Here is a 56,303-nt window from a genome sequence, read left to right as displayed (position 1 = left end):
TGTCCGGTCACGGTCGGACAACTCCCAGCATTCTGTACAGAATGGTCAGCGTCAATCGCGGTCGTTGCCCGCCGTCCCGGCACGGATCACAGTGAAGGCATGACCCTCGCGGACCGCATGCTGACCCCGCACGAACGCGCCGCGCGTCTCGGTGCCGACCAACTCCGTCAGCTGGTCGGGTTGGTGGACCACGACGACGCCGCGGACCCGTTCCCGGTCGTCGGCGTCGACGCGGTGGTGTTCGCGTGCGGCAACGCCACCCAGAGCGCGCAGTACTTCGTCGCCACCTGGGGCATGACGCTCGTCGCCTACGCCGGCCCGGAGACAGGCAGCCGCGACCACAAGTCCTTCGTCCTCGAGTCCGGTTCGGTGCGCTTCGTGCTCGAGGGCGCGGTGGATCCGGCGAGCCCGCTCGCGGACCACCACCGCAGGCACGGCGACGGCGTGACCGACCTGGCCCTCGAGGTCCTCGACGTGGACCGCTGCGTCGCGCACGCCCGCGCGCACGGGGCGACCGTCCTGCTCGAACCCCACGACGAGGCAGACGAGTTCGGCGTGGTGCGGGTCGCCGCGCTCGCGACCTACGGCAGCACCCGGCACACCCTCGTCGACCGCGGCCGCTACGACGGGCCGTACCGGCCCGGGTTCGTCGCGCGCCGCAGCGGATTCGTGTCCCGCCCCGGTGTCCCGGTGCCGCTGTTCCAGGCCCTCGACCACGCCGTCGGGAATGTCGAGATGGGTCGGATGGACCACTGGGTCCGGTTCTACAACGAGGTCATGGGCTTCACGAACATGGCCGAGTTCGTCGGCGACGACATCGCCACGGAGTACTCGGCGCTGATGAGCAAGGTCGTCGCGAACGGCAACCACCGTGTGAAGTTCCCGCTCAACGAGCCCGCGGTGGGACGTCGGCGCTCCCAGATCGACGAGTACCTCCAGTTCTACGGAGAACCCGGCTGCCAGCACCTGGCCCTGGCCACGGCCGACATCCTCGGCGCCGTCGACGCGCTGCGCGCCGCGGGCGTGGAGTTCCTCGACACCCCCGACGCCTACTACGACGACCCGCAGTTGCGGGCCAGGATCGGTGCCGTGCGGGTGCCCGTCGACGATCTCAAGCGTCGCGGTGTCCTGGTCGACCGCGACGAGGACGGCTACCTGCTGCAGATCTTCACCAAGCCGCTGGGCGACCGGCCGACCGTGTTCTTCGAACTGATCGAACGGCACGGCTCCCTGGGCTTCGGGAAGGGCAACTTCCGGGCCCTCTTCGAGTCCATCGAACGGGAGCAGGCGGCGCGCGGGAACCTGTGACTCGCGCGCGCCGAGTGTGCAGATCCCGTCGGACGCACTCGGGCGATGCCCCGGCAGATGCACACTCGAGCCGGGCCGTGACCCGATCGGTACTCGTTGCGCTGGCGAATGGTGCCCCGGTCGTGTTCTATCTGTGAACTATGAGCTCAGTCACCCGCATCGTCGCCGCCACTGCCGGATCCGTCGCGATCCTCGCCGCGTCCGCCGCGATCGCGACCGCCGCCCCCGCCGTCGCGAAGTACACCCCACTCGCCGACGGTGGCCACACCGAGTACCTGGTCAACCCGGTCCTCAACCAGGACGACCTGCTCAGCACCGACAAGGACATCACCACGATGCCGGACGTGCGGGCACACAGCATCGACGGCCGCACCTTCTCCTTCTACCGGGTCGTCGACGGCACCCGGATCGGCATGGTGCGGATCAACGAGTTCTGCCTGCCCACCGGCGCCTGCCACGGCATCATCGTCGACGGCCCCACCTCGGTCTTCTGACGCGGGACCTGCTCACGCCCAGGTGGTAGGCACGTCGCCGCCGCCCTCGGGGCTGACCCGGGTGCCCACCTGGGCCAACAGCGGCACCGGCGCGATCGGCCCGGCGAACAGCGCCTGACCGAGACCGAAGCCGGTCGCCCGGTGCAGCATCGGCGCGGGCACGTGCGAGAACAGGGTGCTCAGGTCGTCGAGGTCGGCGGTGCCGTTCATCCGCATCAGCACCAGGTTGTCGCACTGCGAGACCACGTTCGGGTGCACCTTCCCCGGGCGCTGGGTGGCGACGAACAGGTGCAGGCCGAACTTGCGTCCCTCCCCGGCGATCAGCACGCCGAGTTCGGCCGTCGCCGCCAGCAGCGGGTCCTCGGTGACGGCGGGCAGCACGTTGTGCGCCTCGTCGACGACGAGCAGGACCGGCTCGCGATCCCGGCGACCGGCCCACCGCCTGCCGAGCATCGCCAGCGCGACCGCGGTCCGCTCGTCCTGCCGCGACAGGCTCCCGACGTCGATGACGAGGCACCGGGCGGCCCGCGCGTCGAACTCCACCGCCGAACGCTCGTCACCGCGCCGCCACAGGTCCCACTCGCCGATCCGGAGGTTGCCGATCCGGGCGGCGAGGCGCTCGGTTTCGGGGTCCGCCGCGGCGGCCGCCGCCAGGTCGCCGATCGAGTACGGCGCGGTCAGCGTCGCGGACACCTGACGGAACGCGCGGAACTCGTCGAGGTCGCGGATCGGGTCCATCCGCAGCAGCAGCGCCTGCACGTCGAGATCGAGATCACTGAAGTCCAGGCACAGCGTGTGCGCGCCGCCGTAGCCCCGTGCCCGCGCCACGTGCACCCCCGTCGCGACCTCGCGGTGGCGCGCGGCGGCCGGCGAATCGTCCCCCGGGTCACATGCGCCGAGGAACACGTGATCGGAGTTCGGGTCGAGCACCACGATCGGCAACTCGGTGTGGCCGAGCAGTCGCTCGAGGAGGCCCCCGGTGGTGTACGTCTTGCCCGACCCGGACTGGCCGCACATGAAGGTGTGCCGCGAGAACCCCGTCGCGCGAAGCCTGGCCGGGACACTCGGCGCCTGTCGAAGGACACCGATCTCGATGGTCGCGACTGTCCCCGTCAGTCCCCCGGCGATCGCGGCCACCTCGTCGCCGGTCGCCGGCCGCAGCGGGTGCTCTCCGAACGGCTCGACCGACTGCCTGGCGACGAAGAAGTCGCCGTCGAACTCGCCCAGGGTGGTCGCGGCACCGGTCAGCGCGCGCATCAGCGGGCGGGCACGAGCCGAGACGACACCCATCTCGGTCATCTGCTCGCGCACCGCGAAGTCCAGCTGCGGGCCCTCCCGTTCGACCATGCGGACCTCGCGCACCTGCACCACGACCCGGCGTGCGCCCGTGAACTCGATCACCGCGAACCCGCCGATCTCGACACCGGTGGCGATCGGCCCCATGAAGGCCACCTCCCGGCCGTCGGCCGACGCGGCCACCTGCGCCACGTCGAAGTGGTCGTAGAGTTCGTGTCGGTGCGACTGCAAGGCGTCGAGCATCGGTTCCATGCCGACATCCTGGCATCGCCACCCCGGCCGTCCGACGATTTCCGGCCTCCCACGGGTTTCGCGACTGTGTCCCCCTGGTCGCTCCACGGGCTCCGCTCCTGGGTGACCCGGGTCGCTCCGCGGGCTCCGCTCCTGGGTGACCCGGGTCGCTCCGCGGGCTCCGCTCCTGTGTGACCCGCGTCGCTCCGCGGGCTCCGCTTCGCACCCTGCCTTTGTCAAGATCGAAATAACTGGGACACTGGGGGTCGTGACTGTTTCCACCGGCGCTTCGGCGCGGCCCGCCACCACCTCCGCCCAACTCTTCGAGCGGGCCGGCGCGGTCATCCCGGGCGGCGTCAACTCGCCGGTCCGCGCGTTCCAGTCGGTCGGCGGCACCCCACGCTTCATCGCGAAGGCGTCCGGCTGCACCCTCACCGACGTGGACGGCAACGACTACGTCGACCTGATCTGTTCGTGGGGCCCGATGATCCTCGGTCACGCGCACCCGGCCGTGGTCGAGGCCGTCCAGAAGGCCGCCACCACCGGACTGTCCTTCGGCGCCCCCACGGAGGGCGAGATCGAGCTGGCCGAGCTGATCGTGGACCGGGTCGGCTCCGTCGACCAGGTGCGTCTGGTCAACTCCGGCACCGAGGCCACCATGAGCGCGGTCCGGTTGGCCCGCGGCTTCACCGGCCGCAGCAAGATCGTCAAGTTCTCCGGCTGCTACCACGGTCACGTCGACGCGCTGCTCGCCGACGCCGGCTCCGGCGTCGCCACCCTCGGGCTGCCCACCTCGCCCGGCGTCACCGGCGCGCAGGCCTCGGACACCATCGTGCTGCCCTACAACAACCTCGACGCCGTCGCCCAGGTGTTCGCCGCGAACCCCGGCCAGATCGCCTGCGTGATCACCGAGGCCGCCGCCGGCAACATGGGCGCCGTCGCGCCGCTGCCCGGTTTCAACGAGGGCCTGCGCCGGTTGTGCACCGCGCACGACGCCCTGCTGATCATGGACGAGGTGATGACCGGGTTCCGGGTCAGCTCCGCCGGTTGGTACGGCCTCGACGGCGTCGCCGGGGACCTCACCACCTTCGGCAAGGTGATGAGCGGCGGCCTGCCCGCCGCCGCGTTCGGCGGTCGCGCCGACGTGATGAACCACCTCGCCCCGGCCGGTCCGGTCTACCAGGCCGGCACCCTGTCCGGGAACCCGGTGGCCGTGGCCGCCGGGCTGGCCAGCCTGCGCGCGGCCGACGACGCCGTGTACGACGCCCTCGAACGCAACTCCGCGACCCTCGGCCGACTGCTCGGCGAGGCGCTCACCGAGGCCGGGGTCCGGCACCAGGTCCAGTTTGCAGGCACCATGGTGAGCGTGTTCTTTGCCGACCGTCCCGTGACCAACTACGCGGAGGCCAAGGCGAGCGACACCTGGCGCTTCCCGGCCTTCTTCCACGCACTGCTCTCCCGGGGTGTGTACCCGCCGCCGAGTGCCTTCGAGGCGTGGTTCGTCTCGTCGGCCCTCGACGATGCTGCGTTCGACCGGATCGCGGCCGCGCTGCCGGCCGCCGCAAAGGCCGCGGCCGCGGCCACCGCCCCGTAGCTCCGCCCGCCAGACGCCTCACCGGCAGCTGTTCCACGGCCGCCGCCAGCCACCCCGCCACTGAAGATCACGGAGCAACCACGTGACCAGCCCGAACCAGACGCCGTCGAGCGACCATGCCGCGACCCGCACGATCGTGCACGTGCTTCGGCACGGCGAGGTCCACAACCCGAAGGGGATCCTCTACGGCCGCCTCCCCGGGTACCGGCTGTCGGTGACGGGGGAGGCGCAGGCCCGCACCGTCGCGTCGGTGCTGGCGAACCACGACATCACCCACGTGGTGGCGTCGCCGCTGCAGCGCGCCCAGCAGACCGCCACCCCGATCGCGGACAAGCACGGCCTGACGCTGGCCACCGACGACAACCTGATCGAGGCGGACAACGACTTCGAGGGTCTCAAGGTCTCCGTCGGCGACGGCGCGCTGAGCCGGCCCCGGCACTGGTGGAAGCTGCGCGACCCCTTCACCCCGTCCTGGGGCGAGCCCTACCTGCAGATCGCGCACCGCATGCTGGCCGCGGTCAACACCGCGCGCGTCGCCGCCGTCGGGCACGAGGCCGTGTGCGTCAGCCACCAGCTTCCGGTGTGGACGCTGCGCCGGTTCCTGCAGGGTGAGCGGCTCTGGCACGACCCGCGGAACCGGCAGTGCGCGCTGGCCTCGCTGACCTCCTTGGTCTACGAGGGCGACACCCTCGTCGACATCGTCTACTCGGAGCCCGCGGGGGCGTCCGATCCGAGGGTGACCGGGGCATGACTCGCTTTCGTGCCGCGCCGGTCCTGCGTGCTCTCGTGACGCTCGCCGTGCTCGGGTCGGTCGCGGCCTGCGGCACCGGGACCGACGCGGTGGTCCAGGGCGGCACCTTCGACTTCGTCACCCCCGGCGGCAAGACCGAGATCTTCTACGACCCGCCGAGCGAGCGCGGCACCATCGGCAACATCTCCGGTCCGGACCTGATGGTCGACGGCAAGACGACCTCGCTCTCCGACTTCGCCGGCCAGCCCGTCGTGGTCAACCTGTGGGGTCAGTGGTGCGGGCCGTGCCGGGGCGAGGCCGACGACCTCGAGACGGTGTACGAGAACACCAAGGACCTCGGCGTCGCCTTCCTGGGCATCAACGTCAAGGACCCGCAGCAGGACAAGGCGCAGGACTTCGTCACCGACAACAAGGTGAGCTACCCCTCCGTGTACGACCCCGCGATGCGCACCCTCACCGCGCTCGGCGGCAAGTTCCCCACCAGCGTCATCCCGTCCACCCTGGTCCTGGACCGGGAGCACCGGGTGGCGGCGGTGTTCCTCAAGGCCCTGCTGGCCGAGGACCTGCAACCGGTGGTCGAAAGGGTCGCGCGAGAGCAGTGAACATGACAGATCTGACCGCTCCCCACCAGACCGTCCTGGCCGCCGGAATCGGCGAGACCTTCCAGAGCACCGCGGCCTCCGGACCGCTGCTGCTGGCGATGGCGGTCTGCGTGCTCGCCGGCCTGGTGTCCTTCGCCTCGCCGTGCGTGGTGCCGCTGGTGCCCGGCTACCTCTCCTACCTGGCGGGCATCGTCGGCGCCGACGCCCCGGCGGTGACGGCCGCCGAGGCGTCCGCCCGCAGCGAGGGGTCGGTCCGCACCGAGGTCCGGGCCGCGAGGCTCCGCATCGCCGGCGCGGTCGGGCTGTTCGTGCTCGGCTTCACCGTGGTGTTCGTGCTCGCCACCGCCTCGGTGTTCGGGCTGATCTCGACGCTGATGATCAACCGTGAGGTGCTGCAACGGGTCGGTGGTGTGGTCACCATCGCCATGGGCCTGGTGTTCATCGGCCTGGTGCCCGCGCTGCAACGCGACGTGCGTTTCGAGCCGCGGCGGGTCTCCGGCCTGATCGGCGCCCCGATGCTCGGCGCGGTCTTCGGCCTCGGCTGGACGCCGTGCCTGGGCCCGACCCTCGCCGGGGTGCTGTCCGTGGCGGCAGGCACCGAGGGCGCGACCGCGGCCCGCGGCGTGCTGCTGATCGTCGCGTACTGCCTCGGCCTGGGGCTGCCCTTCGTGATCCTGGCGTTCGGTTCGGTGAGCGCGCTGCGCGGGGTGGGCTGGTTGCGGCGCAACGCGCGGGTGATCCAGATCTTCGGCGGCGTGATGCTGGTGGCGGTGGGCCTGGCCCTGGTCACCGGCGCCTGGGACGTCTTTGTCAGTTGGATACGCGATGCGTTCATCTCGGAGGTGACGTTGCCGATATGACGGTGAACGAGGAGCAGGTTGTGACGGAACAACAGCCGGCGGGCACCCCGCCGCGGCGGCAGTCGGCGTTCGGCCGCGTGGTAGCCCTGGTGCGCAACACCTGGCGTGGGCTGACCTCGATGCGGACGGCGCTGGTGCTGCTGTTCCTGCTGGCCTTCGCGGCCATCCCCGGCGCGCTGCTGCCGCAGCGCAGCCTCAACGCGGGCAAGGTCGACGAGTACATCGCCAACCGCGGCAGCCTGGGCACCCTGATGGACAAGCTCGAGCTGTTCGACGTGTTCGGCAGCTTCTGGTTCACCGCGGTGTACGTGCTGCTGTTCATCTCGCTGGTCGGTTGCATCCTGCCGCGCTGCTGGGAGCACTACCGGGCGCTGCGGACCCAGCCGGTGGCCGCGCCGCGCCGGCTGTCCCGGCTGCCGCATCACCTGACCACCGGCACCGACGCCGACCCGGAGGCCGTGGTCGAGCTCGTCGGCGCCCGGCTGCGGGGCTGGCGGAAGGTCACCCGCACCGGCGGCGACCTGCGCGCGGGCCGCCCCGGCGAGATCACCCTCTCCGCGGAGAAGGGCTACCTGCGTGAGGCGGGCAACCTGGTCTTCCACCTGTCGCTGGTGGGCCTGCTGGTGGCCATCGCCGCGGGCAAGCTCTTCAGCTACGAGGGCAACGTCGTGGTGGTCGCCAACGGCGGTCCGGGCTTCTGCACCACCTCGCCGGCGGTGTTCGACGGGTTCCGGGCGGGAAACAACGAGGACGGCACCGGGCTGACCCCGCTGTGCGTCAAGGTCAACGACTTCACGGCCGACTACCTGGAGAACGGCCAGGCCGAGATGTTCACCTCGAACATCGAGTACCAGGCCGGCGACGACATTGCCAGCAACACCTGGCGCTCGCAGCAGCTCCAGGTGAACCACCCGCTGCGGGTCGCGGGCGACCGCGTCTACCTGCAGGGACACGGCTACGCGCCCACGTTCACGGTGACCTTCCCGAACGGGGAGACCCGCACCGAGACGCTGCAGTGGCGTCCCGACGACGCGACCACCTTCCTCTCCAGTGGGGCGCTGCGGATCGACCCGCCGGGTGGCATGTACCCCGACGCCGAGGAACGCCGCAAGAACCAGATCGGCATCGAGGGCCTGTTCGCGCCGACCGCGCTCTTCCACGGGAACCTGCTCTCGTCGAGCTTCCCCGCGATGAACGACCCGGCGGTGGCGATCGACATCTACAAGGGCGACACCGGGCTCGACACCGGCAACCCGCAGTCGATCTTCTCGCTGAGCAAGGAACTGGTGAACCAGGGCCGGATGGTCAAGCAGGACCGGGTGAACCTGCGGCCGGGCGAGAGTTCGACGCTCGCGGACGGCACCGTCGTCCGGTTCGACGGGGCCACGGACTTCGTGAACCTGCAGGTCTCGCACGACCCCGGGCAGCAGTGGGTGCTGGTGTTCGCGCTGTCGATGATGGCGGGTCTGCTCGTCTCACTGGTGGTCAAGCGACGCCGGATCTGGGTGCGTGTCTACCCGGCGCCGGAAGATGCCGACGCAGTGTCGGCTACATTGGGTTCGCAACGACGTACCGTAGTAGAGCTGGGTGGGCTCGCCCGCACCGACCAGGCCGGTTGGGGCGACGAGTTCGACCGGCTCGGTAGCCGCCTGCTCGACGATCTCGAACCCGCACAGACCACATCGCAGAACCGCGCCTGAGGCGCAGGAGACAACCATGCCGATCAACGAGACGATTGCCCACTACAGCGACTGGGCGTTCGAGTCTGCGTTCGCGATCTACGTGCTCGCCTTCGTGCTGCTGATCGCGCAGTACGCCACGACCCGAGCCGACGTGGTCGCCGAACGGGAGGCCCGCGAGCTGGTCGCGGCGGGAGGGGCGCCCGCGCCCGTGGACACCACGGTGCCCGGCAAGCTCGTCGAGCAGCCGCGCAAGCCGTGGTCCGAGCGGCTCGGCAACATGGCGCTGTCCATCCTGGTCGTCGGTGTCGCGCTGCACGTGGCCTCGATCGTGCTGCGCGGATTCGCGACCGACCGGTTCCCGCTGGGCAACATGTACGAGTTCGTGACGATGGCCACGGCCGCGGCGATGCTCGTCGGCCTGATCGCGCTGCGCGGGCAGGCCTACCGCTCGATGTGGGTGTACGTGCTGGTCGTGGTCATCCCGCTGATGTTCCTCTCCGCCACCGTGCTCTACGCCGACGCCGCTCCCGTCGTCCCGGCGCTGCGCTCGTTCTGGCTGCCCATCCACGTCACCATCGTGGCCACCGGCAGCGGCATCTTCCTGGTCTCGGGCGTCGCCAGCCTGCTGTTCCTGCTGCGGATCCGGCAGCCGAAGGGCGAGGAGRCGGCCGGCATCTGGGGCAAGGTGGCGGCGCAACTGCCCGACGCGCAGACGCTGGACCGGTTGGCCTACAAGACCACGATCATCGCGTTCCCGCTCTTCGGTGCCGGCGTCATCCTCGGCGCGATCTGGGCCGAGGCGGCCTGGGGCCGGTTCTGGGGCTGGGACCCCAAGGAGACCGTGTCCTTCATCGCCTGGGTCATCTACGCCGCATACCTGCATGCCCGGGCAACCTCGGGCTGGCGCGACACGCGCGCCGCGTGGATCAATGTCGCCGGCTTCGTGGCGATGTTGTTCAACCTCTTCATCATCAACATGGTCGTCTCTGGCCTGCATTCGTACGCCGGCCTGAACTGATTTGCCGCGCCGTCCCAACGAAGTCGCAGGTTGCAGCGATCCGGTTACCTGGACGGTCACAGAATGGTTGCGGTGAGCAGAAGGTGCTACACGGAACTGTGTTCCAGTTGTGACCACTTCGGTTGGCGGCCTGCGAGCGGACCGGCCGCACATGCACAATGATCGACTCATGCGCACGGTTCGGGCGAAGCTTCGGGTCTGGAACGGTATCGCGCTGGGTGCGGTGCTACTGCTGAGTGTGGGCGTGGTCTCAGGGGTGCTGGACAGACCCAAGACCGACGCCGAAACGGTCGTCGCGACCTTCGTCGACGCGCTCAACTCCGGCGACGTGGACACCGCCGCGAGTGTCACCTCGTACCCGGCGGCGGCCAAGGCGACCATGTCGCAGATGTTCGACGCGCTCGAGCCCGAACATGTCGAGTACGACGTCAACCAGGTGATCGACCTCGGCGACGGCTCCGGGATGTTCAACGCGGCCGCGTCGTGGGACCTCGGCAACGGGCGGCACTGGGACTACAACGTCAACGGCTGGGTCCGGCAGCTGTCCATCGGCTGGCGGGTGTCGTGGAACCCGCAGACGCTGGCGCCCGGTCTCGGGAACGGACGCATCCTGCGGTTGGACCGGACAGACGCGGCGGCCCCCAGGGTGTTCGACCTCGTCGGCACGCCGCTGATGACCGAGCAGCGGATCAACGCGGTGAACCTGGACCCGGCCACCATCACGGACCCGGTCCGGACCACCGACCTGCTCGCGAAGGCGATAGAGCCGGTCGCGCCGCTGATCACCGCGGAGTCGATGCGGCAGGACCTCGCGAAGGCGAACGGCCAGCAGGTCACCGCGGTGAGCCTGCGCGACGCCGACTTCGAGATCCTCGAACCCGACCTGCGGGCGGTCCCGGGCGTGGTGATCGTCCAACGCCCCAAGCTCATCACCGTCGACCGCCGGATCTCGACGCCGTTGACGGACTCGCTCAAGAACGTCTGGCAGGCGAACCGCGACGAGACGGCCGGCTGGGCGGTCAACGCCGTGGACCCGGACGGCACCGTCACCCAGCTGACCGGCTACCAGGGCCCGCCCGGGCCGGACATCCGGGCGTCGCTCGACTCACGCCTGCAGCTGGCGGCGGAGGACGCGGTGGTCAGCGTCGGCACGCCGGCCGCGATCGTGGCGCTGCAGCCCTCGTCGGGGGCCGTGATTGCGGCCGCGCAGAACAACCAGGCCAGCGACCTCGGCCCGATCGCGTTCAACGGACTCTTCCCGTCCGGTTCGGCCATCGACCTGGTCCGCACCGCGGCCAGCGCGCAGAACAGCGACCTCGAGCACACCGCCCGGCAGTTGGGGCTGGGGCTGGACGTCGACATCCCGGGTCTGGACCAGCGGACGGCGGCGTTCCCCGGCGGCGGACCGAAGCTGATGCGTGCGGCCACGGACGGCCGCGCCGACGACGAGGTACGGGTCAGCCCGCTCGGGATGGCGCTGGTGGCGTCGTCGATCGCCCGCGGGACCCCGACGATTCCGGTCATCTCGTCCGGACGGCCGCCGGTGGCCAACCAGGGTGCGGCGCCGCTGCCCCCGGCGGTGACCGAGCAGCTTCGCACGATCATGCGAGACACCGTGCAGCGTGGCGACGCGTCCCAGCTCAAGGGCTACGGCGACCTGATCGGCGCCACCGGCGCGTCCGGCCAGGACCGGTGGTTCTACGGGACGAAGGGTGACCTGGCGTTCGCTGTCTACGTGCAGGACGCGGACGGCGGTGACCAGGCGGTCAAGATGACCGACCGGATGTTCACCGCGCTGGCAAAGCCGCCCGCGTAGCAGTAGGTCTTCGGCGAGGCCGCCCGGAGCGGTCGATTGTGCCCGCGTGTCGACTGTGCCCGCGTGGCGGCGCTCAGCCCGGCAGGTCGTTGGGGCCGGACTCCGGGGCGTCACCGTTCGTCGGCCGGTTCGGCCGCGACATCCGCCACAGGAACTCGGGATCGTCGTCGGGCCCGACGACTCGACCCGCCGGACGTGTGGTGTCCGGTCCGAATGCCTTCCACAACAGCACCGCGAGCGTCACCAGCCCGATCAGCGCCAACAGGTAGATCACGACGCACCTCCTTGTCTCGAGCGTAGCCGCCCCAAACGCCTCGGCACCATCGGCCGGAGCCGATGGTGCCGAGACACTGTGGTGCGGGTGCGCGGGTGGGGACGTCAGACGGAGACGATCACCGACGAGCCGTGGCCGAAGAGGCCCTGGTTCGCGGTGATGCCCACTCGGGCGCCCTCGACCTGACGGCCCTCGGCCTGGCCGCGCAGCTGCCAGGTGAGCTCGCAGACCTGCGCGAGCGCCTGCGCCGGGACGGCCTCGCCGAAGCAGGCCAGGCCGCCGGACGGGTTGACCGGGATCCGGCCGCCGATGGTGGTCTCGCCCGCGCGCAGCAGGTGCTCGGCCTCGCCGCGCTTGCACAGCGCGAGGTCCTCGATCCAGTCCAGTTCGACCGAGGTGGCGAGGTCGTAGACCTCGGCGACGTCGACGTCCTCCGGCGAGATGCCGGCCTCCTCGTAGGCCGCGTGACCGATGGACTCCTTGAACGTGAGTTCCGGAGCGGGCACCGCCGACGCGGAGTCGGTGGAGAAGTTCGGCATGTCCATGATGGTCTGCGGGAACGTCGGCGTGACGGTGGAGATGGCGCTGATCCGTACCGGCTCGGCGATGCCCATCTTGCGGGCGTACTCCATCGAGGTGAGGATGATCGCCGCGCCGCCGTCGGAGGTGGCGCAGATGTCGAGCAGGTGCAGCGGGTTGGACACCACGGGGGAGGCCAGCACGTCCGCGGCCGAGACTTCCTTGCGGTACCGCGCGTTGGGGTTGTTGAGCCCGTGTCGCGCGTTCTTGACCTTGACCGCGGCGAAGTCCTCGGACGTCGCGCCGTACAGATCGATCCGGCGCCGCGCGTTGAGCGCGAAGTACGCCGGGTTGGTCATGCCCATGAGGCGGAACCGCAGCCAGTCCGGATCGTCCCAGCGCTCGCCGGCGACCGGGGCCAGGAAGCCCTTCGGGGTGGTGTCGGCACCGACGACCAGGGCGACCTCGCTCAGGCCCGCGAGGATCCGCGCGCGGGCGGTGTCCAGGGCCTGGGCGCCGGTGGCGCACGCCGCGTACGAGGTGGCGACGCGGGCGCCGTTCCAGCCCAGTGCCTGGGCGAAGGTGGCGCCCGCGACGTATCCGCCGTAGCCGTTGCGGACGGTCTCACCGCCGACGATGAAGTCGACGTCCTGCCAGTTCACACCGGAGTCGGCGAGGGCGGCCCGGGCCGCGGCGACGCCGTACTTGACGAACGACTGGCCCCACTTGCCCCAGGGGTGCATCCCCACGCCGAGGATGGCGACGTCGTTGCTCATGCCTGCTCCTCGTTGTTCGTTGCGGCGGTGACGGGCTTCCATCGCCAGATGGTGCGCTCGCCGGTCTCGTCGGTGTACAGGGTCTCGACGACCAGGTCGACGGGGTCCCCGACCTTCAGGTCGTCGACGCCGTAGCCCTCGGCCACCTGCCCGAGCACCACGAGGCCCTCGGGCAGCTCGACCGCGGCCAGCGCGAACGGCACGTACGGGTCGGTGACCGGGATGTACGGGGCCGGCGGCTGGTACTGGGCGTCCGTGTAGGACCACACGGTGCCGCGGCGGGAGAGTTCGGTGTCGACGAACTCCTCGCCGGAGCAGGCCGGGTTCTTGCAGAAGGTGGTCTCCCGCGGGAAGGAGATGGTGCCGCAGGACCGGCACTCGGTACCGATCAGGGCCGGCGCCGGCCCGGTGGTGAACCAGCCCTGCACCGCTGGCGTCGCGATGTCGCTCATGCAATCCTCATCTGCTGGTCGGGCCAGTTCGCCGTGGCCGACTCACGCATGACGACGTGACCGGAAACGGCACCGTGCCCGGAAATGAAACGTGTTGCAGTATTACACGAGGTCGCGTCGTGTTGCCGAAGATTTCCCACTGACCGGACTCGTCGGGCGGGTTCCGCGGCAGCGGGTCTCGGAGACGTTGGTCTCAGAGATGCCTGTCTCAGAGATGTCGGGGGGTGGCCTCGGTGGTGAGTGACTCGAGCAGGGCCAGCACCTCGGACTCGCGGAAGCGTCGGTGGCCGCCGGGGGTGCGCAGCGAGCCGAGTCGGCCCGCATGCGCCCAGCGCGTCACCGTCTTCGGATCCACATGGAACATCGCCGCCACCTGGCCGGGGGTCAGCAGTGAGTCGTTGGCTTGCTGGAATGCGGGGACGCTCATTGAGATCCTTACGGGTCGTGCCGGTGGGTTCAGCGTCATGGTGGCATCGGGACCCCCGGGTACTCGAACCGCCTAATTCGAGTAAAGCGGAGGTAATGGACATAACGGACAGGTCCGGCAACCGGGACGTGCGCGACTGCGCCGCCTGAACGGGGGTCGGTAGCCTGGGAGAGTGACTGACGCATCCCAGAACCCCGCCCCCTCCGCCAAGGGCAAGCTCGCCCGTGACCTGGCTCTCTACACCGTCGCGCGGCTGGGTCTGGTCATCCTGGTCGCGGCGCTCATCGTGGGCGTGAGCAAGCTGGTCGGCGTGGAGGTCCCGCTGCTCGTCGCGGCCATCTTCTCCGTGATCATCGCGCTGCCGCTGTCGCTGGTGCTGTTCGCGAAGCTTCGGACCCGGGTCAACGTGCAGATCGCCGCGGTGGACGAGCAGCGTCGTCGTGATCGCGACGACCTGCGGTCCAAGCTGCGTGGCGACGACGGCGCCAAGTGAGCGACACGACGGTCGACCACAGTGCCGCGCGGGACTGGGTGGACAACGCGGTCCGGCTGATCGATGCGGACGCCCAGCGCAGCGCGGACACCCACCTGCTGCGCTACCCGCTGCCGTCGGAGTGGAACGTCGCGCTCTACCTCAAGGACGAGTCAACTCACATTACCGGCAGCCTCAAGCACCGGCTGGCGCGCTCGCTGTTCCTGTACTCGATCTGCAACGGCTGGGTCACCGAGGACACCACGGTGATCGAGGCGTCGTCGGGGTCGACGGCGGTCAGCGAGGCCTACTTCGCCAAGCTGCTCGGCCTGGACTTCGTCGCGGTGATGCCGCGCAGCACGAGTCCGGCGAAGATCGCGCTGATCGAGGCGCAGGGCGGCAGCTGCCACTTCATCGACACCCCGTCGGAGATCTACGCGGAGGCCGGCCGTCTCGCGGCCGAGTGCAACGGGCACTACATGGACCAGTTCACGCACGCCGAGCGGGCCACCGACTGGCGCGGGAACAACAACATCGCCGAGTCGATCTTCCAGCAGATGACGCTCGAGCAGCATCCCGTCCCGGAGTGGGTGGTGGTCGGTGCCGGCACCGGCGGCACCAGCGCGACCATCGGCCGGTACATCAGGTACCGCAGGCACGCGACGCGGCTGCTGGTGGTGGACCCGGAGAACTCGGCGTTCATCGGCGGCTACCGGACCGCCAGCGCCGACTTCGAGACCGGGATGCCGTCCCGGATCGAGGGGATCGGCCGTCCGCGCGTCGAGCCGTCGTTCGTGGGCCAGGTGGTGGACCGGATGGTGACGGTGCCCGACGCCGGTTCGATTGCCGCCGCGCGGCACGCCAGCCGGGCGCTGGGCCGCCGGGTCGGCGGTTCCACCGGGACCAACCTGTGGGGCGCGTTCGGGGTGATCGCGCAGATGCTCGCGGACGGACGCAGCGGCAGCGTGGTGACGCTGCTGTGCGACGGCGGCGAGCGGTACGCGGACACCTACTTCGACGACGAGTGGGTGCGCGGTGAGGGCCTGGACCTGACCGGTCCGACGGCGGTGCTCGACACCTTCGTGGCCACCGGGCGCTGGCAGGCCTGACCCGGCCCGTGGCCCGCCCGGCCCCGACCTGCCTGGCCATGACCTGCCCGGCCGTGGTCCGACAACCCGACGACCGTCGCCCGGGTCGAGACCCGGGCGACGGCAGCAGGCGGGTGCGGACCCGCGGTCAGCGGGCGGGCACCTGGACCTCGGCGTCGCCGTCCGCGAACTGGGTGCGGTAGAGCTCCTCGTACCGGCCGCGGGCCGCGAGCAGTTCGGTGTGGCTGCCCCGCTCGACCACCCGGCCGTCCTCGACGACCAGGATGAGGTCGGCGGCCCGGATCGTGGAGAGACGGTGCGCGATCACCACCGAGGTCCGCCCGGCCAGCGCCTCGGCGAGGGCGGCCTGCACGGCCGCCTCCGAGGTGGAGTCCAGGTGCGCGGTGGCCTCGTCGAGGATCACCACCCGCGGGTGCGCGAGCAGCAGTCGCGCGATGGTCAGGCGCTGGCGTTCGCCGCCGGAGAGCCGGTAGCCGCGCTCGCCGACGACGGTGGACAGCCCCTCCGGCAGGGACTCGACGAGATCGGTCAGGCGGGCCCGGCCGAGCACCTCCCACAGCTCCTCGTCGGTGGCCCCGGGCTTGGCCAGCACGAGGTTCGCCCGCACCGACTCGTGGAAGAGGTGGCCGTCCTGGGTGACCATCCCCACCGACTGGCGGATCGACGCCGCGGACAGGTCCCGTACGTCCACCCCGGACAGCCGGACGGCGCCGGAGTCGGTGTCGTAGAGGCGTGGCAACAGCTGCGCGATCGTCGACTTGCCTGCCCCGGATGAGCCGACCAGCGCCACCATCTGCCCGGGCTCGACGCGGAACGAGACGTCGTGCAGCACCTGCACCCCGCCCCGCGTGTCCAGCCCGGCGACCTCTTCGAGGGATGCCAGCGACACCTTGTCCGCCGACGGATAGGCGAAGTCGACGCCGTCGAACTCGACGGCGACCGGGCCGTCGGGCAGCGGCCTCGGGTGCTCGGGCTCGGCGATCAGCGGCGGCAGGTCCAGCACCTCGAAGACCCGCTCGAAGCTGACCAGCGCGCTCATCACGTCGACGCGGGCGCTGGCCAGCGACGTCAGGGGCGCATACAGCCGGGTCAGCAGCAGTGCCAGCGAGACCACCGAACCGGCATCCAGCGTGCCCGCCAGCGCGAACCAGCCGCCCAGGCCGTACACCAGGGCCAGCGCGAGCGCGGAGACCAGCGTCAGGGCCGTCACGAACGCGGACTGCGTCATCGCGGTGCGGACGCCGATGTCACGGACCCGCCGGGCCCGCAGCTCGAACTGGGCGGACTCGTCGGCAGGCCGGCCGAACAGCTTGACCAGGGTGGCGCCCGGTGCGGAGAAGCGCTCGGTCATCTGGGTGCTCATCGAGGCGTTCAGGTTGGCGGCCTCACGCTGCATCCCCGCCATCCGCCGGCCGATCCGCCGCGCGGGCAGCACGAACACCGGCAGCAGCAGCAGCGAGAGCAGGGTGATCTGCCAGGAGATTCCGAGCATCACCACCAGCGTCAGGGTCAGCGTCACCAGGTTCGCGACCACTCCGGAGAGGGTGTTGCTGAAGGCCCGCTGGGCGCCGATGACGTCGTTGTTGAGCCGGCTGACCAGCGCGCCGGTGCGGGTGCGGGTGAAGAACGCGATCGGCATCTTCTGGACGTGGTCGAAGACGGCCGTCCGCAGGTCCAGGATCAGGCCCTCGCCGATGCTCGACGAGAGGAACCGGTTGTAGAGCCCGAGCGCGGCCTCGACGATCGCGATCACCGCGATCAGCAGCGCGAGCCGCACCACGACGCCGGTGTCGGAGCCGGAGACGATGGCGTCGACGACGCGGCCGGCCAGCACCGGGGTGGCGACCGCCAGCGCCGCGGTCGCGACGCTGATCACGAGGAACATCACCAGCCGACGTCGGTGCGGCTGCGCGAATCCGAGGATCCGGCGCAGCGTCGCGCGGGAGAAGGGACGTTTTTCGTCCTGTGCGGTCATCATCTGGTGCATCGAGGACCAGGCAACCGATTCCATGCTCATGGGGGGTGGACCTCTCGGTGTTCGTTGTTGACCGGTGCAACGCTACGAGGCGGGTGTGACATCCCGTTCCACGCCTCGCCTGCCCGACGGTAGGACCTCAAGTGCACTTCAGGTCAAATCCGCCGCGAACTCGACCCCGCTCAGCCCGGGACGAAGGCCCGGATGTCGCCGGCGGTCAGCTCCGGCTCCTCGAAGTTGGGCCGGCGGGTGTGCTCGAGCCGGCGCCGTAGGTCGTCGAGCACGTCCAGGGGCACGTCGACGGTAAGGGGGGTCGTTCCATGGGTCCGCCGTCGGGGACGATTCGTGGTCTCCGACGGACCCTGGGAGCGATCGCGGACGGTCACGGTCCGCAATCGGAGGTGCTGCGTCGGGTCAGGGGCAGTGGGCCGGCGCGTCCTGCGAGAAGGGTTCGCCGTCGGGCAGCGCGTAGGTCACCAGCAGCACGACGGGCGTGGTGCCGAGGTTGCGCCCGACGTGGTCGCCGGTGGGTTCCTCGGTGACCCAGGACCCCGCGGGCGACGCCTGCTGCGAGCAGTCGGCGAACACCCGGGTGAGCGTCCCCTCGGCCACCAGTCCCTGGACGTGGCCGCGGTGGTGGTGCCATCCAGTACTGCCGCCGGGCGCGATCACGATCCGCCGCAGCGTCGTCGACACCTGTTCGGGCACCGCGGGGTGGCCGGCCGGCGGCCCGGGCAGCCAGGACCCGGGGATCTCGAACTGGGTGAGGGTCTCGGCGGTGACCCCCTGCGACGGCGTCGCGTGTGCGGGGGCGACGGCGCCGAGTAGGGCCGAGGCGAGGGCGGCGGGGGCGGCGAGCTTGGCAAACGTGGTCACGGCAGGCATGTCCGGGTCCGTTCGGTCCGGAGATCCTCGGGGCGCCGCGGGTCGCGGCCCCTGGGCGAGGCGCTCTCCCCCTCGATGGTGACGCAGAGGCGGGCGCTCGCGCCGTCGAATGCCCCAGAACGTCCTGCACGAAGTGGAGCGGCACGCCGCGGAGCCGACTCGGCGTTCCGGGCTCGACCGCGTCCCCTTCGGTTGATCGGCCGAACGTCGGACCGCGCGGGTGGCGCTCACTAGGATCGCGGCATGCGCACCCGTCGAGTTCTCACCCTGTCCGTCACGGCCGCCGTCGTCGCCCTGGTCGCCGCCGGGCGGACCTCCGGCCGCGTCGCCGGAGGCCCCGCGATCTCCGCGGACCCGTCACGCCCCGACTCCGCCCGGGAGGCGGTGGCCCGCGCCTACATCGACGCGCTGATCTCCCACGACTCGAGCGCCGTCCGGTTCGCCCCCCGCGCCACCCGCGTCGAGGCGGGCCTCAAGACCGGGTTCTCCGGTTCGCAGATGACGTGGGACCTCGCGCACGGCCCGCAGTACCGGGTCATCCAGGGCATCCGGGACCTCGAGATGTCCGAGTCCGGGGACGTGGTGTCGACCCGCTACCTGCTCGACGCGGGGATCGCCGGGGCCCGGCTGATGACCGTCGAGATCGTCGAGACCTTCGAGGTCCGGGACGGCGCGATCCACGCGATCGTCGCGCGCATCACCCCGAAGTCTCTCGGCAACTCGGGCTCGTAGGACGGGCCCGGGGCGGCGTCAGCCCTTGCTGACCAGCTGCGCGACGAGCGCGGTACCGACGGCGACAGCGCCGACGGACGGCCAGGCGCCGATCTTCTTCGCCAGCGGGTGGGACGCGCCGAACGCCCCCACGTAGGTGCCCAGCAGGGCCGCCCCGCGGGCCGCGCCGGAGGTCCGCACCCAGTTGGTGGTGCACACGGCGCCGACGACGGCGAGGACCGCGCCGCCGAGTTGCCGGTTCTCGGTCTGCCGGGCCACGGCGTAGCCGCCGACGAGTCCCGCCGCGGCAAGCGCGGAGGTGGCGGTCTTGGGCAGGGTGGCGTCGAACACGGACATCGGCTGGGCTCCTCGGGGTCGGTCGGACGGGCTGGACACCACCGTAGCCGCGGTCCCAGCCGACCCCGATCTGTCAACCTCTCTTGACGCCTCCATGTTGTCAATCTAAATTGACAACATGACCGAGGCAACGTCACTCGCGGCGGCGGCAGGCAGTCCCGACCCGAAGGTCGGGCTCCGGGCCGTCCTTGCCCTTCGCCGACTGCTCGAACGGCTCGAGGCCATCCAGGTACAGAACGCCCGCGACCAGGGCTGGTCCTGGCAGGCCATCGCGGAGTCGCTCGAGGTCAGCAGGCAGGCGGTCCACCAGAAGCACAACCGGAGAGGGCGGTAGTCCCATGTTCGAACGGTTCACGACGCAGGCCCGCGAGGCCGTGATCGACGCGCAGGCCGAGGCCAAGGCGCTGAAGGCGCCCCGGATCGAGGTCGTGCACCTCCTGCTCGGCGTGCTGGTCGGCGCCGCGGGCACTCCGCTCGGGGCGGACCTCTCCGACACCGGGCTCACGATCGCGGACACCCGCGCGGAGGTCGCGCGCCGACGCGGCGGGCAGGCCCTCGGTGAGGAGGACGCGGCGGCGCTGCGGTCGATCGGCATCGACCTCGACGCGGTGCGGGAGAGCCTCGACGCCACCTTCGGCGAGGACGCGCTCGACCGCGCGGAGTCGGCGGAGACCACGGAGCGGCGCGGCTGGTTCGGGCTGAAGGGGAGCGGGCACATCCCGTTCACCCCGGGTGCGAAGAAGGCGATCGAGCTGTCACTGCGAGAGGCGTTGGCCCGCAAGGACGGTCACATCGGCGCCGAGCACCTGCTGCTGGGCGTCGTCCGTGGGGGCGACGACGACGCGGCCGCGGTGATCGCCCGACACCTGACACCCGCCGAGCTGCGGGGCCGGGTACTCGCGCTGCTCGACCGCGCGGCCTAGGACCGGGCCCGCCCGGTCAGAAGGTGCCCGCGGCCTCGACGCCGGCGAGGAACTCCAGGGACGGCGGCATCTGGGCGCCGGCCTTCTTGGTGACGGTGGCGATCTTCGGGTTGTCGTCGAAGAAGTTCTGGAAGGCCTCGACGGAGTCCCATTCGTCGATCGCGACGAGTTCGCCGATGCCCTCGGCGAACCGGTGGTGCCGGGCGCCGCTCTTCTTGGCCTCGGTACCGATTTCTTCGAGCAGTGCCGCGTTGTCGGCGAGGGTCTTCTTGGCCGCCGAAATGTCCGCAACGAGGAATCGCACGATGACGAGTGTGCTCATGATGGGCTCCTTGCCCTCGGTGATCACACGCCCGGACTCCCGTGCGCTCGAACTCCGGTGCCGGACGACCCTCCCAGTATTACGCGCCCGCGCCGGTCGGTACCACCTGGGCAATCCCGGCCCGCCTACCCGGTGCCGCCGACCGCGCGCCGCATGGTGACCCGCGGCCAGGCGTCGAGACCGTGCGCGCGCTCGTGCTCGCGGATCGACCGCAACCCGGCGGGCAACGTCTCCGCCGCCATCGCCCGGAACCCGAGTCGGTCGTAGTACGGCGCATTCCAGGGGACGTCGACGAAGGTGGTCAGGGTCAGCCACGCCAGCCCATGCCCGGCCGCCCAGCGGTCCACCTCGTCGATCAGGGCCGAGCCGATCCGGTGCCCGGCCGCCGCGGGGTGCACCGTGACCTGCTCGAGGTGGGCGCCGCCGTCGACCTCCAGGGCCAGCGCGTAGCCGACGGGGCGGTCCGCGGCGTCGACCGCGACCCAGGCCCGGCCGTCGACCTGGTACGCCGCCAGGTCCTCGACGGTCGGGGGTGCGTCGTCGGCCACGGCGTCCATGCCGAGCGCGCGGAAGGCCTCACCGGCCGCCACCTCGATTGCGGGCAGCAGGGCGAGGTCACTGTCGGTTGCAGGACGGATCAGCATGTGTGGCGCCACCTCTCGGCTGCTCGTCCTGCCGTCGTCGGTCAGCAGGCGCAGCAGCGGACTCGAGTATGGCAGCGCCGGTCGACTAGCTCACAGCCACGAGTCCCGGTGAGGCGACGGCATTCCCCGCGGCGTCTTCCCTCAGCGCCGGCCGCCTGCGCAGGCGAATGTCGACCCGTTGACCTACCGGGGTTGCCATGGCCAGGTGGGACGGCAGGTCGATCCGCACCGGGTGCTCGCCGACGCCGGTTCGGACGGTGACGCGGGTGGTCGACCCCATGAACAGATGCCCCACCACCTCACCCGCTCCGGAGGCGCTGGGTTCGCAGCTCAATGCCTCCGGCCGGACGAACAACTTGTCTGGCGACTGCGACCGCCGCGGCTGCCACACGCTCGGAATCGGTGCGCCGCGAGGAATCTCCAGAACATTGGTGGTCCCCACGAAGGTGGCGACGAACTCGGTGGCGGGGTCGTTGTACAGCGTTGTGGGGGACGCGATCTGCTCGATCCGGCCGGCGCGCATCACGGCCACTCGGTCGGCCATCGCCAGGGCCTCCTCCTGGTCGTGGGTCACGAACAGCACAGTCACCCCCAGCCGTAGCTGGATCTGTCGGATCTCCTCGCGAAGCGACGCCCGCACCTGGGCGTCCAGGGCCGAGAGAGGCTCGTCCAGCAGCAGGATTCCCGGGCTCGTGGCCAGTGCCCGCGCCAGCGCCACCCGCTGCTGCTGTCCGCCGGAGAGCTGGGCTGGGTACCGGTCGTCGAAGCCGCGCATGCCGATGACGTCGAGCAACTCGCGCACCCGCGCGGTTCTCTCGGCACGCGGTGCCTTCCGCAGCGCGAGCCCGTACGCGATGTTCTGTGCGACGGTCAGGTGTGGGAACAGGCTGTAGGACTGGAACACCATCCCGACGCCGCGGCGGTGCGCGGGCACGTCGGTCACCGGCGCACCGGCGATCTTCACGATTCCGGTGGTCGGCGTCTCGAACCCGCCGAGGATGCGCAGCGCGGTGGTCTTCCCGCATCCCGATGGGCCGAGCAGTGCGACGAACTCGCCCGGCTCGATCCGCAGGTCGAGGCTGTCGAGGACGGTGTTGTCTCCGAACTTCTTGGTGACGCCGACGTATTCGACCTCGGCGCCGGCCCCGTGGTGTGGGCTGAAGTGGTTTCTCACGGCTGTACCTTCCTGGCCTTGGTGGCACGGGTGGCGCTGAGCATGACGACGATCATCAGGGCCCAGCTGAGCAGGGTGACGAGCAGCGACAGCGAGATGGAGCTGCGGAAGTTGTTGCCGGCCAGCGTCAGTAGCTCGACGGACAGTGTGTGGTAGCCCAGGGTGGCGGAGACGGTGTACTCCGCCATCCCGGCGGACAGCCCGAAGAACAGGCAGAACCACAGCGCCGGAACGATGTTCGGCAGCAGGACGGTGACCATGGCGGTTCGGGTCGGGGCGCCGAGGCTGCGTGCGCCCTCCATCAGTGTGCGCAGCGGGACGGCGGTCAACGCGGCGTCGAGGACCCGATAGGTGAAGGGCAGCAGCATCACGATGTAGGTGCCGACCAGAACGATCGGGAAGCTCGGGTGCTGGAGGAACTGGCTGACGGCGGCCGGGGCCGACCCGCGTCCGAAGCTCGAGCCGTACTTGAGCGTTGCGGTGATCCCGGCAACCAGGGCAATCCCCGGGATCACCAGCGGCAGCGTGCAGATCACCTCGACGAGGGTGCGAAACCGCGGTGCCCGCAGGTGGACGTAGACCATCGTCGGCACCAGCAGCCCGACCAGGCCCGCGACCGAGACCAGTGCCAGCCCGACGGAGAACACCAGCGCCGTCATCACCCCGTTCGAGGAGAACGCGTCGAGGTACGCGGCGAACGTCCAGCCCCGGTTCGGCAACCACACGCTGTACTGCAGCGAGGCGATCATCGGTACCGCGAAGTAGAGCGCGACGACGGCGATCAGTCCCCACGCCGCCGCCCGCGGTACCCGCACGACCCGCGGTAACCGAGGCAGCCGTGGCCGACGGGAGGCCGTGGCGTCCGGCACCGGCCGGGCGACCGGGGATGCCACATCGGCGTCGAGGAGGCCCGGGGCCGGCCGCTCGTCTACGACAGCCATGCCCGGCTCCTTCGTTGCAGCGGCAGGTACGCCAGCAGCGTCACCGCCGCGATGAGCACCAGGTTCACGCTCATGGCCATCGCCACGTTCTCGAGGCCCGCGGCGTTGCCGCCGGACAGGGCGCCGGCGATCTTGAGGGTGATCAGCGAGAAGCCCGCGCCCCCGACCAGGGCCGCGGCCGAGACGTGGGTGGCCAGCGAGGCGCCGAAGAGCAGCACGAAGCCACTGGTCACCGCCGGCAGCACGATCGGGACGCCCACGGTGCGCCAGAACTGCCGCGGCGTCGCGCCCAGGGCCGCGGCCGCGTCCTTCCACTCCTGGCGCAGCGCAACCATGGTCGGGTAGCTGACCATGACCATCGTCGGGATCAGGAAGTACTGGTACATCAGCACCAGTCCGGCCGCGCTGTACAGGCTGAAGGAGGTCTCGTCCAGGTTGAACAGACGGGTGAGCACGCCGGTGCTGCCCAGTACGACGATGAACGAGAATGCCAGGCTGACCCCGCCGGAGTTGGCGAGCACGCTCGAGAGCACCGTGGTGACCTTCTGCAGGCGTTCGGAGCCGGTGTACACGATCGCCTGGGTGAGCAGGACGCCGAGGACGGTGGCGATGGTAGCGGCAACCAGGCTGACACCGAGGCTGGTGAGCATGGCGTCACCCGCCGAGCCGGTGAAGCTGGCCCGGAAGTTGTCCAGCGAGAACACCTTCGACCGTGGGTTGTCGGGGTCGGTGATCAGGAAGGCCGAGACGACCAGGCCGACGAGGGGCAGCCCCAGGAAGACGGCGGTGAAGGCGAGGAAGGGGATCAGGCCCGAGATCCCCTGCAGTGCGGCCGGCAGCCGGCCCACCCGAGGCTGCGGACTCATCTGTTGACCGTCTCGTCCCAGTTGGCGTTCAGGGTCTTCTTGGCGGCCTCCCGCTGGGCCGCGGAGGCCAGCGTCGCGGCACCGGTGACCGGCGGCAGCGCCGCCTCGGCGTTCGGGTCCAGGGTGCCCGACGCCCGCATCTCCTCCATCCGGGCCGGGCGGGTCTTGCCGGCGAGGAAGATGTTCTGGCCCTCGTCGCTGAAGATGTACTCCATCCACAGCCGCGCGGCAGCCGGGTTCGGGGCGTCGGCGTTGATCGAGGCCGCGTAGTACTCCGACCACAGGGCATCGGTGGGTACGTGTACCTCGAACGGGATGCCGGCGGACTTCAGCTCTTCCGCGGAGGCGATGTTCGTGTAGTCCCATGCCACCACGATCGGGGTCTCGCCGCGCTCGATGGTGCCGTTGTTCGGCGTCACCGGGGCCTGGTTGCCGTTGCGCACGAGCGAGCCGATGAACTCGATGCCGGGGGTGATGTCGTCGAGGGAACCGCCGTTGGCCAGCGACATTGCCCAGACTGCGTTGAACTGCATGTTCCCGGTCTGTGGGTCCTCCAGTGCGGCCACCTGGCCTCGGTACTGCGGGTCGGCGAGTGCGGCGAAGGAGGTCGGGCAGGTACGCACCCGGGAGGCGTCGCAGCCGATGCTCATGTAGCCGCCGTACTGGCTCGTCCACTGCCGGTCCTGCTGGTGCATGGCGGCCGGCAGTCGAGCTGCGCCGACGGGGGTGTACGAGGCCAGCAGGCCCTTGGCGGCGGCGGCGTCGGCGAACGGGATGCCGGTGTCGAGGTAGTCCAGCGAGCGGTCCTGGCCGATGCGTTGTTCGATCGCGTTGACCTGGTCCTGGCTGGTGCCCTGCGAGGTGTCGTTGACGACCTCGATGCCGTACTTCGCCGAGAACGCGTCGAGCAGTTCGCCGTAGTTGGCCCAGGTCGGGTACAGCCCCATCACATTCAACTTGCCCTCGGCCTGGGCAGCCTCGACCAGGGCGTCCATGCCGCCACCGGCCGCCGCGGACTCGGCGGTGCGCCATCCGTCCGAGGACGTGTCACCGGTGGCGGAACAACCGGTCAGGGACAAGGTCACGGCCGCGGCGAGCGCGACGAGGACCGATCTCGAATTGGGACGCTTCATAGTGCTTTCTCTCGTCTGCGAAGGTTGTGGGCGTGGTGTTCAGCGGGCCGCGGCAGGTGTGAGCGCGGCCTCGAGCACGTGCTCTGCGAGCCCGAACGCGGTGGTCATGCCGGTGCCGTTGGTGACGCTGACGTAGCGGACCCGAGGAGTGGGCTCGGCGATCAGGAAGTCGACCTGCGTGGACGAGGCGTACTCGCCGGTCCAACGTCGGCGCACGGTCAGGTCCGCGCCCAGCAGTTGCCGGAACTCGCGCAGCAGCACGTCGTCGATGGCCTCGTCGCGGAACGGGTCGTGGGTGTGTCCGTAGACGTGGGTGTCGCCGACGACGAGCCGGCCGTTGGGGCGTTGTGACATCTTGAGGTTCACCAGGAGTTCGAACAGGTCGGGTGTTGTCCGTTCGATCCGGGCCCGGACCTCCTGTGCCGCAGCGCATCCGCTCAGTCCCTTGTAGCGCAGCACGGACAGCCCGGTGAGCAGCACCGGGTCGAAGTGCGAGCCGGTCGGGCAGTCGAGTTCGAGCATGTGCAGGGAGCAGCGCTGCAGGTCGATCTCTTCGGCCGTGCTCGGGCTGAGCATGTCGGTGTCGTGTCCGACGGCAACCACGATCTCGGTGGCCCGGATCTCGCCCCTGCTGGTGTGCACCACACCCTCGTCGAGGCCGGTGACGTTGGTCCGGAAGCGGAACTCGACACCTTCCTCGGACAGGTAGCGGGCCAGCGCGGGGATGGCCTCGGGGGAGCTGACCCGGACGTCCTCGGTGAACAGGGCGCCGCCCCGCAATGCCGGGTCCTTGATCGAGGCATGCCGTGAAACCGCGTCGCGGTCCAGCAGCGCGACCTCTCCGTCGCGCTGGGATGCGAACTCCCGCAACAGTTCCACCTCGTCGTCTGCCCGGGCCACCACCAGCGTGCCCAGCTCGCCGACCCAGAACCCCGCGCGGGCACCGAAGTTCAGCCAGTGCCTGCGCCCGGCCTTCGCGTACGCGAGGCCCTCCCCGCTCTGCGCGGTGATGCCGACGTGCCCGAAATTCCGGACCGACGCGCCCACCGGACGGTCGTGACGCTCGACGACCACGACGCGGAGCCCCCGGTCCAGGGCGAGGGCCGCATGGGCGAGGCCGACGATGCCCGACCCGACCACCGCCAGGTCGAACTGATCTTGTGACATTGATCGAGACATGACGATTCCCGTGTTCGGTGCTGACGCCGGCGTCAGACGCCGAGGAGCTCGGGCAGGTCCTGCACGTCGCAGACGTCCGTGTGGGGGAAGGTCTGCAGCAACTCGACGGACTGCGCACCGGTGCTGACGGCGACCACGAAGCGCGCGCCTGCATTCGTGCCGGAGACCAGGTCCAGCTCGGTGTCACCGGCCGAGAGCACCTGCTGCGGGTCCTCGATTCCGAAGACCTCCATCGCGTGCAGGACCAGGTCCGGCGCGGGCCTGCCCGCGGCGACGTCGTCGGCCGTCACCACGAGGTCCACGGTGTGCTCCGGGCCCTCGCCGACCGTCCAGCCGATGTTGTCGAGGATCAGTGCCGCGATCGAGCGGCTGAAGCCGGTGGTCAGCGCGACCCGAATGCCGTTGGCGCGAAGGCGGGCCAACGCGTCCTCGACACCCGGCAGTGCCTTCGGCGGATGGGCGACGTACRCCGACACCAGTTCGACCCGGAAGTCCTGGTACATCTGTTCCACGGTCGCCGTCGAGGAGTCCATGCCGAACTCGTCGAGGAAGGCCCGGATGGCGTCGCGCTTGTTCGCGCCCATCGCCGACCGCAACTGCTCTTCGCTGAGGGTCGTGCGGGTCACGGCCTCGACGGTCTTCTTCAGCGATGCGTACACGGCACCGCCCTCGTCGATGGTGGTGCCGGCCATGTCGAGTGCTACGAGCGAGAGCAAGGGGTACTCCTCAGTCAATGGAAAAGCCGCACAACGGACTTTTCGGGTACCCGGAAAAATTAGCCAGCAGAGGTGGACCGAATGTGGTGCCGTGGTTGAGGATTGCTGTCCGTCAGGTGAATAGGGAGCGAAATGGCGGACAGGACTTACTGATTCAGGTAGTCGAGGATCAGCGGCGTCAGTTCGGCCGGCTCGACACGATCCGGCCACTCGACATCGGGGCGCCCGAACCGGTGGGTGACGACGAACGATGCTCGCTCCTCGTCACTTGCGCCGCCGTGCCCCCCGGAGTCGAGGTGGCCGTGATCGGTGGTGACGACCAAGAGCCAGTCCTCGTCCAGGGATTCGGCCCGGGCCGCGATGCATTCCGTCAGGGTCCGCAGGTGCGAGTCCACGAGCGCAAGGGCGACGCCGTACTCGTCGGACCGGGCGCCGTGCAGGTGCCCGGCATCGTCGGCCGAGCAGAAGTAGACGAAGTTGACGTCCGGCCCCTCGTTGACGAGCATCCACCGAGCCTGGGCCATGATCTGGGCGTCGGCCTCCGGGTACCCGTTGGTCTCGCCGTCGCGCACCACCACGCGATGCAGGCCGGCGACCGCCTGCTCGCGCCGCTCGTGGACGACCGGCCCGAGCCCTCCGGCGGCGACGAGCGGCGGCCAGCTCGCAGCCGCGAATGTGGTCGTCGTCTGATCGGCGTAGAAGGCCCGACTCAGCAGGTCGGGGTGGGCGGCCAGGCGCTTGCCGACGAAGCTGTTGTCGAGCACCCCGTGTTCCGGGTACGAGGCACCCGTCAGGATCGTGGACCAGCTCGGGCCCGACAGGGTGGGCGGCTCGACGGTCATCTCGTGCCGACGACCCGCGTCGGCAAGCTTCGCGAGCCACGGCATGCCGCGCTCCGTGAGCGCGATGTCCGCGCGCACTCCGTCGACACCGAACAGACACACCTTGCGACGCACCGGTACCACCACTCATCTCAGAAGGGCTCCGGGACGCTCGTCGTCCCGAAACGTGATCAATCGTCCGAATCGGCTCAAACGAGGCTCACACTTCCGGTTGTCCGATTCCGCGCAGAGTGGTGGCGAGACGGTGAACATCGGTAGGACAACAGCTCGGTGGCGACTGTGATCTGGGACGGGCGGTGACTCTGCACACCGGGGATACGTCGACGGCGGATTAGCATCCTGGGCATGAGCTTTCTGATACGTCTGGTGATCAACGCTGTCGCGATCTGGCTGGCCGCGCAGTGGGTGAACGGCATCGACATCGCCACCCCGTCGGGTGACTACTCGGGGCTGTGGGTGGTGCTGTTCATCGCGCTGGTGTTCACCGTCGTCAACGCCTTCGTCAAGCCGTTGGTGCAGTTGCTGTCGCTGCCGCTGCTGATCCTCACCCTCGGCCTGTTCACGCTGGTGATCAACGCGCTGATGCTGATGCTGACCTCGTGGATCACCGAGTCCACCGACTGGGGCATCTCCGTCGAGGGATTCTGGACGGCGGTGTGGGGTGCCCTGATCATCTCCGTCGTGAACTTCGTGCTCACCGCGGTGTTCCCGTCCGCGAAACGCTGACCGGACCGGCGACGACCCACCGGTAGGACAGGTCGCCAACCACCCGGAGGCCGCCGTGCACGCGCGAGGAGCAATTGCCGTCGCGTACGCCGGGGTGGCGCCGTTCGTCTGCTCGGCGCTGTGACATCAGATCGGTCCTGACCGTCCGTGTGCCGGTGCACACGGACGGTCAGCCGCACTCGATGTCGGGGTGGACGGTCAGCTGCCGAAGATACTGCCGATGTCCGCACTGCCGGACGACCCACTCGACCCCGACGAGCCACTGGATCCGGACGACCCGGCCCCGGGGGCGCCGACGGGAAGGAAGGCCTCGACACCGCCGCGGAGCGGGGGCATCTTGTGCCCCTCGGGCAACCGCGGATCGATTGCCGCACGGGCGGGTTCGATCGACGAGGTTCCGATCGCGCCGTACCCGACGACGACGAGGCCGTTCATCGTGTTCGGGACCGTGAACCCGTCGCTCTCACCGGCCTGTGGTGCGAGAACCTTCTCCATCGTGCCGTTCGCCGGGTTGATCTTCACGAGCCGGAAGTCCGTTGCCACGAACGGAGCGGCGCCGGGGCCGAGCGGGACGCTGTAGCCGAGCGATATCGGTGCGAGCAGCCCGTTGTCCGTGATGGTCGGCGRTCCGCCGACGATCCAGGCGGGCTCCCCGAGCGTCGGGCTGGTCGGCAGCGTCTCCTTCGCGAGCGCAGAGTAGTCGCCACTCCACAGTTGCCGGCACTGCCCGTCGTACGACGTCAGGCTCTTGCCCTGGTCGCCGAGCAGGTAGATGTGCCCGTCCGGGGCGGCGGTCGGCGAGCCCCCGTTGCTGCCCGCGTCGGCGGTGCAACGGACCGCTCCGTCGTTGCTCTCGACCGCGTAGAGGATTCCGGCGTTGTCGGTCACGTAGACGGCGCTACCGTCCGCGGAGATGGTCGGACTCGAACCGCTGCCCGAACCGACGGGTGCGCTGAAGGCGAGCGTGAACCCGCCCGGCGCACCGTTCGCGCCGGGGGCATAGTCGATTCCGTAGACGTACCCCTGCGTCATGTCCGATGCGACGGCAAAGATCCGGCCGGTCTTGTCGGACACCGACGGCGTGTTGCCCTGTGGCATGGTGCCGCCCCAGAACAGTTCCCAGGCCGGGGCCCTGAGTTCGGGATCGAGCAGTCCGCCGCCGAGAAGAGTGGGGGGCTGGGGCTGGTTTGCCGCCGGCGCAGCGGTGGCCGGCAACTGGGTCACGGGTGCCCGCAATGCTCCGGTCTCGGGGTCGACCACCACCACCTTGTTCCAGGTCGTGATGCCCATGACGGAGCCGTCAGCGAGGAACTGGGCGGTGACCAGCGGCCGGAACGGGGTTGCCCGGCCGGGTTCCTGCCACGGGGAACCGGGGACCGCGTCGGGCAACGCGATCGTCCACTTCACCTGGCCGTCCGGGTGGAACGCCCAAAGTTGGTTGCAGTCACTGACGTACAGGTCGCCGTTGCGGGCTACCAGCGGACTCTGCAGGACGGCGCAGCTGTCGAAGTCGTCGGCGTTCTGCCATGCGGGGGACTGCCACCGCAACGTGCCATCGGGTGCGTACGCATAGAGGTTCGACCGGCCGGGGCCGAGTCCGGTGGTGACATACGTGGTCCCGTCCGGGCCGACCACCGGGGCCGTGAGCACCGACGCATCGGCCAGTCCGGACCAGGCGGACGTGTACTCGTCGCCCGGTGAGACGGGGACTGCCTTGCGGTTTCCGGCGTCGCCGTGCAGGGTCGCCCAGCCGGTCTGCGCGTAGTACGAGTCGATTCCGGGCGGGTCCGCGGCCGCGTGCGGCGCGCCTGCTCCGACAGCCACAAGTGTGGCGAAGGCGAGGGCCGCGGCGCACTTGCGGGTGATCCGTGTCGGTGTCGGCAAGGGAGCCTCCGTAGGGTTAGTCGTTACAGCCTGTATCGACAGCTGTGGAGGCAGAATGTAACGGCCGTCACAGGCGTGCCGCAAGGGATCCTCCGTTGGCGCTCGAACTGGTCTCGGACGATCAGATCGAAACGGAGGGCAGGCGGCTTGTCCTGGCCGGCTGACGGACTAGCCCAGCCCGAGCGCCAGCCCGGTGACCGCGCCCCAGACCAGCATGGTCAGCCCGGTGCCGGCCAGTGCCGGGATCAGCGCCATGCCGTGGCCGCCCGACCGGACCGGGGCGTTCGCCTTGGCCGCCAGCGGCAGCGCGAGCAGCCCGACCAGGGCCCAGGGGGTGCGGGCGACCAGCGCCAGCGTCATCACGAACGGCACGGCGAGCAGCACCAGGTGCAGGGTTCGGGTGCGGGCGTCGCCGAGCCGCACCGCGAGGGTGTTCTTGCCGGACTCGGTGTCGGTGGGGATGTCGCGCAGGTTGTTCGCGACCAGCACCGCACTGGAGAACGACCCGACGGCGACGGCCGCGACCAGGCCGGCCCAGTCCACCCGGCCGGCCTGCACGAACTGGGTGCCGCACACCGCGACCAGCCCGAAGAACACGAACACGGCGATCTCGCCGAACCCGCTGTACCCGTATGGGTTCCGGCCGCCGGTGTAGTACCAGGCGCCGAGGATGCAGACCGCGCCCACCAGGATCAGCCACCAGGCCGAGGTCAGTGCCAGCACGACGCCGACCACCGCGGCGACGGCGAAGCAGCCGAAGGCGGCACCCTTCACCGCGGCGGGGGAGGCCACCTTCGAGCCGACCAGGCGCAGCGGACCCACCCGCTCGTCGTCGGTGCCGCGGATGCCGTCGGAGTAGTCGTTCGCGAAGTTGACGCCGACGATCAGCGACATCGAGACCACCAATGCCAGCACGGCTTTCCACCACACGGCACCGCCGATCGAGGCGGCCGCGCCGGTCCCCACCAGTACCGGGGCGATCGCATTCGGCAGGGTGCGCGGGCGGGCACCTTCGATCCATTCGGAGACAGAAGCCATGCGTCGATCCTCGCACCCGCTCGTACGGGTCGCGGCACGGACCGTCGATCACCGGGTGCCCGCGCTCCGGCGGGGCACTAGCATGGGCGCCGGTGAATCCGGATACGAGTGTCGCCGCGACCAGGTCGCCCGCAGACATCGAGGTGGCACTGCTGGGCGAGGTCTCGACGCGCCGCGACGGCGGCCTGGTTCCACTGCCGGGAGCGCGGGCCCGCAGCCTGTTGGTGGCGCTGGCCCGTCGGCCCGGCCGCGCCCGGACCGCGCAGGCACTGATCGAGGACGTCTGGGGCGATGACCCGCCGCGCTCGCCGAGCAACGCTCTGCACACCCAGATCTCCCGGCTGCGGGCGGCGTTGCCCGAGGGCGCGATCGAGATGGGTCCCGCCGGCTACCGACTCGAGCTCGCCCGAACCCAGGTCGACCTGACACTGGCCCGGGTGTGGGAACAGCAGGCGCAGCAGCAGCTCGCCGAGGGCGCACCGCGCGAGGCGGTCGACACGGTTCGCCGGGCCGTGGCCCTGTGGCGAGGCGAGCCCGGTGCGGACCTGCCCGACGGCGACCTGGCGCGCGACCTCGGCGCGGAGGCCGCCGCGCGGTCGACCGCGCTGGCGGCGGTCGAGCTGGCCGCGCTCGTGGCCGCGGGGGAACTGGACGAGGCGCTGCCGCTGGCGCGCGAGCGAGCCGAACGCGCCCCGCTGGACGAGAACGCGCACGAGCAGCTGATGACCGTGCTCTACCGGCTCGGCCGCACCGGCGACGCGCTGGACGTGTTCGCCGGTCTGCGCGGCCGGCTGGTGGACCGGCTCGGCGCCGACCCGTCTCCGCGGCTCGTCGAGCTGAACCGGGCCGTGCTCACCGGCGGGCTGGGGGCAGCGGTCCGGGTGCGGCCAGGCCCCGACGCGCCCGGCGCCGGCGGCGCGAGGCCGGTTCCGAACTCCGTCGGGTTGCGGGCCGCGCCGAACCTGCTGCTCGGCCGCGACGCAGACCTGGCCGCGATCGAGGACCTGATGGAGGTCGCGCGGGTGGTCACCGTCCTCGGGCCGGGCGGGACGGGCAAGACCCGGGTCGCGCACGCACTCGGTTCACGTGCCGCGGAGCGGATTCCGGTCGCACTGATCGAGCTGGCCTCGCTGCGCAGCGGCGAGGACCTGGTCGCGGCGATCAGCGGCACGCTCGGGCTCAGCGAGGTGGAGGTCACGCCGGGTGCCGGACTGACGCGGGCCCGGCTGCACGGTGCCCGCGACCGGCTTCGCGACGCGCTGTCGGCGCGGCCGTCGTTGCTGATCCTCGACAACTGCGAGCACCTGGTCGACGACGTCGCGGACGTGGTGGCCGACCTGGTGTCGGCGAGCGAGCACCTGACCGTGCTGGCCACCAGCCGGGCGCCGATGGCGATCACGGCGGAGTCGGTGTACCCGTTGCCGCCGTTGACGATCGACGAGTCCGGATCGCCCGCCACCGAACTCTTCCGTACCCGCGCGCAGGCGGTCCGGCCGTCGGTACGGCTCGACCCGGTCGAGGTGGCCCAGCTGTGCCGGACCCTGGACGGGCTGCCCCTGGCCATCGAGCTCGCGGCGGCCCGGGTGCGCACGATGAGCGTGCCCGAGATCAACGCCCGGCTCGTCGACCGGTTCGCGCTGCTGCGTTCCGGCGACCGGACCTCGCCCGAACGCCATCGCACGCTGCACGCGGTGATCGAGTGGAGCTGGAACCTGCTCGAACCCGACCAGCGGGCGGCGCTGCGCCGGTTGTGCCGGTTCCCGGCGGGTTTCACCCTCGACGGGGCCGCCGCCGTGGCGCAGTGGGGCGAGGTGGCCGACCTCGCCGCGGCCCTCGAGGGCCTGGTGAACCAGTCGATGCTGTCCGTGGTCGAGGGCCCCGACTCGCCCGGGCTGCGCTACCACATGCTCGAGACGGTCCGTGAGTTCGGCGACGAGCAACTGACGCGGGCGGGGGAGGCGGACCAGGTGGCGGCACGCACCTCGGCCTGGGCTGAGGAGTTCTGCCTCGCCGCGGTGCGCGAGTTCCTCAGCGGAGCACAGGTTTCCGCCTCGCCTCGCATCGAGTCGAGGCCGAGCACGACAACCTGCTCGCGGCGCTGCGGCACGCGTTGTCCGTCGGCGACGGGCGGACGGCCCTGACGGTGTTCCCGGTGCTCGGCGCGCTGTGGTCCTCGCGGGGTGCGCACTCGGAGGTGATCGCGTTGGCGCCGCGGATCCTCGACATCGACCCGCGGGCCTACGGCCCAGAGGACGTGCCGGGGAACCTCCTCGTGCTGACCTACCTGATGGCGGGGGCCCATATGGCATTCGGCGGGGTCAGCAGGCAGCTGGCGGTGGCGCGGTTCATGCTGCGCCGGGTCCTCGCGACGCGCACGGACATCGACCCGGCGCTGCGGCTGGACGGTTCGTTGATGGTGATGCCGCCGTCGGGAAAGGGGATGGCGCGCAGGCTTGCTCACGCGGTGCGGTCACCGGATCCGTCGACCCGGAGCGCGGCCTTCATGGCTCGGGCAAACCTGCGGGAGAACAACGGCGACCTGTACGGGTCGCAGGCGGACGGCCTGGCCGCGCTGGAGCTCGCGCGGGCCGAGGGCGACGTCTGGGGCCTGGCGATGGTGTGCCAGCACCTCGGCAGCCTGGCCGGTCAGTCCGCGCGCTACGGGGAGGCGGTCGGCTACTACCGACAGGCCGCCGAGATCCTCTGGGACCTGCATGCATTCGAGGAGAGCACCACGCTGCGCAGCTACATCGGGGCCGCCCTGGTCGGCGCGGGACGAGTGGAGGAGGCCCGTCGCGAACTCGACGGCGCGCAGCCGCCGGGCGCCTCGTCCGGTACGGGAGCGGCGTCCGGTGGAGCCCCGGCGTCCGGTGGGGCCGCGGCGCCCGGTGACCACCAGAGCGCATCCTCGATCGCCGCCGCGTTTGCCGAGGCGGACCTCGCCGACGGCGCGGTCGACGCCGGCCTGCGTGGGTACCGCCGTGCCCTCGACCTGGCGGGGTGGCCGGCGACGACGGGGAGCCCCGATCCGTTCACCTTCATGGTGGCCGCCGCCGCGGTCGCCGCGCACGTGCTCGCCGGCCGGGCCGCGGAGATCTCGGAGTTGGTCGACCTGTGCGCGCGCCTGGTGGCGCAGCGCCTCGGACCCGACGGCTATCCCGACCTGCCGCAGACCGGTGGGGTCGCGTGCGCGGTGGGCAGCTTCGACATCGCGACCGGACGGGACCCGGAGGCGGGGCTGAGGTTGCTCGTCCTGTCCGCCAGAGTCGCTGCCCGTCAGGACTTCCCGTCCATGCAACAGGTGCGGCACCTGGACGCGGCGCGCACGGTCCTCGGCGCGGAGCGGGTCGACGCGGAACTGGCCGCCGTCGCCCGGCGGGCGCGCCACGGCGCGCGCGCCAAGATCCTGGAGCTGCTGACCGCCCGCGGCTGACCGTGCGGAACGCCGGCGGTGGCCGGTGCCCACCCGGGCACCGGCCGCCGTGTTGCTAGGTCTTGCGCATGTACATCCGCACGGTCAGCGGGGCCATCACCGCGACGACGGCCGCGGCGCCGAGCAGTGCCCACACCACGTGGATGCCGGCATGCCCGTCGTTGACCAGTTCCCGGACGGCGGTCACCACGTGCGAGACCGGGTTGACATTCACGAACGCCTGCATCCAGCCGGGCATGGTGTCGGCAGGTACGAAAGCGTTGGACATGAACGTCAGCGGGAACAGGACGAGCATCGAGATGCCCTGCACCGAGGAGGCCTTGCTCATCAGCACGCCCATCAGGGCGAAGATCCAGCTGATCGAGAACGCGCACACCATCACCAGCAGACCGGCCGCGACCACTCCGGCCACGCCGCCACCCGGCCGGTAGCCCATCGCGATTCCCACCACGAATGTGATCGTGGTGGCGATGCCGTAGCGGACGACGTCGGCGAGCAGCGCCCCCGCGAGCGGCGAGATGCGGGCGATGGGAAGGGATTTGAATCTGTCGAAGACGCCCTTGTCCATGTCCTCACGCAGCTGGGTGCCGGTGACGATGGAGGCGGTGATGACGGTCTGCACGAGGATTCCGGGGATGATGATCGGCAGGTACGAGGCCACGTCACCGGAGATCGCGCCGCCGAAGATGTAGGTGAACATCACCGTGAAGATCACCGGCTGGATGACCACGTCGAAGAGCTGCTCGGGGTTGTGCTTCACCTTGAGCAGGCCGCGGTAGGCCATGGTCAGCGAGTTCGCGACGGACTGGCCGAGGCTGATCGACCGAGCCGTGGGCGGTGCCGGGGGACGGGTGTCGGTGCGCCCGGTGCCGGGTGCGAGGGTGGTGGTGGTCATGCGACGCTCCGTTCGGTGTCGGACTCCGCTGCGGGGTCGACCTGGTCCGCGCCGTGTCCGGTGATGGTGAGGAAGACCTCGTCGAGGCTCGGCTTGCTGACGGTGATCTCGTCGACCGCGATGCCGTGCTCGCGCAACCGGATCAGCAGTTCGGGGGTGACGGAGGGATCGGTCAGCGGGGCGGTGAGCCGGCCCGCCTCGGGGGTGACGGCGACCTCGACCCCGAGCGACTCGGCCAGCAGCACCCGGGTCTGTTCGGTGTGGGCCCGGTCGACCACCTTGAGCTGCAGCGAGGACACGCCGACCGAGGCCTTGAGCTCGTCGGCGGTACCGTCCGCGATCACCTCGCCGCGGTCGATCACCGCGATCCGGTCGGCCAACTGGTCGGCCTCGTCGAGGTACTGGGTGGTCAGCAGGACCGTCGAACCCTCGGCGACGAGACGGCGGATGGTCTCCCACATCTGGGCGCGGGTGCGCGGGTCCAGCCCGGTGGTCGGCTCGTCGAGGAACAGCAGCGGCGGGTGTGCGATCAGGCTGGCCGCCAGGTCCAGTCGCCTGCGCATGCCGCCGGAGAAGTACTTGAGCGCCTTGGTCGCGGCCTCGGCGAGGTCGAACTCCTCGAGCAGTTCCGCCGACTTGCGGCGGGCATCGGCGCGGGAGAGCCCGAGCAGTCGGGAGAAGATCATCAGGTTCTCGGTGGCGGTGAGGTCCTCGTCCACCGAGGCGTACTGGCCGGTGACGCCGACCAGCGAGCGGACTGCGTTGGGCTCGCGGACCACGTCGTGGCCGAAGATGCGGGCCTCGCCCGCGTCGGGGCGCAGCAGGGTGGCGAGCATGCGGATCGTGGTGGTCTTGCCGGCGCCGTTCGGCCCGAGCACGCCGTAGACGGCGCCGGTGGGGACGGTGAGGCTGACGCCGTCGACCGCGGTGTGGTCGCCGAATCGCTTGACCAGCCCCACCGCCTCGATGGCGGGGGGAGCGGAGAGGTTCATGGGTGTCCTTACGTCGAAGGGTTCCTTCGGTGTTGGGACCACTGTGCGGGGCGGGCCTTGCGCGGCACTTGCGTCGCGCATGCGGCCGCCGTCGCCGGGGGAGAGCTCTCCGTTCAGGGCGCGGCGGGACCGCCGAACCGGGCGACGAGCCCCCGCCGGTCCACCTTGCCCGGTCCCCGCAGCGGCAGGACGTCGACCAGGTGCACCTCGCGCGGGGCGGCGGTGACGTCCAGCGTGGTCTCGACGTGGGCGCGCAACTGCGCGAGCGTCGGCTCGGTGCCGGCGACCGGTACCACCACCGCCGCAACCCGTTGGCCCAGACGCGAATCCGGCAGGCCGATCACCACGCACTCGGCGACCGCGGGATGGCTGGCCAGCGCGGCCTCGACCACCTGCGGGACCACCGTCAGGCCGCCGGTGGAGATGGCGTCGTCGAGTCGTCCGGTCACGGTCAGCACGCCGTCGGTCAGCGTGCCCGCGTCGTCGGTGCGGAACCAGCCCGGCTCGGCGAAGGCCGGGTGATCCGGCAGGCCGCGGTAGCCCGACGCCAGCGTCGGGCCGCCGAGCAGAACCCGGCCGTTCTCGACGCGCACCCGCACCCCGTCGAGGGCGACGCCGTCGTACACGCAGCCGCCGCAGGTCTCGCTCATCCCGTAGGTGCGCACCACGGTGATGCCCGCGGCCTCCGCCCGGGCCCGGACGGGAGCCGGGGTGGCGGCGCCGCCGAGCAGCACGGCGTCCAGTTCGGCCAGCGCCGCGCAGGCCTCGGGTACCTCGAGCGCCTTGATCAGTTGGGTGGGCACCAGCGAGGTGTACCGCCTGGGCCCGGCCATCCGCGCGACCGCGGCAGGCAGTGCGGCCGGGTCGAAACCCCCTGTCACGTCCATGATCACGGGCTCGGTGCCGGCCAGCACGGACCGGGCGAGCACCTGCATCCCGGCGATGTGGTGCGCGGGCAGCGCCAGCAGCCACCCGCCCCAGCCGCCGATCCGCGCATGGGTGGCCTCACCGCTGGCCCGCAGTGCGGCCGCGCTCAGCAGGGCGCCCTTGGGGACGCCGGTGGATCCGGAGGTGGCCACGACCAGCGCGATCGATTCGTCGACCGGTTCGCCGGGGCGCAGGCTCTCGGTCAGGCGCGCACGCTCGAGGGCGTCGTCGGCCGGTACCGGCAGCAGCGCGGGGCCGACGCCGTCGAGCGCCCGGGCCAGCCGGGGCAGCACCTCGGCGGCCCGGGAGCCGGACGGGACGGGCAGGGTCTGCAGCATCGAACTCACCGGCTCAATGCTGCCAGAGCGGGGTCGCGAGAGCGGGGGTGGTGCGCGGCGCCGCGGTCAGGCCCGGAGCCGGTCCGGCACCGGGACCGGGACGTCACGGGTTCGGGTCGACGGACGGTTCTCCCGGAGCACCCGCGCCAGTATCTGCGGCCGCAGCAACGACGTGGGCCGCTCGAGCAGGTTGACGACCCGCAGGAACGCGGCGCCGACCTCGGGATCGGCCGCGGCCGCCCGGTGCACGCGGGCCGTGTACGCGTTGGCCATCCGCGTTCGCCGGGTGCGAGTGCCCGCGACCGTAGGGATGCGCAGATCGGTGTCGCAGGACGTCTGCCAGGCATCGTCGAGCAGCGGGGCCGCCGCCCGCAGGAACGACCTGACCGGCCGCGTCCCGCTCGTCTCGAGACTCTCGCGCAGCATGAGCGACTCGGCCGCCGCGACACTCATGCCCTGGCCGTAGACGGGATCGAAGCAGCAGATCGTGTCGCCGAACGGAACGTAGTGCGCGGGCAGCCTCGCGGCGTCGAAGTGGCGGCGCACCGCGGTGGGGATGCGATAGCGGACCGGGTCGTCGAGAGGTTCGGCACTGGCGATCAGAGCGCCGAAGTCGGGAGCGGAGAGCGACGCGGCGAACTCGGCGAATCCGGCCGGGTCCAGCGGCGGTTCGTCGGCGCCGTACCCGGCGAGGGTCACGATCCAGCCGTCGTCCTCCTGCGCGATGATCGCGCCACCTCGCGGCGCCTCGGGTGTCGCGCCGACGCCGATTCCGAGATCGCCGCCGAGGTCGGTGCGCCGGCGCCGGTAGTGGCGGGTGGCGTACGCGAGCTCGATCGTGAGACTGTCCTGGTCCGGTCTCGGGTACCCGAGCGACTCGAGCCAGGCCTGGGTCTGTGAGCTGCGCCCGGAGGAATCGACGAGGAGGTCGCAGTCGACGACGTCGTCGACGGTCCGGCCGGCGGTGCGGCTCACCTTCAGTCCGGTGACGGTCCGGCGCCTCGGGTCGGTGGTGACACCGAGCGCAGCGCACCGGTCGGCGATCGTGACCCCGGGCAGCGCCCGCACCCGGTTGCGCAGCTGCCACTCGACGAGCGGCCGGCTCCCGCAGACACCCGGGATGCCGGAGCGGCCCGCAGCCAGCCGGTGCCCGCTCAGCGTCCACCGGAAGTTGGCGAGAACATCCCCGGTGACGGCGCCGCACTGGGCCAGCTCGCCGATGAACCCGGGGAACAGCTCCTCCATCACGGCCCCGCCCCGGGCGAGCAGCGCATGCGCATGGCGGCCCTGCGGCACACACCGCCGGGCGGTCGGCTCGGTGACGGGCTGGTCCCGCTCGACGACGGTCACCCTGGCGTAGAAATCGCTGAGCACCCGGGCCGCCAGCAACCCGCCCACACCGGCGCCGATCACCACGGCATGCTCATTGCGGACAGTCATGACGACTCCTCTGCAGACCCGACGAGATTGGATGACTCCAGTCTCGGCGGGCTCCGCAGGACCGACGCGAGTAGTCGACCACTTGCTTCGGTCGCGGGACTACTCGGATGCCGAAGGGGCCGACGGCGGTGCGGGGACACGTTGGCCTGTCAGGACGGGATCGAGGGGTCCTCGTGCGGCCAGCCGCCCGTCGTCAGGTGCTCGCTGACTCTGGCGATGTCGGACTCGAGCGGCATCTCGTCGGTGAGCCGGGTGATCAGCACGCCGATCTCGACGCGGTCGATCGGCGCCTGACCCTGCTCGATGAGCGCATCCGTCACCGCGACCACCTCCTCGTCCGAGAGCCGGCGGCACAGCAGCGCGATCAGCGGGACGTAGTCCTGTTCCGGAACCCCGTTCGGGTAGCCCTTCCGCAGCCACCCGATGATCGAGGTGAGGAACTGCGGCCGATTCACGGACCGGCGTCCGGGGCGGCGGCATCCGTTTCCGCGGCCGCGTCCGCGACGGACGTCTCGTCGGGGCCGAATCCGGTGGCCAGGCGATGCTCGTCGGCCAGCGGCCAGCCCGCCGCGGCCAGAACCCGGCCGACCCGGATGACGTCGACCTCGGAGGGGACGGTCCGGGTCAGGTCGGCGATGTGGGAGGCGATCTCCGCCTCGGTGATGTGGGCGGCGGCCGCGTCCGGGTCGGCCAACTCGGCGCGTGCCTCCGCCAGTTCGACGGCGACCTCGCCGATCTGTTCGGCGGTCAGCTTGCGGGCCAGCAGCGCCACCAGCGGGATGCGGTCCTTGGGCGGGATGCCATGCGGGTAGCCGGCGCGAAGCCACTTGACCACAGACATGGGGAAGGTCGGCTTGACCGGGGTACTCACGGGAGGACTTCCTCTCGACTCGCGGTGATCGGCGTCAGAACAGCTCGATACCGAAGGTGTGATTCAGGAAATCGGACATCACGAACAGGATGCCGACGACGATCGCGATCACGATGATTGCAAAACATGCCACAGCCCCGGCCACCGCGAGCGGGCGGCGGGTCACGGTGCCGTCCGCGGCGACGTCGGAACCGGCGGCCAGGGAGCGCAGACCGAGGGCGAACAGGGCGGGCAGACCGGCGCCGAGCAGCAGCCCGACCAGGATGACCTGCCACAGGGAGTTGGCGGTGGTGACGAGGAGATCCATGTCAGTTTCCTCGGATCGCGGCGTCGGTCACGGAGTCGGTGACGGAGTCGGGGACCGTGTCGGGCACGACCGGCGGTGCCGGGATGTCGGCGAAGTCGACGGCGGCCAGGTCGCCGGCGGCGAGGCCGGCGGCGAGGTCGGTCTCGGCCTTGGTCGGGACCGCGCCCTCCTCCCAGTCGGCGTTGACGTTGCTCGGATCCACCGGCTGCTTGCGCGAGTGCAGGAACATCCAGGCGGAGAGCGAGATCAGGGCCACGAACACCACCAGCACGCCGGGCAGGCCGCCGATGTAGTGGGCGACAGCCCAGCAGGCGGCACCCATCAGCGCGGCCGACGGCAGCGTGATCAGCCAGGCGACGCCCATCCGGCCGGCCACGCCCCAGCGCACGGCGGCACCGCGGCGGCCGACGCCGCTGCCCATGATCGAGCCGGTCGCGACGTGCGTCGTCGACAGGGGCAGGCCCAGGTGGCTCGAGGTGAGGATGATCGCGGCGGAGGAAGCCTCGGCGGCCATGCCCTGCGGCGCGGCGATCTCCACCAGCCCCTTGCCGAGGGTGCGGATGACCCGCCAGCCACCGAGGTAGGTGCCCAGGGCGATGGCGACGGCGCAGCTGGCCTTGACCCAGAACGGCATCGCGGTGTCGGCGGTGATGGTCCCGTGCGCGACCAGCGCCAGGAAGATCACGCCCATCGTCTTCTGCGCGTCGTTGGTGCCGTGCGCCAGTGAGACCAGGGAGGCCGAGCCGACCTGGCCGAGCCGGAACCCGGTGTTCTTCTGGCCGTCGGGGACGTTGGCGGTGATTCGGTAGATCAGCCAGGTGCCGACGGTCGCGATCAGTCCGGCCACCACCGGGGCCAGGATCGCGGGCACCACGACCTTGCTGAGCACGCCGTCCCACACCACCCCGTTCACCCCGAGCGAGGCGATCGAGGCGCCGATCAGGCCGCCGAACAGTGCGTGCGACGAGCTGGACGGAATGCCGAACAGCCAGGTGAGCAGGTTCCAGAGGATGCCGCCGACGAGTCCGGCGAAGACGATGATCAGCAGGGCCTCACCGCTGACCGTGTCGAGGTTGACGACGCCCTTCGCGACGGTGGCGGCGACCTCGACGGAGAGGAACGCGCCGACCAGGTTCAGGGTTGCGGAAAGCGCCACCGCGACCTTGGGTCTCAGTGCCCCGGTGGCGATGGACGTTGCCATCGCGTTGCCGGTGTCGTGGAAGCCGTTGGTGAAGTCGAACCCGAGGGCTGTGACGACCACGACGAGAAGAACGATGAGTTCCGCGTTCACGGGCTAGATCCTCCGTTACGAAACCGTAAAAGTCGAGCCAGTAGGCGCCGTCTGGGAGTGCGCTTCCGCACACGGAGCGGGTATCGTCCTGGCCCTTTTTCCATAACCGGTGTACAGGCCGCTGTCGACCCGGACGGGAGTGTGGATCGTCACAGCCCGAGTCGGCGTGTGGGCGGGCTCACTCGGATGTCTCACTCACCGGGACCCGCCCCGGGCCGGGGGTTCGCGCTGGCTACCTTCCTCGAATCGAGTGACGCAGAACACGTTGCCCGACGGCTGATTCGACGGGCCGGCATGGCCACCGGCCGAGAGTTCGCCAGTCCAGACCAGTGCGGCCCCACCCGGGCAGGCGAGAAGGAGACACCGAACGTGAAACGAAAGAACACGGCCAAGCTGATGGCCGCGCTGGCCTTGTCGGCGACGCTTGTCACGGGCTGCGCGACGGACCGGGGTGGGGATGCCGGCGTGCCGGTCGCCGGGGGCAGTGCGGCGGGCACCGAGGCGGCGGCGTCGTCTGACACGAAGTTCGGCACCCTGGACTCGCCGTGTGGCACGGGCGACGCGAAGGGCGCGACCGAGCAGGGCGTCACCGACACCGAAATCAAGATCGGATACGGCGACGACCGCGGCTACGCGCAGAGCCCCGGTCTGAACAAGGAGATGTCCGACGCCGTCGCCGCGATGATCGACTGGTGCAACGATCAGGGCGGCATCAACGGCCGCAAGATCGTCGGCACCGACTACGACGCCGCCATGACGCAGGCCAACACCGTCATGCAGGAGGCCTGCCGCTCGGAGTTCATGCTGGTCGGTCACGGCTTCGCGATGGACCAGACCGCCGAGCAGACCCGCGTCGCCTGCAACCTCGCGGCGGTGCCCGGGTTCACCGTCTCGCCGGAGGCCGCCAACGGCCCGATGTCCTACCAGGGTGTGCCGTTCCCGGTCGACTACGCGAACGGCTCGGCGTGGTTCCAGATGGGCGAGCTGCGCCCCGACCTCAAGACCGAGTTCGACCTGGTCGGCTCCACCATGCCCACGATCATCACCTCGCTGACCAAGGTGCGCTCGATCGCGGAGGCGGCCGGGTTCAAGCTCAAGGACTGCGGCGTCACGCTCAACTACCAGGGCGAGCCCAGCTACGTGCCGTTCGCCGAGAAGTACAAGCAGTGCGGCGTCAAGGGCCTGTGGACCTCCCGCTCGCCGGTCCCCAACGAGTTCAACTTTTTCAAGGCGATCGACCAGGCCGGCATCGACCCGGTGATCCTCGGTGAGGCCACCTGGTACGGCAACTCCGCGCAGACCTTTAACAAGGACAGCGGCGTCCTGGACAACCTCAACGCCGGCATGACCTTCCAGATGCTCGAGAACGCGGACAAGGTCCCGGCCGTCAAGAAGTACCTGGACCTGGTCTCCGCCGAGGGCGGCAAGACCGCGCTGCTGGGCATGCAGTCCACTTCCTCATTCCTGCTCTGGGCCACCGCGGCCAAGGAGTGCGGCTCGGACCTGACCCGTCAGTGCATGGTCACCGAGCTCGCCAAGATCCACGACTGGGACGGCGGCGGACTGCACGCGGCCACCGACCCCGGCAAGAACATCCCGGCCAAGTGCGGCCTGATGGTCGAGCTGACTGGTGACATGTACACCCAGGCGTTCCCCAGCGCGACGGGCGAGTTCAAGTGCGACGACGCGTACCTGGTCAAGACCGACCAGTCGACCTGGGGCACGGACCTCGGGCCCGACCGGGTCGCTACGAAGTTCCTCGGACCGAATGTGATCAAGCCGCAGGCCTGACCCACAGTTCGCTCCTCTCGACGGCGGGCGGCGGATTCCGCCGCCCTCCGTCCTAGAACAAGGGTTCTCACATGGACACTTTCGTGACGTTCACGATCCTGGGCCTCGTGCTCGGGTCCGTGTACGCGATCGCAGCCTCCGGGCTGGTGCTCACCTACAACACCTCAGGCATCTTCAACTTCGCGCACGGCGCCCAGGCGATGCTCGGCGCGTTCCTCTACTGGCAGCTGCGCGTCGGCTGGAACCTGCCCACCCCGCTCGCCCTGCTGATCGTGCTCGGTGTCTTCGGTCCGCTCATGGGACTGGCGCTGTACTTCCTCATCATGCGGGGCCTGCGGGACACCGCGGAGGTCACCAAGATCGTGGTGACCGTCTCGATCATGCTCGGCATGCTGTTCCTCTCGCAGTGGTTCTGGCACCCCGAGGATCCGCGCACCCTGACGATGTTCTTCGGCGACAACAGCAAGGTCTCCTTCTTCGGCGCCACCGTCCGCTACCACGAGATCCTCTGCCTCGTCGCGGCCGTGGCCATCGCGGTGGGCCTGCGGCTGCTCTTCACCCGCACCCGGATGGGCGCGACCATGCGCGGCGTGGTGGACGACCCGGACCTGCTGCGGCTGAGCGGGCACAACCCCGAGCGGATCGCCGGCTTCTCCTGGGCACTGAGCTCGATGCTGGCCGTCCTCGCCGGCATCCTCGTCACCCCGATCAGCGGCGGCACCCTCGAGGCAAACCTGTTGACCCTGTTGGTGATCGACGCCTTCGCGGCCGCGATGTTCGGTCGGCTGCGGAGCATCCCGCGCACCTTCGTCGGCGCCGTGGTGCTCGGACTGGCCGGCACCTACCTGCTGGGGTACGCGCCGACCACCTGGACGTGGACGTCGAATCTGCGGGTCTCGCTGCCGATGATCGCGCTGTTCGTGGTGCTGATCGTGCTGCCGCAGGACCGGTTGCGCGGCGCCGCCGTCCGCACCCGGGAGCGGTACCACGTGCCCAGCGTGCGCAAGGCCGTCGCGTGGRGCGCGGCCCTGATCGTGATCGTGTACCTGATCCGCCTGCTCATGGTGGAGTCCGCGATCTCGACGCTCACCATCGGCATCACCTTCGCGATCGTCGCGCTGTCACTGACCGTGCTCACCGGGTACGCGGGCGAGATGAATCTGGCGCCACTGTCGTTCGGCGCGGTCGCCACGATCGTGGTGTACCACTTCGGGATCTCCGGATCGGGCCTGGCGCAGCGCCTCACCGTGCTGGGTGTGGTGCTCGGCGTCCTGGTGGCGGCACTGGTCGGCGGCCTGGTCGCGCTGCCGGCACTGCGTCTGCGTGGCCTGTACCTGGCGCTCGCGACCATGGCGTTCGGCGTGTTCCTGTCCAACATGGTGCTGCGTGACACCACCGAGCACGAGCTGTTCGGGGTGAAGTTCTCCATCTTCACCGGTGGCTCCCTGGTGATCCCGCCGCTGAAGGTGGGCCCGCTCGACCTGGACAACGAGACCACCTTCCTGATGACCGCGACGGTGCTGTTCGCCGTGCTCGGCGTCGCGGTGGTGGCGCTGCGCAACAGCGGCTACGGCCGGCGGCTGGCCGCGATGAAGGACAGCCCGGCCGCGTCCGCGATGCTCGGCCAGAACCTGGTCAAGCTCAAGCTCAGCGTGTTCATGATCTCCGCCGCCATCGCGGGCCTCGGCGGCATCCTGATGTCGAGTGCGATGGGCGCGGTCTCCGGCGACAGCTTCACCATCATCATCAGCCTGTCGCTGCTGATGCTGACCGTCGTCGCGGGCATCGGCTATGTCAGCGGCGCCTTCTTCGGCGGCGTCATGGCCGGAGTCGGTTTCGCGATCATCATGGTCTCGTTCAACAACCTCGCGAAGGCGCAGCCCGAACTCGAGGGGCTGTACCTGCTGCTCGGCAACATCGCCGCGGTCAGCCCCGCGCTGATCGGTATCGGCGTCGGGCACAACCCGTCCGGCAGCGTGCACCAGGTAGTCGAGGGCTACCGCACCCTGCGTAACGCCAAGCCCGTGCTGTTCGGCGGCGCCGCGTTCGTGGCAGTGCTGTACGTGCTGGCGCTGACCGGGATGCTCGACAACTGGTGGTTCGCGTCGCTGACCATCGCGACGGTGTTCCTGCTCCCGGTGATCGGCCAGATGGTGATGCCCGCCGCGGTCCTGGGCGAGGAGGAGCTGGCCCGGCGACGCACCACGCCGCCGGAACTGGTCGGCATCGACGAGCCCTACACCGAGGAGGGCCGGATCCGGCTGGACAACGAACTCGGCCTGCCCGCAGTGACGGTTCCGCCCGTCCGGGCGCTGCCGGCGGCGAGCCCGGTCGTCCCGCCCGCCGCCAACGTGACGGAAACGGTGAAGGAGTTGACTGTCAATGGGGTCTCATGAGTTGCCGGAGTCGGCCGCCCCGCTGCTCGAAACACGGGGCATCACCGTCCGATTCGGCGGGCACACCGCGGTGGACGAGGCCAGCATCGCGGTGCACCGCGGCACCGTCACCGGCCTGATCGGACCCAACGGCGCCGGCAAGACGACACTGTTCAACACCGTCACCGGTCTGCAGAAGCCGACCAGTGGTCAGGTGTTGATCGACGGCGTCGACGTCACCCGGAAGGCGCCGTACAAGCGGGCGCACATGGGCCTGGCGCGGACCTTCCAGCGGCTGGAGCTGTTCCTGTCGCTGTCGGTACGGGACAACCTCCGTGTCGCCGGCGACATCCACCGCAGCGGCACCCGGCGCAGGTACGACGTCGAGGCGGAGACCGACCGGCTGCTCGAGCTCACGGGTCTGGCCGACGTTGCGCACCAGGACGTCTCGGACATCCCCACCGGCCGGGCTCGCGTCGTCGAGGTGGCCCGCGCGTTGATGACGGACCCGCGGGTACTGCTCCTCGACGAGCCGGCGTCCGGGCAGACGGAGAAGGAGACGGACGACTTCGCCGAGCTGTTGGTGCGGCTGGCGTCGGACGGTCTCGCCATCTGCCTCGTCGAGCACGACCTGCCGCTGGTGATGCGGGTGTGCTCGCAGATCCACGTGCTGGACTACGGCGCCCTGATCGCGTCGGGAACCCCGCAGCAGGTGCAGAAGGATCCCGCGGTGATCGCCGCGTACATCGGAACGGAGGCGGTGGCATGACGGCACCGGCGATCGGCCCGTCGAATCCCTCGGCGGCGCAACCGGAACCGTTGCTGGAGCTGGTCGGGGTGCGGGCCGCCTACGGTCCCATCGAGGTGCTGCGCGGGGTGGACCTGGCGCTGTACCCGGGAACCGTCGTCGCGTTGCTCGGGCCCAACGGCGGCGGCAAGACGACGACGCTGAAGGTGTGCTCGGGGATCATGCCCGTGTCCGCCGGCGAGTTCCGGCTCGCGGGCCGGTGCGTCAACGGCGTCGACGCCTCCGAGCTCGCCCGACTGGGCATCTGCACCATCCCCGAGGGCCGCGGGGTGTTCGCCAACCTCACGGTGCGTGAGAACCTCTGGGTGGCAACGGGTACCGGCGCCAGCCTCAAGGACCTCGAGGCCGCCGCGTACGAGCGCTTCCCGATCCTCGGCAAGCGTCGCCACCAGCTCGCCGGCTCGATGTCCGGCGGCGAGCAGCAGATGCTCGCGCTGTCCCGCGCACTGGGGACGGCGCCGACCGTGCTGTTGCTCGACGAGCTCTCGATGGGCCTGGCGCCTCGGGTGGTCACCGAGATGTACGACATCGTCGGACAACTCGTCGAGGAGGGTCTGTCGATCCTCGTCGCCGAGCAGTTCGCCCGTGCCGTGCTGCCGATCGCAACCTCCGCGGCGCTGATGCTGCAGGGCCGGGTGGTCCGCAGCGGGGACCCGCAGGAAATCGACCGTGAACTATCTACCAGTTACCTAGGAGGATGACGATGACCGCACTCGCGCAGGACCGTCGTGAGCAGTTCAAGAAGGACGTGTCCGAGTTGAAGTTGAAGTCCGGCGGCAGTGGCGGCGACGGCGCGACCCGGGTTGTGGGCCTGGCGTTGATGGTGGTCGGGGCGGTGGCCGCGTTCATCGTCTACCTGTCCTCGCTCACCCAGTCCGACCTGCGCAACATCGCGTCCTACCAGATCCTGGCGACCGCGTTCCTCGCGGTGACCGTGATCGGCGCGGCGCTGTACCTGGCCGGCGCGGTCGCGAAGGTGCTGCGGCTGTGGCTGCTGCGTCAGCTCTACGAGGCGCAGGCGCAGACCGACCAGATCGCAGAGGCGTTGCGCAAGTAGTCGCTCGTCGATGCCCGGCCCGGGACCCTGTCGATCTGACATGCACCGACAGGGTCCCGGGGTCAGCGCCGGATCCGGCCGCTGGCGAACAGCGCCCCGGCGGTGATCAGCGCGGCCACGGCGAATGCCATGCGCAGCGCCTCGAGGCGTGCGTCGGTGTTCACGTCGACGATGGCCTCCGCGGYGGACTCGCTGACCGAGGCCTCGGCGAGCGCCGACCGGAGTTGGGTGTCGGACAGGAAAGGCACGCCCGCAACCAGTTCGGTGCTCGCCTGCTGTTGCACCGACGGCGGCACCTGCGGGTTGGCCGCGATGCCCGCCGCCACCGATGCGCTGAGGGTGCCGATCAGGACCGAGCCGATCAGGGCGGTGCCCAGCGAGGCACCGAGATTGGTCGCCGTGTTCTGCAGTCCGCCGACCTCCGGGCTCTGCTCGTCCGGCACCGCGGAGACGGTCACCGCGCCCAGCTGGGAGGACAGGGCGCCGAGTCCGAAGCCCATCAGCAGCATCGGCACGGCCACCACCGCGGCGTTCGCGCCCGGGTCCATGCCCGCCGCGAGCATCAGGATTCCCGCCAGCATCGACGTCAGCCCGAACCGAACCACGCGGCGGGGACTGGCGAGCGGCCACACCTTGGGAATGCCGGCAGCCGCCACCAGCAGCGACACCGACAGCGGGAACAGTCGGACGCCGGTCTGGAGCGCGTTGAGTTCGAGCACCACCGACAGGAAGAGCGGCACGACGAAGAACACGCCCGCCTGAATCATGAACTGGGCGAGGAACATCGTCAGCCCGCCGGTGAGCTGGTCGTTGCGCAGCAGCCGGACGTCGAGCAGCGGCTCGCCGCCGGTCTCGGTCAGGTGCGACTCCCACCGCAGGAACCCGTAGACCACCAGCAGGCCGGCGAGGATCAGCCAGAACGTCGGGGACAGGCCCAGCACCACGGGTCCGCCGGGAGTCGGGCGCAGCCACCCCCACTCGCTCGACCGCAGGACGCCGTACACCAGCATGCCCAGACCCGCCACCGACAGGCCGGAGCCCACCAGGTCGAGCCGTACCCGGCGCGGCGCCACGTCCTCGATCCGTTTGAGCACCAACAGGATTGCCGCGACCAGGACGACCTCGCCGAGGAAGACGTACCGCCAGGACGCGAAGGTGGTGACCGCCCCGCCGATGAGTGGGCCGGCGGCGACGGCCATGGCGCCCGCCGCGGCGATCAGGCCGTAGGCCCCGGTCCTGCGCTCGGGCGCGAAGTTGGCCGCGACCAGGGCGACGATGGCCGGCATGATCAGTGCCGCGCCGAGACCCTCGAGCAGGGACCAGCCGATCAGCAGCACCGCCAGGTTCGGCGCCACCGCGGTGGTGAACGATCCGATCCCGTACACGACCAGGCCGATGCCGAATGCGCGTCGACGACCCAGGATCGTGCCCACCTTGCCGCCGGTGATCATCATCGTCGCCATCACCAGGGTGTAGAGCGTGATGGCGGTCTGGATGCCGGTGATGGTCGTGCCGATGTCCGACGCCACAGTGGCCATGGACACGTTCATCACCGAACTGTCCAGGGTCATCAGGAACTGGCCGGCGGCGAGTACCGCCAGTACCAGGCGTGAACCCGAGTGGTCGGTGGCGCTCCCGGCGGGGACCGGTGCCGGGGAACTCATGATCTCTCAGCAGTCACTCTTGTCGCCTCGCCGTCCTCGGTCGCCGCGTGATCGCCGGACGCCCTGGTCTGGAGCGGTGCGCCGGTCAGCCTCGTCGATTGTCGCCCCGCGCGGCCAACGGCGGATTCACCCGGCTCGGGTGAATCGGCACCCGGCCGTGACTGCTGCACTAAAGCTGACAGGGCGGCGCTGGTTGTGTTCGCGTCGCTACCCGGATCTGACCGGAGGCACCGTGACCGCGCACCCGTCCCGCCGCAGAGATGTCATCACCCCCGCCTACACAGGCAGGCTCGCCACCGACCCAGTTCCGGCCCTCCGGATGCCGGACGACGACATGGACCCGGCGGCCGCCTACCGCTTCATCCACGACGAGTTGATGCTCGACGGCAGTTCCCGGCTCAACCTCGCGACCTTCGTGACCACCTGGATGGATCCCGAGGCCGAGACGCTGATGGCCGAGACGTTCGACAAGAACATGATCGACAAGGACGAGTACCCGGCGACCGCGGCGATCGAGGCGCGCTGCGTGTCGATGGTGGCGGAACTCTTCCACGCCCCGGACCTGTCCGAAACCGACCCGGCGTCGGCCACCGGGGTGTCCACCATCGGGTCCAGCGAGGCGGTCATGCTCGCCGGCCTGGCGCTGAAGTGGCGGTGGCGGGCGGCGCGGCAGGCCGCGGGCAAGGACGCCGCCCGGCCGAACCTGCTGCTGGGCAGCAACGTCCAGGTGGTGTGGGAGAAGTTCTGCCGGTACTTCGAGGTGGAGCCCAAATACCTGCCGATGGCGCCGGGGCGCTACTCGATCACCCCGGAGCAGGTGCGCGAGGCGGTCGACGAGAACACCATCGGGGTGGTCGCGATCCTGGGCACCACCTTCACCGGCGAGTTCGAGCCGGTCGAGGCCATCGCCCGGACCCTCGACGAACTGGCCGCCGCGGGCGGGCCGGACGTGCCCCTGCACGTCGACGCGGCCAGCGGCGGCTTCGTGGCCCCGTTCCTGCACCCGGACCTGAACTGGGACTTCCGCGTCCCGCGGGTGGTGTCGATCAACGTCAGCGGTCACAAGTACGGCCTCACCTACCCGGGGATCGGCTTCGTGGTGTGGCGCGGACGTGAGCACCTGCCCGAGGAGCTGGTATTCCGGGTGAACTACCTGGGCGGGGACATGCCGACGTTCACCCTGAACTTCTCCCGGCCGGGCAACCAGGTGGTCGGCCAGTACTACAACTTCATACGCCTGGGCCGCGCCGGCTACACCTCGATCATGCAGTCACTGCGCTCGACCGCGGTGCAGATATCCGACCGGATCTCCAAGATCGAGGGGCTGCGGGTGATCACGGACGGCACCGCGATCCCGGTGATCGCGTTCGAGCTGACCGGGGATCCCGGGTACACGGTCTTCGACATCTCGCACGAGCTGCGGGCCCGGAGCTGGCAGGTGCCCGCCTACACGATGCCCGCGGACGCCGAGGACGTCGCGGTGCTGCGGGTCGTCGTCCGTGAGGGCTTCAGCGCCGACCTCGGGCACAGCATGTGTGACGACCTCGAGGCGGTGTGTGCGCAGCTACGCGAGCACGGCACCGGGGGACACTCCCATGCTCAGCACTTCGCGCACTGACGGCGGGGCACTGGGCGTCAGCGGGTGTCGCGGCGCAGCGGGTGGTCCGCGGGCACCTGCACCAGGACGATGGGGACGCCGTCGGGGTCGGCGATCCACATCTCGTGCAGGCCCCACGGTTCCTGCTGCGGCGCCCGCACGATCGGGACCCCGGCCCGGGTCAGCTCCGCCTGCACGTCCTGCAGGTCGCGGACCTGTAGCCACAGCGCGCCGTGGAACGTCGACGGACCGGCCGAACCACCGTGCGCGGCAAGCTCGACCATCGACTGTCCCGCAAAGAACACCGTGCCGCCCGGGTACTCGCGGGCAATCGCCAGTCCGAGGGTGTCGCGGTAGAAGCGCAGGGTCGTCGGGTAGTCCGCCGGCCGCAGGATCAGCCGGCTGCTCAGGATTTCCACCGTCATGCCTCCTCGGGTGGGGTGGACTCGTGACCCGGACGGCCGTGGGTGCGCCGGGCCTCCTTCATCAACGCCTCGTACAGGTGCCGGCGGCCGTCGAGGACCGCCTCGCGCACCTCTCGTTCCCAGCCCCGGAACTCCGTCCAGTAGCCGTCGTCGAATTCCTCGACCACCTGGAAGGTCCAGCGCCCGCGGAGCACGTTGCGCCCGACCAGCTCCTCCTCCAGCCGGTCGGCGAGCCCGCGGTGTCCGGCCGCCCGCAGCGCCTCCACCGCCTCGCCGAGCTGACGGTCGGCATGCCCGATCAGCTGGTGGAAGTCGTACAGGTGGCCGCGCGCGCGTTCGACCGTTTCCAGTGCCTCCGACAGCTTTCCTGCCGCCGCGACCTCGGCGTCGGTGACGCGGTCGGGTCGGAGGTGCTGTGGGGCGGGCTGCTCGGGATCGGCCATCAGTTCAGTGTGCCCGACACCGGCCGCGGCTCGCCGTGATCTCGACCCGGATTCGTGACACGAAAGGGACAACACGCATGAACTCGAATGTGATCGCAGACCCGATACCCGGCGGCGACACGCTGCCGTTCCCGCCGACCGGCTCGGGGAGCGTGGCCGGCCGGACCATGCAGGAGTCGGTGTACAGCCCGCGGCCGAAACCACGGCGGCTGCCCGACGACGCCCCGAACATCCTGGTCGTGCTGATCGACGACGCCGGGCCCGGGTTGCCCACCCCACTCGGCGGCGAGGTCGCCACCCCCACCCTCGAGCGGGTGCTCACCGAGGGCGTCGGGTACAACCGCTTCCACACCACCGCGATGTGCTCGCCGACCAGGGCCGCGCTGCTGACCGGGCGAAACCACCATCGCGTCGGCTACGGGCAGATCGCCGAGTTCGCGAACGACTGGGACGGCTACTCCGGACACATCCCGAGGTCCAGCGCGACCATGGCCGAGGTGCTGCGGCACTACGGCTACAGCACGGCCGCCTTCGGCAAGTGGCACAACACCCCGGCCGTGGAGACCACCGCGGCCGGTCCGTTCGACAACTGGCCCACCGGCGTCGGATTCGAGTACTTCTACGGCTTCCTCGCCGGGGAGGCATCGCAGTACGAGCCGAACCTGGTGCGGAACACCACCGTCGTGCTGCCGCCGAAGACGCCCGAGCAGGGCTACCACCTGAGCGAGGACCTCGCCGACGACGCCATCGGCTGGCTGCGCCGGCACCAGGCCTTGGACGCCGACAGGCCGTTCTTCATGTACTGGGCGAGTGGCTGCCTGCACGGCCCGCACCACGTGACGAAGCCGTGGGCCGACCGGTACGCGGGCAGGTTCGACGACGGCTGGGACGCCTACCGGGAGCGGGTGTTCCTGCGCGCCAAGGAGGCCGGCTGGATCCCGCCGGAGGCCGAACTCACCGCGCGGGACGCGAGGATGGCGGCGTGGGACGACATCCCCGAGGAGGAGAAGCCGTTCCAACGGCGGCTGATGGAGGTCGCGGCCGGCTACGCCGAGCACTGCGACGTCCAGGTGGGACGGCTGCTGGACGAGGCGGAGCGGCTCGGGTACCTCGAGAACACCCTCGTCGTGTACATCTGGGGCGACAACGGCTCGTCGGGGGAGGGGCAGGGCGGAACCATCAGCGAGTTGTTGGCGCAGAACGGGATTCCCACGACGGCCGACCAGCACATCGCCGCGCTCGACCAGCTCGGCGGCCTCGACGTGCTGGGCTCGCCGGTGACCGACAACATGTACCACGCGGGCTGGGGGTGGGCGGGTAGCGCGCCGTACAAGGGCATGAAGCTGTTGGCCTCGCACCTGGGCGGTACCCGGAACCCGATGGCGGTGCGATGGCCTCGGAAGGTGGCGCCCGACCCGACGCCGCGGTCGCAGTTCCTGCACTGCAACGACCTGGCGCCCACCGTCTACGAGCTCGTCGGGATCACCCCGCCGCGGATGGTCGACGGCTTCCCACAGGACCCGATCGACGGCGCCAGCTTCGCGCAGTCGCTGGTCGATCGAGAGGCGAAGGCGGGCAAGCTCACCCAGTACTTCGAGATCATGGGCAGCCGGGCGATCTACCACGACGGCTGGATGGCCTCGGCCTTCGGTCCGCGGGCGCCGTGGCTGCCGGGCATGCCGCCCGGGATCATGGACTGGAGCCCGGACGACGACGTCTGGGAGCTGTACAACCTGGACGAGGACTGGACGCAGAACCACGACCTCGCGGCCGAGCAGCCGCAGAAGCTGGCGCAACTGCGCGAGCTGTTCGCCATGGAGGCGGCGCGCAACGACGTGCTGCCCGTCGGCGGCGGACTGTACGTGCTCACGCATCCGGGGTTGCGGGTCGCGACTCAGCAGCGTCGGTGGGACTTCTCCGGCGACATCACCCGGATGCCCGAATTCTGTGCTCCCGCACTGGGAAACAAGAACAACCGGGTGACCCTCGAGCTGACGGCCCCGGACCGGGCCAGCGGCGTGCTGTACGCGCTCGGCGCCAACTCGGGCGGACTGACGTGCTACGTCGACGACGGGTACCTCTGCTACGAGTACAACCTCTTCATCCTGATGCGGACGAAGATCCGGTCGTCGGAGCGGTTGCCGTCGGGCGGCCGTGTCGTCACGGTGGAGACGTCGTACGTGCAGGAGCGGCTGGGCGGGTCGCTCCGGGTGGTGATCTCGGTGGACGGGGAGACGTTCGCGGAGGGGGTGGTCCCGGTGAGCGCGCCGATGCTGTTCACCGCCAACGACTGCCTGGACGTGGGCACCTGCCTGGGTTCTCCGGTGTCACTGGACTACCGCGACCGGGCCCCGTTCCCGTTCGAGGGGCAGATCGAGCGCATGCGGGTGGAGTACACGTGACGAGATTGCGGTAGCAGGCTCAGGGGTACCCGAGTTCTGTTGGGGTGTGGTCGAACTCGGGGTACGCCGGCGGGTTGGCTTTCGAGTGTCGGCGCATGGCATCTGCCTCCGTTCGGGTCGGGCAACCGGCGCGCGCTGCGTCCGGGGTCAGTGCTTGGTTGTGGTCAGGCGTAGAGCCGAGCGACGAAGGCGCTCATGTTCTCGCGGACCCGCTCGACCTTCTCCTCGATGCTGAGGTGTTCGCGGTACCGGTTGCCTAGCGCGGGCCGCTTCTTGTTGCGTGCGTACAGCGAGCACGCGAGGTCGGTGCACATGTACGTGCCGGTGGTGTTGCCCCGGCGCCCGGAGTCGCCAGCTCTGAGCGCGGCCATCAGCGAGACGCCCCCGCCGGTGTGCGTGGTCTTGCAGATCGTGCACATCTGCGCCCGTCCCGATCCGGGGGTCGGGTAGCGCAGCGCGACACCGACGAGACGATCGTCGTGGGGGACGACCAGGTAGCCGCGGCCGGGGAGCGACGGGGCGCGCCAGCCGAGGAAGTCGAGGTCGTCCCACGGCTGATCGTCGAGGTCTCGGGGGACCGGTAGTCGCTTGGCGTCGCCCTTCGAACAGTTGACGAACGACTCCCTGATGTCACTTTCGGTGACGGGTTCCATGACGGATCGGCTCCTTCTGGTCGATTGGGGCTTGGTTGACGGTTGCCAAACCGAGGTGACGTTACGACCGGTCGTTGTGTTGGGCAAAGGGTTTTCTGTGCGGGGTTCTTCCGTGCTCGGGGCGACCTGCGTGGGCCGTGGGTCGGCCGGCGCGTCTGCATTCCGGCCGCCCGCTTCATGGCCCGGGTTCGTGGCGGTCCAGCAAGAATTCGGTCGGGTGGTGGATCGTTCGGCCGGCGCCACGGGTGAGCTGTCGGTGCTCAGGAAAGCCGGTCCTGTCGGGGGTCTTCTCGCTGCCGCAGACTTGTCGCACCCCCTCGCTACACTTCGAACAGAACGTCGAATCGGGGCCCGGGGGGTGACAACGATGACCGCAGTTCACGACCACGCCGTCGACCATGTCATCGACAACGCCCCGCTCGCCGACGCCCCGCTCGCCGACGCCCCGCTCGCCGACGCCCTCCGCACCGTCGAGACCGGCATGCAGTCGCTGCGCGGACTCGACACCGGCGCCGTCTCCAACCGGGACCGCCTCGCCCTGCTGGTGCGACTCGAACGCATCGCCCGCACCGTCCCCGCCCTCGGCCACACCCTGGT

55 protein-coding genes and 1 pseudogene are annotated in these 56,303 nt (G+C 70.3%); 25 read left to right on the top strand and 31 right to left on the bottom strand.

What is annotated here, in order from left to right:
• Positions 1-99 precede the first annotated feature (99 nt).
• Both hppD and AC1DU4_RS04550 read left to right on the top strand, forming a co-directional pair.
• Entirely contained in the window at positions 100-1,308 is a 1,209-nt protein-coding gene (gene hppD / locus AC1DU4_RS04555; protein ID WP_477837885.1) for a 4-hydroxyphenylpyruvate dioxygenase, read from the top strand.
• A gap of 140 nt (positions 1,309-1,448) precedes the next feature.
• Positions 1,449-1,802, top strand: a complete 354-nt coding sequence (locus AC1DU4_RS04550) for a hypothetical protein (RefSeq protein WP_477837884.1) — start codon at positions 1,449-1,451, stop codon at positions 1,800-1,802.
• A 12-nt stretch (positions 1,803-1,814) separates the two neighbouring features.
• On the opposite strand, the gene AC1DU4_RS04545 is transcribed toward AC1DU4_RS04550, so the two are convergent.
• On the bottom strand, positions 1,815-3,350 hold the full coding sequence (locus AC1DU4_RS04545; protein ID WP_477837883.1) for an ATP-binding protein: 1,536 nt from the start codon (positions 3,348-3,350) through the stop codon (positions 1,815-1,817).
• 247 nt (positions 3,351-3,597) lie between these two features.
• Between AC1DU4_RS04545 and hemL the strand changes: the two genes are divergently transcribed.
• The 7 genes from hemL to AC1DU4_RS04510 all read left to right on the top strand — a co-directional run bounded on the left by hemL (position 3,598) and on the right by AC1DU4_RS04510 (position 11,652).
• Positions 3,598-4,923 carry a glutamate-1-semialdehyde 2,1-aminomutase gene (gene hemL / locus AC1DU4_RS04540; protein WP_477837882.1) on the top strand — a complete coding sequence of 442 codons (1,326 nt, stop codon included), beginning with the start codon at positions 3,598-3,600 and terminating at the stop codon, positions 4,921-4,923.
• An 82-nt stretch (positions 4,924-5,005) separates the two neighbouring features.
• A complete protein-coding gene (locus tag AC1DU4_RS04535; protein WP_477837881.1) occupies positions 5,006-5,674 on the top strand; it encodes a histidine phosphatase family protein in 669 nt (222 codons plus the stop codon).
• Positions 5,671-6,276 (top strand): TlpA disulfide reductase family protein, encoded by a 606-nt coding sequence (locus AC1DU4_RS04530; RefSeq protein WP_477837880.1) that lies wholly within the window; start codon positions 5,671-5,673, stop codon positions 6,274-6,276. The genes AC1DU4_RS04535 and AC1DU4_RS04530 overlap by 4 nt, the downstream gene beginning before the upstream one ends.
• A gap of 2 nt (positions 6,277-6,278) precedes the next feature.
• Positions 6,279-7,136: a cytochrome c biogenesis CcdA family protein gene (locus AC1DU4_RS04525; RefSeq protein WP_477837879.1), complete on the top strand. Its 858-nt coding sequence runs from the start codon at positions 6,279-6,281 to the stop codon at positions 7,134-7,136.
• Between the two features lie 20 nt (positions 7,137-7,156).
• Positions 7,157-8,836: a cytochrome c biogenesis protein ResB gene (resB, locus tag AC1DU4_RS04520; RefSeq protein WP_477837878.1), complete on the top strand. Its 1,680-nt coding sequence runs from the start codon at positions 7,157-7,159 to the stop codon at positions 8,834-8,836.
• Between the two features lie 16 nt (positions 8,837-8,852).
• Entirely contained in the window at positions 8,853-9,836 is a 984-nt protein-coding gene (gene ccsB, locus AC1DU4_RS04515) for a c-type cytochrome biogenesis protein CcsB (protein ID WP_477837877.1), read from the top strand.
• Positions 9,837-10,005: 169 nt separating this feature from the next.
• Positions 10,006-11,652, top strand: coding sequence for an NTF2-like N-terminal transpeptidase domain-containing protein (locus AC1DU4_RS04510; protein WP_477837876.1), 1,647 nt, complete (start codon positions 10,006-10,008; stop codon positions 11,650-11,652).
• A 73-nt stretch (positions 11,653-11,725) separates the two neighbouring features.
• On the opposite strand, the gene AC1DU4_RS04505 is transcribed toward AC1DU4_RS04510, so the two are convergent.
• The 4 genes from AC1DU4_RS04505 to AC1DU4_RS04490 all read right to left on the bottom strand — a co-directional run bounded on the left by AC1DU4_RS04505 (position 11,726) and on the right by AC1DU4_RS04490 (position 14,100).
• On the bottom strand, positions 11,726-11,926 hold the full coding sequence (locus AC1DU4_RS04505; RefSeq protein WP_072842646.1) for a hypothetical protein: 201 nt from the start codon (positions 11,924-11,926) through the stop codon (positions 11,726-11,728).
• 104 nt (positions 11,927-12,030) lie between these two features.
• The gene (locus AC1DU4_RS04500) at positions 12,031-13,221 is read right to left on the bottom strand and encodes a lipid-transfer protein (protein ID WP_477837875.1); all 1,191 of its coding nucleotides are present in this window, start codon (positions 13,219-13,221) and stop codon (positions 12,031-12,033) included.
• Positions 13,218-13,673 carry a Zn-ribbon domain-containing OB-fold protein gene (locus AC1DU4_RS04495; RefSeq protein WP_477837874.1) on the bottom strand — a complete coding sequence of 152 codons (456 nt, stop codon included), beginning with the start codon at positions 13,671-13,673 and terminating at the stop codon, positions 13,218-13,220. Before AC1DU4_RS04495 ends, AC1DU4_RS04500 begins: the two co-directional genes overlap by 4 nt.
• Before the next feature lie 208 nt (positions 13,674-13,881).
• Positions 13,882-14,100, bottom strand: coding sequence for a BldC family transcriptional regulator (locus AC1DU4_RS04490; protein ID WP_477837873.1), 219 nt, complete (start codon positions 14,098-14,100; stop codon positions 13,882-13,884).
• A 172-nt stretch (positions 14,101-14,272) separates the two neighbouring features.
• Between AC1DU4_RS04490 and AC1DU4_RS04485 the strand changes: the two genes are divergently transcribed.
• Both AC1DU4_RS04485 and cds1 read left to right on the top strand, forming a co-directional pair.
• Positions 14,273-14,593, top strand: a complete 321-nt coding sequence (locus AC1DU4_RS04485; protein ID WP_477837872.1) for a DUF4229 domain-containing protein — start codon at positions 14,273-14,275, stop codon at positions 14,591-14,593.
• Complete coding sequence (cds1, locus tag AC1DU4_RS04480) at positions 14,590-15,681, top strand: L-cysteine desulfhydrase Cds1 (RefSeq protein WP_477837871.1); 1,092 nt, start codon at positions 14,590-14,592, stop codon at positions 15,679-15,681. The genes AC1DU4_RS04485 and cds1 overlap by 4 nt, the downstream gene beginning before the upstream one ends.
• Before the next feature lie 127 nt (positions 15,682-15,808).
• Here cds1 and AC1DU4_RS04475 read toward each other — a convergent pair whose 3' ends face one another.
• Complete coding sequence (locus tag AC1DU4_RS04475) at positions 15,809-17,698, bottom strand: ABC transporter ATP-binding protein (RefSeq protein ID WP_477837870.1); 1,890 nt, start codon at positions 17,696-17,698, stop codon at positions 15,809-15,811.
• Positions 17,699-18,070: 372 nt separating this feature from the next.
• The gene (locus tag AC1DU4_RS04470; protein WP_477837869.1) at positions 18,071-18,541 is read right to left on the bottom strand and encodes a cupin domain-containing protein; all 471 of its coding nucleotides are present in this window, start codon (positions 18,539-18,541) and stop codon (positions 18,071-18,073) included.
• A gap of 243 nt (positions 18,542-18,784) precedes the next feature.
• Here AC1DU4_RS04470 and AC1DU4_RS04465 point away from each other — a divergent pair, with 243 nt between their 5' ends.
• Positions 18,785-19,273: a DUF8021 domain-containing protein gene (locus AC1DU4_RS04465; protein ID WP_477837868.1), complete on the top strand. Its 489-nt coding sequence runs from the start codon at positions 18,785-18,787 to the stop codon at positions 19,271-19,273.
• A gap of 18 nt (positions 19,274-19,291) precedes the next feature.
• Here the strand turns inward: AC1DU4_RS04465 and AC1DU4_RS04460 are convergent, their stop codons facing one another.
• A complete protein-coding gene (locus AC1DU4_RS04460; protein WP_477837867.1) occupies positions 19,292-19,609 on the bottom strand; it encodes a hypothetical protein in 318 nt (105 codons plus the stop codon).
• A 118-nt stretch (positions 19,610-19,727) separates the two neighbouring features.
• Between AC1DU4_RS04460 and AC1DU4_RS04455 the strand changes: the two genes are divergently transcribed.
• Positions 19,728-19,943 (top strand): helix-turn-helix domain-containing protein, encoded by a 216-nt coding sequence (locus AC1DU4_RS04455; protein WP_072842656.1) that lies wholly within the window; start codon positions 19,728-19,730, stop codon positions 19,941-19,943.
• Between the two features lie 4 nt (positions 19,944-19,947).
• Positions 19,948-20,532: a Clp protease N-terminal domain-containing protein gene (locus AC1DU4_RS04450; RefSeq protein ID WP_477837866.1), complete on the top strand. Its 585-nt coding sequence runs from the start codon at positions 19,948-19,950 to the stop codon at positions 20,530-20,532.
• Between the two features lie 16 nt (positions 20,533-20,548).
• Here AC1DU4_RS04450 and AC1DU4_RS04445 read toward each other — a convergent pair whose 3' ends face one another.
• The 9 genes from AC1DU4_RS04445 to AC1DU4_RS04405 form a co-directional block, all read right to left on the bottom strand.
• A complete protein-coding gene (locus AC1DU4_RS04445) occupies positions 20,549-20,854 on the bottom strand; it encodes a hypothetical protein (RefSeq protein ID WP_477837865.1) in 306 nt (101 codons plus the stop codon).
• A 125-nt stretch (positions 20,855-20,979) separates the two neighbouring features.
• Entirely contained in the window at positions 20,980-21,498 is a 519-nt protein-coding gene (locus AC1DU4_RS04440; protein ID WP_477837864.1) for a GNAT family N-acetyltransferase, read from the bottom strand.
• A gap of 85 nt (positions 21,499-21,583) precedes the next feature.
• Positions 21,584-22,672 (bottom strand): ABC transporter ATP-binding protein, encoded by a 1,089-nt coding sequence (locus tag AC1DU4_RS04435; RefSeq protein WP_477837863.1) that lies wholly within the window; start codon positions 22,670-22,672, stop codon positions 21,584-21,586.
• Complete coding sequence (locus tag AC1DU4_RS04430) at positions 22,669-23,613, bottom strand: ABC transporter permease (RefSeq protein ID WP_477837862.1); 945 nt, start codon at positions 23,611-23,613, stop codon at positions 22,669-22,671. The genes AC1DU4_RS04435 and AC1DU4_RS04430 overlap by 4 nt, the downstream gene beginning before the upstream one ends.
• Positions 23,601-24,479, bottom strand: a complete 879-nt coding sequence (locus tag AC1DU4_RS04425) for an ABC transporter permease (protein ID WP_477837861.1) — start codon at positions 24,477-24,479, stop codon at positions 23,601-23,603. The genes AC1DU4_RS04430 and AC1DU4_RS04425 overlap by 13 nt, the downstream gene beginning before the upstream one ends.
• The gene (locus AC1DU4_RS04420) at positions 24,476-25,612 is read right to left on the bottom strand and encodes an ABC transporter substrate-binding protein (protein WP_477837860.1); all 1,137 of its coding nucleotides are present in this window, start codon (positions 25,610-25,612) and stop codon (positions 24,476-24,478) included. The genes AC1DU4_RS04425 and AC1DU4_RS04420 overlap by 4 nt, the downstream gene beginning before the upstream one ends.
• 39 nt (positions 25,613-25,651) lie before the next feature.
• Positions 25,652-26,779, bottom strand: a complete 1,128-nt coding sequence (locus tag AC1DU4_RS04415; RefSeq protein WP_477837859.1) for a TIGR03364 family FAD-dependent oxidoreductase — start codon at positions 26,777-26,779, stop codon at positions 25,652-25,654.
• Between the two features lie 44 nt (positions 26,780-26,823).
• Positions 26,824-27,507 carry a phosphonatase-like hydrolase gene (locus AC1DU4_RS04410; protein WP_477837858.1) on the bottom strand — a complete coding sequence of 228 codons (684 nt, stop codon included), beginning with the start codon at positions 27,505-27,507 and terminating at the stop codon, positions 26,824-26,826.
• Positions 27,508-27,653: 146 nt separating this feature from the next.
• Positions 27,654-28,463: an alkaline phosphatase family protein gene (locus AC1DU4_RS04405; RefSeq protein ID WP_477837857.1), complete on the bottom strand. Its 810-nt coding sequence runs from the start codon at positions 28,461-28,463 to the stop codon at positions 27,654-27,656.
• A gap of 231 nt (positions 28,464-28,694) precedes the next feature.
• Between AC1DU4_RS04405 and AC1DU4_RS04400 the strand changes: the two genes are divergently transcribed.
• A complete protein-coding gene (locus AC1DU4_RS04400; protein WP_477837856.1) occupies positions 28,695-29,075 on the top strand; it encodes a phage holin family protein in 381 nt (126 codons plus the stop codon).
• Positions 29,076-29,273: 198 nt separating this feature from the next.
• Here AC1DU4_RS04400 and AC1DU4_RS04395 read toward each other — a convergent pair whose 3' ends face one another.
• Together AC1DU4_RS04395 and AC1DU4_RS04390 are read right to left on the bottom strand one after the other, a co-directional pair.
• The gene (locus AC1DU4_RS04395) at positions 29,274-30,959 is read right to left on the bottom strand and encodes an outer membrane protein assembly factor BamB family protein (protein WP_477837855.1); all 1,686 of its coding nucleotides are present in this window, start codon (positions 30,957-30,959) and stop codon (positions 29,274-29,276) included.
• A 168-nt stretch (positions 30,960-31,127) separates the two neighbouring features.
• Positions 31,128-31,997 carry a 1,4-dihydroxy-2-naphthoate polyprenyltransferase gene (locus AC1DU4_RS04390; protein ID WP_477837854.1) on the bottom strand — a complete coding sequence of 290 codons (870 nt, stop codon included), beginning with the start codon at positions 31,995-31,997 and terminating at the stop codon, positions 31,128-31,130.
• Positions 31,998-32,089: 92 nt separating this feature from the next.
• On the opposite strand from AC1DU4_RS04390, the gene AC1DU4_RS04385 reads away from it, so the two are divergent.
• Positions 32,090-34,138, top strand: a complete 2,049-nt coding sequence (locus tag AC1DU4_RS04385; protein ID WP_477837853.1) for an AfsR/SARP family transcriptional regulator — start codon at positions 32,090-32,092, stop codon at positions 34,136-34,138.
• Entirely contained in the window at positions 34,108-35,430 is a 1,323-nt protein-coding gene (locus tag AC1DU4_RS04380; RefSeq protein ID WP_477837852.1) for a hypothetical protein, read from the top strand. Before AC1DU4_RS04385 ends, AC1DU4_RS04380 begins: the two co-directional genes overlap by 31 nt.
• A 55-nt stretch (positions 35,431-35,485) precedes the next feature.
• On the opposite strand, the gene AC1DU4_RS04375 is transcribed toward AC1DU4_RS04380, so the two are convergent.
• From AC1DU4_RS04375 to AC1DU4_RS04340, 8 genes are all read right to left on the bottom strand, one after another.
• Entirely contained in the window at positions 35,486-36,325 is an 840-nt protein-coding gene (locus AC1DU4_RS04375; RefSeq protein WP_477837851.1) for an ABC transporter permease, read from the bottom strand.
• Entirely contained in the window at positions 36,322-37,317 is a 996-nt protein-coding gene (locus AC1DU4_RS04370) for an ATP-binding cassette domain-containing protein (RefSeq protein ID WP_477837850.1), read from the bottom strand. Before AC1DU4_RS04370 ends, AC1DU4_RS04375 begins: the two co-directional genes overlap by 4 nt.
• Before the next feature lie 113 nt (positions 37,318-37,430).
• Positions 37,431-38,582, bottom strand: coding sequence for an o-succinylbenzoate--CoA ligase (gene menE, locus AC1DU4_RS04365; RefSeq protein ID WP_477837951.1), 1,152 nt, complete (start codon positions 38,580-38,582; stop codon positions 37,431-37,433).
• Positions 38,583-38,648: 66 nt separating this feature from the next.
• Positions 38,649-40,022, bottom strand: a complete 1,374-nt coding sequence (locus AC1DU4_RS04360; protein ID WP_477837849.1) for an NAD(P)/FAD-dependent oxidoreductase — start codon at positions 40,020-40,022, stop codon at positions 38,649-38,651.
• 149 nt (positions 40,023-40,171) lie between these two features.
• The gene (locus AC1DU4_RS04355) at positions 40,172-40,477 is read right to left on the bottom strand and encodes a DUF3349 domain-containing protein (protein ID WP_072842674.1); all 306 of its coding nucleotides are present in this window, start codon (positions 40,475-40,477) and stop codon (positions 40,172-40,174) included.
• Positions 40,474-40,893 carry a DUF3349 domain-containing protein gene (locus AC1DU4_RS04350; RefSeq protein ID WP_072842675.1) on the bottom strand — a complete coding sequence of 140 codons (420 nt, stop codon included), beginning with the start codon at positions 40,891-40,893 and terminating at the stop codon, positions 40,474-40,476. Before AC1DU4_RS04350 ends, AC1DU4_RS04355 begins: the two co-directional genes overlap by 4 nt.
• A 34-nt stretch (positions 40,894-40,927) precedes the next feature.
• Positions 40,928-41,200 carry a hypothetical protein gene (locus AC1DU4_RS04345; protein WP_072842676.1) on the bottom strand — a complete coding sequence of 91 codons (273 nt, stop codon included), beginning with the start codon at positions 41,198-41,200 and terminating at the stop codon, positions 40,928-40,930.
• Position 41,201: 1 nt separating this feature from the next.
• Positions 41,202-42,491 carry an inorganic phosphate transporter gene (locus AC1DU4_RS04340; protein ID WP_477837848.1) on the bottom strand — a complete coding sequence of 430 codons (1,290 nt, stop codon included), beginning with the start codon at positions 42,489-42,491 and terminating at the stop codon, positions 41,202-41,204.
• A 396-nt stretch (positions 42,492-42,887) separates the two neighbouring features.
• Between AC1DU4_RS04340 and AC1DU4_RS04335 the strand changes: the two genes are divergently transcribed.
• The 5 genes from AC1DU4_RS04335 (at position 42,888) to AC1DU4_RS04315 (ending at position 48,522) form a co-directional block, all read left to right on the top strand.
• Entirely contained in the window at positions 42,888-44,282 is a 1,395-nt protein-coding gene (locus AC1DU4_RS04335) for an ABC transporter substrate-binding protein (RefSeq protein WP_477837950.1), read from the top strand.
• Positions 44,283-44,353: 71 nt separating this feature from the next.
• Complete coding sequence (locus AC1DU4_RS04330) at positions 44,354-46,678, top strand: branched-chain amino acid ABC transporter permease (protein ID WP_477837847.1); 2,325 nt, start codon at positions 44,354-44,356, stop codon at positions 46,676-46,678.
• Positions 46,665-47,426 (top strand): ABC transporter ATP-binding protein, encoded by a 762-nt coding sequence (locus AC1DU4_RS04325; RefSeq protein WP_477837846.1) that lies wholly within the window; start codon positions 46,665-46,667, stop codon positions 47,424-47,426. Before AC1DU4_RS04330 ends, AC1DU4_RS04325 begins: the two co-directional genes overlap by 14 nt.
• Positions 47,423-48,166, top strand: coding sequence for an ABC transporter ATP-binding protein (locus tag AC1DU4_RS04320; RefSeq protein ID WP_477837845.1), 744 nt, complete (start codon positions 47,423-47,425; stop codon positions 48,164-48,166). The genes AC1DU4_RS04325 and AC1DU4_RS04320 overlap by 4 nt, the downstream gene beginning before the upstream one ends.
• Before the next feature lie 2 nt (positions 48,167-48,168).
• Positions 48,169-48,522: a hypothetical protein gene (locus AC1DU4_RS04315; protein WP_477837844.1), complete on the top strand. Its 354-nt coding sequence runs from the start codon at positions 48,169-48,171 to the stop codon at positions 48,520-48,522.
• A gap of 62 nt (positions 48,523-48,584) precedes the next feature.
• On the opposite strand, the gene AC1DU4_RS04310 is transcribed toward AC1DU4_RS04315, so the two are convergent.
• On the bottom strand, positions 48,585-50,186 hold the full coding sequence (locus AC1DU4_RS04310) for an MFS transporter (protein ID WP_477837843.1): 1,602 nt from the start codon (positions 50,184-50,186) through the stop codon (positions 48,585-48,587).
• A gap of 232 nt (positions 50,187-50,418) precedes the next feature.
• Here AC1DU4_RS04310 and gad point away from each other — a divergent pair, with 232 nt between their 5' ends.
• Positions 50,419-51,804 carry a glutamate decarboxylase gene (gad, locus tag AC1DU4_RS04305; protein WP_477837842.1) on the top strand — a complete coding sequence of 462 codons (1,386 nt, stop codon included), beginning with the start codon at positions 50,419-50,421 and terminating at the stop codon, positions 51,802-51,804.
• A gap of 17 nt (positions 51,805-51,821) precedes the next feature.
• On the opposite strand, the gene AC1DU4_RS04300 is transcribed toward gad, so the two are convergent.
• Together AC1DU4_RS04300 and AC1DU4_RS04295 are read right to left on the bottom strand one after the other, a co-directional pair.
• A complete protein-coding gene (locus AC1DU4_RS04300; RefSeq protein ID WP_477837949.1) occupies positions 51,822-52,202 on the bottom strand; it encodes a VOC family protein in 381 nt (126 codons plus the stop codon).
• A gap of 2 nt (positions 52,203-52,204) precedes the next feature.
• On the bottom strand, positions 52,205-52,654 hold the full coding sequence (locus AC1DU4_RS04295) for a hypothetical protein (protein ID WP_477837948.1): 450 nt from the start codon (positions 52,652-52,654) through the stop codon (positions 52,205-52,207).
• 74 nt (positions 52,655-52,728) lie between these two features.
• Between AC1DU4_RS04295 and AC1DU4_RS04290 the strand changes: the two genes are divergently transcribed.
• Positions 52,729-55,053: an arylsulfatase gene (locus AC1DU4_RS04290; protein ID WP_477837841.1), complete on the top strand. Its 2,325-nt coding sequence runs from the start codon at positions 52,729-52,731 to the stop codon at positions 55,051-55,053.
• Between the two features lie 164 nt (positions 55,054-55,217).
• On the opposite strand, the gene AC1DU4_RS04285 is transcribed toward AC1DU4_RS04290, so the two are convergent.
• Positions 55,218-55,706, bottom strand: coding sequence for an FBP domain-containing protein (locus AC1DU4_RS04285; RefSeq protein ID WP_477837840.1), 489 nt, complete (start codon positions 55,704-55,706; stop codon positions 55,218-55,220).
• A gap of 367 nt (positions 55,707-56,073) precedes the next feature.
• On the opposite strand from AC1DU4_RS04285, the pseudogene AC1DU4_RS04280 reads away from it, so the two are divergent.
• Positions 56,074-56,303 (top strand): annotated as a pseudogene (locus tag AC1DU4_RS04280) (hypothetical protein); the annotation flags it as partial.

The sequence above is a fragment of the Rhodococcus sp. P4_F5 genome (genome assembly GCF_056401315.1).
The sequence above is the reverse complement of the archived record's forward strand: the minus strand, read 5'-3'. Positions and strand labels throughout refer to the sequence as shown.

Coding starts and splice junctions, on each gene's coding strand:
- hppD (WP_477837885.1), top strand. CDS start 100: ATGACCCTCGCGGACCGCATGCTGACCCCGCACGAACGCGCCGCGCGT.
- AC1DU4_RS04550 (WP_477837884.1), top strand. CDS start 1,449: ATGAGCTCAGTCACCCGCATCGTCGCCGCCACTGCCGGATCCGTCGCG.
- AC1DU4_RS04545 (WP_477837883.1), bottom strand. CDS start 3,350: ATGGAACCGATGCTCGACGCCTTGCAGTCGCACCGACACGAACTCTAC.
- AC1DU4_RS04530 (WP_477837880.1), top strand. CDS start 5,671: ATGACTCGCTTTCGTGCCGCGCCGGTCCTGCGTGCTCTCGTGACGCTC.
- AC1DU4_RS04525 (WP_477837879.1), top strand. CDS start 6,279: ATGACAGATCTGACCGCTCCCCACCAGACCGTCCTGGCCGCCGGAATC.
- AC1DU4_RS04510 (WP_477837876.1), top strand. CDS start 10,006: ATGCGCACGGTTCGGGCGAAGCTTCGGGTCTGGAACGGTATCGCGCTG.
- AC1DU4_RS04500 (WP_477837875.1), bottom strand. CDS start 13,221: ATGAGCAACGACGTCGCCATCCTCGGCGTGGGGATGCACCCCTGGGGC.
- AC1DU4_RS04495 (WP_477837874.1), bottom strand. CDS start 13,673: ATGAGCGACATCGCGACGCCAGCGGTGCAGGGCTGGTTCACCACCGGG.
- AC1DU4_RS04490 (WP_477837873.1), bottom strand. CDS start 14,100: ATGAGCGTCCCCGCATTCCAGCAAGCCAACGACTCACTGCTGACCCCC.
- AC1DU4_RS04475 (WP_477837870.1), bottom strand. CDS start 17,698: ATGAGCATGGAATCGGTTGCCTGGTCCTCGATGCACCAGATGATGACC.
- AC1DU4_RS04470 (WP_477837869.1), bottom strand. CDS start 18,541: ATGCCTGCCGTGACCACGTTTGCCAAGCTCGCCGCCCCCGCCGCCCTC.
- AC1DU4_RS04465 (WP_477837868.1), top strand. CDS start 18,785: ATGCGCACCCGTCGAGTTCTCACCCTGTCCGTCACGGCCGCCGTCGTC.
- AC1DU4_RS04460 (WP_477837867.1), bottom strand. CDS start 19,609: ATGTCCGTGTTCGACGCCACCCTGCCCAAGACCGCCACCTCCGCGCTT.
- AC1DU4_RS04455 (WP_072842656.1), top strand. CDS start 19,728: ATGACCGAGGCAACGTCACTCGCGGCGGCGGCAGGCAGTCCCGACCCG.
- AC1DU4_RS04450 (WP_477837866.1), top strand. CDS start 19,948: ATGTTCGAACGGTTCACGACGCAGGCCCGCGAGGCCGTGATCGACGCG.
- AC1DU4_RS04445 (WP_477837865.1), bottom strand. CDS start 20,854: ATGAGCACACTCGTCATCGTGCGATTCCTCGTTGCGGACATTTCGGCG.
- AC1DU4_RS04440 (WP_477837864.1), bottom strand. CDS start 21,498: ATGCTGATCCGTCCTGCAACCGACAGTGACCTCGCCCTGCTGCCCGCA.
- AC1DU4_RS04430 (WP_477837862.1), bottom strand. CDS start 23,613: ATGGCTGTCGTAGACGAGCGGCCGGCCCCGGGCCTCCTCGACGCCGAT.
- AC1DU4_RS04425 (WP_477837861.1), bottom strand. CDS start 24,479: ATGAGTCCGCAGCCTCGGGTGGGCCGGCTGCCGGCCGCACTGCAGGGG.
- AC1DU4_RS04420 (WP_477837860.1), bottom strand. CDS start 25,612: ATGAAGCGTCCCAATTCGAGATCGGTCCTCGTCGCGCTCGCCGCGGCC.
- AC1DU4_RS04415 (WP_477837859.1), bottom strand. CDS start 26,779: ATGTCACAAGATCAGTTCGACCTGGCGGTGGTCGGGTCGGGCATCGTC.
- AC1DU4_RS04400 (WP_477837856.1), top strand. CDS start 28,695: ATGAGCTTTCTGATACGTCTGGTGATCAACGCTGTCGCGATCTGGCTG.
- AC1DU4_RS04390 (WP_477837854.1), bottom strand. CDS start 31,997: ATGGCTTCTGTCTCCGAATGGATCGAAGGTGCCCGCCCGCGCACCCTG.
- AC1DU4_RS04375 (WP_477837851.1), bottom strand. CDS start 36,325: ATGACCACCACCACCCTCGCACCCGGCACCGGGCGCACCGACACCCGT.
- AC1DU4_RS04370 (WP_477837850.1), bottom strand. CDS start 37,317: ATGAACCTCTCCGCTCCCCCCGCCATCGAGGCGGTGGGGCTGGTCAAG.
- menE (WP_477837951.1), bottom strand. CDS start 38,582: ATGCTGCAGACCCTGCCCGTCCCGTCCGGCTCCCGGGCCGCCGAGGTG.
- AC1DU4_RS04360 (WP_477837849.1), bottom strand. CDS start 40,022: ATGACTGTCCGCAATGAGCATGCCGTGGTGATCGGCGCCGGTGTGGGC.
- AC1DU4_RS04345 (WP_072842676.1), bottom strand. CDS start 41,200: ATGGATCTCCTCGTCACCACCGCCAACTCCCTGTGGCAGGTCATCCTG.
- AC1DU4_RS04335 (WP_477837950.1), top strand. CDS start 42,888: ATGGCCGCGCTGGCCTTGTCGGCGACGCTTGTCACGGGCTGCGCGACG.
- AC1DU4_RS04325 (WP_477837846.1), top strand. CDS start 46,665: ATGGGGTCTCATGAGTTGCCGGAGTCGGCCGCCCCGCTGCTCGAAACA.
- AC1DU4_RS04320 (WP_477837845.1), top strand. CDS start 47,423: ATGACGGCACCGGCGATCGGCCCGTCGAATCCCTCGGCGGCGCAACCG.
- AC1DU4_RS04315 (WP_477837844.1), top strand. CDS start 48,169: ATGACCGCACTCGCGCAGGACCGTCGTGAGCAGTTCAAGAAGGACGTG.
- AC1DU4_RS04290 (WP_477837841.1), top strand. CDS start 52,729: ATGAACTCGAATGTGATCGCAGACCCGATACCCGGCGGCGACACGCTG.
- AC1DU4_RS04285 (WP_477837840.1), bottom strand. CDS start 55,706: ATGGAACCCGTCACCGAAAGTGACATCAGGGAGTCGTTCGTCAACTGT.